At 62.2% G+C, this 57,671-nt stretch carries 46 protein-coding genes (1 of these 46 running past the window's edge); 15 read left to right on the forward strand and 31 right to left on the reverse strand.

Annotated features, from left to right (window positions below):
• Positions 1 to 127 precede the first annotated feature (127 nt).
• Genes RBQ93_RS03310 through RBQ93_RS03320 form a run of 3 tightly spaced genes read right to left on the reverse strand, consistent with a single transcriptional unit; the run spans position 128 to position 4,209 of the window.
• Positions 128 to 1,372: an ATP-binding protein gene (locus RBQ93_RS03310; RefSeq protein WP_320370594.1), complete on the reverse strand. Its 1,245-nt coding sequence runs from the start codon at positions 1,370 to 1,372 to the stop codon at positions 128 to 130.
• Positions 1,373 to 1,411: 39 nt separating this feature from the next.
• Positions 1,412 to 2,791: a sigma-54 dependent transcriptional regulator gene (locus RBQ93_RS03315; protein ID WP_320370595.1), complete on the reverse strand. Its 1,380-nt coding sequence runs from the start codon at positions 2,789 to 2,791 to the stop codon at positions 1,412 to 1,414.
• Complete coding sequence (locus RBQ93_RS03320) at positions 2,788 to 4,209, reverse strand: sensor histidine kinase (RefSeq protein WP_320370596.1); 1,422 nt, start codon at positions 4,207 to 4,209, stop codon at positions 2,788 to 2,790. The genes RBQ93_RS03315 and RBQ93_RS03320 overlap by 4 nt, the downstream gene beginning before the upstream one ends.
• A gap of 134 nt (positions 4,210 to 4,343) precedes the next feature.
• Between RBQ93_RS03320 and RBQ93_RS03325 the strand changes: the two genes are divergently transcribed.
• From RBQ93_RS03325 to RBQ93_RS03345, 5 genes are all read left to right on the forward strand, one after another.
• The gene (locus RBQ93_RS03325) at positions 4,344 to 5,621 is read left to right on the forward strand and encodes a BamA/TamA family outer membrane protein (RefSeq protein ID WP_320370597.1); all 1,278 of its coding nucleotides are present in this window, start codon (positions 4,344 to 4,346) and stop codon (positions 5,619 to 5,621) included.
• A 67-nt stretch (positions 5,622 to 5,688) separates the two neighbouring features.
• The gene (gene rsmB, locus RBQ93_RS03330) at positions 5,689 to 7,056 is read left to right on the forward strand and encodes a 16S rRNA (cytosine(967)-C(5))-methyltransferase RsmB (protein WP_320370598.1); all 1,368 of its coding nucleotides are present in this window, start codon (positions 5,689 to 5,691) and stop codon (positions 7,054 to 7,056) included.
• The gene (gene rpe / locus RBQ93_RS03335) at positions 7,053 to 7,718 is read left to right on the forward strand and encodes a ribulose-phosphate 3-epimerase (RefSeq protein WP_320370599.1); all 666 of its coding nucleotides are present in this window, start codon (positions 7,053 to 7,055) and stop codon (positions 7,716 to 7,718) included. Before rsmB ends, rpe begins: the two co-directional genes overlap by 4 nt.
• A 25-nt stretch (positions 7,719 to 7,743) precedes the next feature.
• Positions 7,744 to 8,676, forward strand: coding sequence for a diguanylate cyclase (locus RBQ93_RS03340; RefSeq protein ID WP_320370600.1), 933 nt, complete (start codon positions 7,744 to 7,746; stop codon positions 8,674 to 8,676).
• A gap of 29 nt (positions 8,677 to 8,705) precedes the next feature.
• Positions 8,706 to 10,163 carry a transglutaminase-like domain-containing protein gene (locus RBQ93_RS03345; protein ID WP_320370601.1) on the forward strand — a complete coding sequence of 486 codons (1,458 nt, stop codon included), beginning with the start codon at positions 8,706 to 8,708 and terminating at the stop codon, positions 10,161 to 10,163.
• Positions 10,164 to 10,179: 16 nt separating this feature from the next.
• Here the strand turns inward: RBQ93_RS03345 and RBQ93_RS03350 are convergent, their stop codons facing one another.
• The 3 genes from RBQ93_RS03350 to RBQ93_RS03360 are packed head-to-tail and all read right to left on the reverse strand — an operon-like array spanning position 10,180 to position 12,835.
• A complete protein-coding gene (locus RBQ93_RS03350) occupies positions 10,180 to 11,454 on the reverse strand; it encodes a pitrilysin family protein (protein ID WP_320370602.1) in 1,275 nt (424 codons plus the stop codon).
• Positions 11,454 to 11,882 (reverse strand): HIT family protein, encoded by a 429-nt coding sequence (locus RBQ93_RS03355; protein WP_320370603.1) that lies wholly within the window; start codon positions 11,880 to 11,882, stop codon positions 11,454 to 11,456. The genes RBQ93_RS03350 and RBQ93_RS03355 overlap by 1 nt, the downstream gene beginning before the upstream one ends.
• Complete coding sequence (locus RBQ93_RS03360; protein WP_320370604.1) at positions 11,879 to 12,835, reverse strand: HAMP domain-containing sensor histidine kinase; 957 nt, start codon at positions 12,833 to 12,835, stop codon at positions 11,879 to 11,881. The genes RBQ93_RS03355 and RBQ93_RS03360 overlap by 4 nt, the downstream gene beginning before the upstream one ends.
• Positions 12,836 to 12,938: 103 nt before the next feature.
• On the opposite strand from RBQ93_RS03360, the gene RBQ93_RS03365 reads away from it, so the two are divergent.
• Positions 12,939 to 13,430, forward strand: a complete 492-nt coding sequence (locus RBQ93_RS03365) for a hypothetical protein (protein ID WP_320370605.1) — start codon at positions 12,939 to 12,941, stop codon at positions 13,428 to 13,430.
• 67 nt (positions 13,431 to 13,497) lie between these two features.
• On the opposite strand, the gene RBQ93_RS03370 is transcribed toward RBQ93_RS03365, so the two are convergent.
• The 16 genes from RBQ93_RS03370 to RBQ93_RS03445 form a co-directional block, all read right to left on the reverse strand.
• Positions 13,498 to 14,073 (reverse strand): hypothetical protein, encoded by a 576-nt coding sequence (locus RBQ93_RS03370; RefSeq protein WP_320370606.1) that lies wholly within the window; start codon positions 14,071 to 14,073, stop codon positions 13,498 to 13,500.
• 45 nt (positions 14,074 to 14,118) lie between these two features.
• Positions 14,119 to 16,632 carry a helicase C-terminal domain-containing protein gene (locus RBQ93_RS03375; protein WP_320370607.1) on the reverse strand — a complete coding sequence of 838 codons (2,514 nt, stop codon included), beginning with the start codon at positions 16,630 to 16,632 and terminating at the stop codon, positions 14,119 to 14,121.
• On the reverse strand, positions 16,629 to 17,135 hold the full coding sequence (locus RBQ93_RS03380) for a chromate transporter (protein ID WP_320370608.1): 507 nt from the start codon (positions 17,133 to 17,135) through the stop codon (positions 16,629 to 16,631). Before RBQ93_RS03380 ends, RBQ93_RS03375 begins: the two co-directional genes overlap by 4 nt.
• Position 17,136: 1 nt before the next feature.
• On the reverse strand, positions 17,137 to 17,709 hold the full coding sequence (locus tag RBQ93_RS03385; RefSeq protein ID WP_320370609.1) for a chromate transporter: 573 nt from the start codon (positions 17,707 to 17,709) through the stop codon (positions 17,137 to 17,139).
• Positions 17,706 to 19,358 carry a fatty acid--CoA ligase gene (locus tag RBQ93_RS03390; RefSeq protein WP_320370610.1) on the reverse strand — a complete coding sequence of 551 codons (1,653 nt, stop codon included), beginning with the start codon at positions 19,356 to 19,358 and terminating at the stop codon, positions 17,706 to 17,708. The genes RBQ93_RS03385 and RBQ93_RS03390 overlap by 4 nt, the downstream gene beginning before the upstream one ends.
• Positions 19,359 to 19,389: 31 nt before the next feature.
• Positions 19,390 to 19,728 carry a DUF3147 family protein gene (locus tag RBQ93_RS03395; RefSeq protein ID WP_320370611.1) on the reverse strand — a complete coding sequence of 113 codons (339 nt, stop codon included), beginning with the start codon at positions 19,726 to 19,728 and terminating at the stop codon, positions 19,390 to 19,392.
• Positions 19,729 to 19,772: 44 nt separating this feature from the next.
• Complete coding sequence (gene cbiE, locus RBQ93_RS03400; protein ID WP_320370612.1) at positions 19,773 to 20,993, reverse strand: precorrin-6y C5,15-methyltransferase (decarboxylating) subunit CbiE; 1,221 nt, start codon at positions 20,991 to 20,993, stop codon at positions 19,773 to 19,775.
• 123 nt (positions 20,994 to 21,116) lie between these two features.
• Complete coding sequence (locus RBQ93_RS03405) at positions 21,117 to 23,939, reverse strand: ATP-binding protein (RefSeq protein ID WP_320370613.1); 2,823 nt, start codon at positions 23,937 to 23,939, stop codon at positions 21,117 to 21,119.
• A gap of 92 nt (positions 23,940 to 24,031) precedes the next feature.
• Positions 24,032 to 25,153, reverse strand: coding sequence for an ABC transporter permease (locus RBQ93_RS03410; protein ID WP_320370614.1), 1,122 nt, complete (start codon positions 25,151 to 25,153; stop codon positions 24,032 to 24,034).
• A gap of 2 nt (positions 25,154 to 25,155) precedes the next feature.
• Positions 25,156 to 27,906, reverse strand: coding sequence for a ribosome-associated ATPase/putative transporter RbbA (gene rbbA, locus RBQ93_RS03415; protein WP_413818351.1), 2,751 nt, complete (start codon positions 27,904 to 27,906; stop codon positions 25,156 to 25,158).
• Positions 27,903 to 28,976 carry an HlyD family secretion protein gene (locus RBQ93_RS03420; RefSeq protein WP_320370616.1) on the reverse strand — a complete coding sequence of 358 codons (1,074 nt, stop codon included), beginning with the start codon at positions 28,974 to 28,976 and terminating at the stop codon, positions 27,903 to 27,905. The genes rbbA and RBQ93_RS03420 overlap by 4 nt, the downstream gene beginning before the upstream one ends.
• A gap of 77 nt (positions 28,977 to 29,053) precedes the next feature.
• A complete protein-coding gene (locus RBQ93_RS03425) occupies positions 29,054 to 29,998 on the reverse strand; it encodes a phospholipase A (RefSeq protein WP_320370617.1) in 945 nt (314 codons plus the stop codon).
• Entirely contained in the window at positions 29,995 to 31,464 is a 1,470-nt protein-coding gene (gene adeC, locus RBQ93_RS03430; RefSeq protein WP_320370618.1) for an AdeC/AdeK/OprM family multidrug efflux complex outer membrane factor, read from the reverse strand. The genes RBQ93_RS03425 and adeC overlap by 4 nt, the downstream gene beginning before the upstream one ends.
• A gap of 1 nt (position 31,465) precedes the next feature.
• Positions 31,466 to 34,633 carry an efflux RND transporter permease subunit gene (locus RBQ93_RS03435; protein WP_320370619.1) on the reverse strand — a complete coding sequence of 1,056 codons (3,168 nt, stop codon included), beginning with the start codon at positions 34,631 to 34,633 and terminating at the stop codon, positions 31,466 to 31,468.
• Positions 34,634 to 34,645: 12 nt separating this feature from the next.
• Positions 34,646 to 35,890, reverse strand: coding sequence for an efflux RND transporter periplasmic adaptor subunit (locus tag RBQ93_RS03440; RefSeq protein WP_320370620.1), 1,245 nt, complete (start codon positions 35,888 to 35,890; stop codon positions 34,646 to 34,648).
• 54 nt (positions 35,891 to 35,944) lie between these two features.
• The gene (locus tag RBQ93_RS03445) at positions 35,945 to 36,520 is read right to left on the reverse strand and encodes a TetR/AcrR family transcriptional regulator (protein ID WP_320370621.1); all 576 of its coding nucleotides are present in this window, start codon (positions 36,518 to 36,520) and stop codon (positions 35,945 to 35,947) included.
• A 179-nt stretch (positions 36,521 to 36,699) separates the two neighbouring features.
• On the opposite strand from RBQ93_RS03445, the gene RBQ93_RS03450 reads away from it, so the two are divergent.
• Positions 36,700 to 37,812 carry an MBL fold metallo-hydrolase gene (locus RBQ93_RS03450; RefSeq protein WP_320370622.1) on the forward strand — a complete coding sequence of 371 codons (1,113 nt, stop codon included), beginning with the start codon at positions 36,700 to 36,702 and terminating at the stop codon, positions 37,810 to 37,812.
• Between the two features lie 84 nt (positions 37,813 to 37,896).
• Here the strand turns inward: RBQ93_RS03450 and typA are convergent, their stop codons facing one another.
• On the reverse strand, positions 37,897 to 39,699 hold the full coding sequence (typA, locus tag RBQ93_RS03455; protein ID WP_320370623.1) for a translational GTPase TypA: 1,803 nt from the start codon (positions 39,697 to 39,699) through the stop codon (positions 37,897 to 37,899).
• A gap of 117 nt (positions 39,700 to 39,816) precedes the next feature.
• On the opposite strand from typA, the gene uvrB reads away from it, so the two are divergent.
• Positions 39,817 to 41,835, forward strand: coding sequence for an excinuclease ABC subunit UvrB (gene uvrB, locus RBQ93_RS03460; protein ID WP_320370624.1), 2,019 nt, complete (start codon positions 39,817 to 39,819; stop codon positions 41,833 to 41,835).
• Here the strand turns inward: uvrB and RBQ93_RS03465 are convergent.
• Genes RBQ93_RS03465 through RBQ93_RS03490 form a run of 6 tightly spaced genes read right to left on the reverse strand, consistent with a single transcriptional unit; the run spans position 41,827 to position 50,189 of the window.
• Complete coding sequence (locus RBQ93_RS03465) at positions 41,827 to 44,220, reverse strand: ATP-binding protein (protein WP_320370625.1); 2,394 nt, start codon at positions 44,218 to 44,220, stop codon at positions 41,827 to 41,829. The two genes, uvrB and RBQ93_RS03465, sit on opposite strands and share 9 nt — an antisense overlap.
• 4 nt (positions 44,221 to 44,224) lie before the next feature.
• Positions 44,225 to 44,779, reverse strand: a complete 555-nt coding sequence (locus RBQ93_RS03470; protein WP_320370626.1) for a YfiR family protein — start codon at positions 44,777 to 44,779, stop codon at positions 44,225 to 44,227.
• A gap of 8 nt (positions 44,780 to 44,787) precedes the next feature.
• A complete protein-coding gene (locus RBQ93_RS03475) occupies positions 44,788 to 46,815 on the reverse strand; it encodes a TonB-dependent receptor (protein WP_320370627.1) in 2,028 nt (675 codons plus the stop codon).
• 14 nt (positions 46,816 to 46,829) lie between these two features.
• Positions 46,830 to 49,001: an ATP-binding protein gene (locus tag RBQ93_RS03480; protein ID WP_320370628.1), complete on the reverse strand. Its 2,172-nt coding sequence runs from the start codon at positions 48,999 to 49,001 to the stop codon at positions 46,830 to 46,832.
• The gene (locus RBQ93_RS03485; RefSeq protein WP_320370629.1) at positions 48,998 to 49,867 is read right to left on the reverse strand and encodes an HDOD domain-containing protein; all 870 of its coding nucleotides are present in this window, start codon (positions 49,865 to 49,867) and stop codon (positions 48,998 to 49,000) included. Before RBQ93_RS03485 ends, RBQ93_RS03480 begins: the two co-directional genes overlap by 4 nt.
• Positions 49,854 to 50,189: a hypothetical protein gene (locus RBQ93_RS03490; protein WP_320370630.1), complete on the reverse strand. Its 336-nt coding sequence runs from the start codon at positions 50,187 to 50,189 to the stop codon at positions 49,854 to 49,856. The genes RBQ93_RS03485 and RBQ93_RS03490 overlap by 14 nt, the downstream gene beginning before the upstream one ends.
• 152 nt (positions 50,190 to 50,341) lie before the next feature.
• Here RBQ93_RS03490 and RBQ93_RS03495 point away from each other — a divergent pair, with 152 nt between their 5' ends.
• Together RBQ93_RS03495 and RBQ93_RS03500 are read left to right on the forward strand one after the other, a co-directional pair.
• Positions 50,342 to 50,683 (forward strand): nitrous oxide-stimulated promoter family protein, encoded by a 342-nt coding sequence (locus RBQ93_RS03495; protein WP_320370631.1) that lies wholly within the window; start codon positions 50,342 to 50,344, stop codon positions 50,681 to 50,683.
• Between the two features lie 17 nt (positions 50,684 to 50,700).
• Entirely contained in the window at positions 50,701 to 51,456 is a 756-nt protein-coding gene (locus RBQ93_RS03500) for an ATP-binding protein (RefSeq protein ID WP_320370632.1), read from the forward strand.
• A 78-nt stretch (positions 51,457 to 51,534) separates the two neighbouring features.
• Here RBQ93_RS03500 and RBQ93_RS03505 read toward each other — a convergent pair whose 3' ends face one another.
• The gene (locus RBQ93_RS03505) at positions 51,535 to 53,451 is read right to left on the reverse strand and encodes a sensor histidine kinase (protein WP_320370633.1); all 1,917 of its coding nucleotides are present in this window, start codon (positions 53,449 to 53,451) and stop codon (positions 51,535 to 51,537) included.
• A 144-nt stretch (positions 53,452 to 53,595) separates the two neighbouring features.
• Here RBQ93_RS03505 and pdxA point away from each other — a divergent pair, with 144 nt between their 5' ends.
• Together pdxA and sfsA are read left to right on the forward strand one after the other, a co-directional pair.
• Positions 53,596 to 54,600, forward strand: a complete 1,005-nt coding sequence (gene pdxA / locus RBQ93_RS03510; RefSeq protein WP_320370634.1) for a 4-hydroxythreonine-4-phosphate dehydrogenase PdxA — start codon at positions 53,596 to 53,598, stop codon at positions 54,598 to 54,600.
• Complete coding sequence (sfsA, locus tag RBQ93_RS03515) at positions 54,597 to 55,295, forward strand: DNA/RNA nuclease SfsA (protein ID WP_320370635.1); 699 nt, start codon at positions 54,597 to 54,599, stop codon at positions 55,293 to 55,295. Before pdxA ends, sfsA begins: the two co-directional genes overlap by 4 nt.
• Here the strand turns inward: sfsA and RBQ93_RS03520 are convergent.
• On the reverse strand, positions 55,292 to 55,582 hold the full coding sequence (locus RBQ93_RS03520; protein WP_320370636.1) for a Dabb family protein: 291 nt from the start codon (positions 55,580 to 55,582) through the stop codon (positions 55,292 to 55,294). The genes sfsA and RBQ93_RS03520 overlap by 4 nt on opposite strands.
• A 149-nt stretch (positions 55,583 to 55,731) precedes the next feature.
• On the opposite strand from RBQ93_RS03520, the gene RBQ93_RS03525 reads away from it, so the two are divergent.
• From RBQ93_RS03525 to RBQ93_RS03535, 3 genes are all read left to right on the forward strand, one after another.
• Entirely contained in the window at positions 55,732 to 56,424 is a 693-nt protein-coding gene (locus tag RBQ93_RS03525) for a cytidylate kinase-like family protein (RefSeq protein ID WP_320370637.1), read from the forward strand.
• 120 nt (positions 56,425 to 56,544) lie between these two features.
• Positions 56,545 to 57,489, forward strand: coding sequence for a transglycosylase domain-containing protein (locus tag RBQ93_RS03530; protein ID WP_413818350.1), 945 nt, complete (start codon positions 56,545 to 56,547; stop codon positions 57,487 to 57,489).
• 8 nt (positions 57,490 to 57,497) lie between these two features.
• Positions 57,498 to 57,671, forward strand: the beginning of a protein-coding gene (locus RBQ93_RS03535) for a phospholipase D-like domain-containing protein (RefSeq protein WP_320370639.1). The gene runs 1,014 nt beyond the window's last position; 174 of the gene's 1,188 nt are visible here — the first part of the coding sequence; it begins with the start codon at positions 57,498 to 57,500; its stop codon lies off the right edge, out of view.

Genomic DNA, 57,671 nt, shown 5'->3' on the forward strand with positions numbered 1-57,671 from the left:
TTACCCATGCTACCACCCCTTCTTTCCGGAAACCGGAAAACAGTGGTCATTTTCCAATTTCCCTTCAATGTTTGTCGATCTTAGTGCGATACAGGCCACAATGGCTTCTGGTGCCCGGTGCTGTACGTCACGAAAAACTTTCGTTCCACAGTGAATCTATTGGCAGGGCATGCAGGTTCGCACCAAACGCTACCGCCTCTTTGCCGCCATACAGCACCATACCCCGGACAAAACGTTTTCCTGCCGCCTCTGCAAGCGATTGAAGTCCACGAAAATCCTGCCCTCCAACACTCTTGGCTGATTTTATCTCAATTCCCACAATCCGACCTGCTCTGTCTTCAAGCACGACATCAACCTCGTGTCCGGTTTGCGTGCGGTAATGCAGCATTGTAGGTTGTGTATCACTCCAGGATATCTGTTTTTTCAGTTCCGCTAGAACAAAGTTCTCAACAATAGCACCGCACAGGGGCGTGTCTTCCAGCCTGTCTGTATCAACCGCAAGCAAGGATGCAAGCAAGCCTGTATCATTCATGATCAGCCTGGATGTTTTAACCAGCCTTTTCCCTAGGTTCGAATGCCAGGCCGGGAGATGATCAAGCAGAAAAATGGTCTCAAAAAGCGCCATGTATCGCTTCAAGGTACTTTGAGGAATACCTGTAGTTCGGGAAAACTCTGCATAGTTAAGCAATGAGGGCGATCTTGTTGCAAGCGTTGCAAGGAGGCGCGGCATAGCCGTAAGGCCATCAATGTTTGCAATATCTCGCACATCACGCTGCAAAATAGTGGTGATGTACGAACCGAACCAGGCCCGACGTCTTGCATCAGATATTCTTGCAGCCGCTTCAGGGTAACCTCCTGTGAGCGCCCTTTCGAGAAGGGGTTTTTCAGGAGCAGCGGGGACAACGACCACCGCAGGCAGTTTTTCGGAAAAAACCGCATCAACGAACCGTTCTCTGATTCCGCTGAATTCTCCTTGGGACAGTGGCCATAAGGTAAAAATCTCCATTCTGCCGGCTAACGATTCAGAAAGTCGAGGCAGCAGCAAGACGTTTGCCGAGCCGGTGAGCAGGTAGCGCCCCGGCACACGATTACTATCTACAGCAGCCTTTATGGCCAGGAAAAGCTCCGGCGCACGCTGAATCTCATCGATAACTGTCGACTCGCCCAAGCCGGAAATAAAACCGGCTGGATCGTGCTGCGCCGCGGCAAGCGCCGTTGCATCGTCTAGCGTGATGTAGCGCCCCAGACGATTGTGGCTTATCAATGATTTCGCCAAGGTACTCTTGCCGGTCTGCCGGGCTCCGTTAATCATTACTACAGGAGTATCGGCAAGGGCTTCAACGATTTTGGATGTTATATTTCTTTTGTACATGGCTACATTTTAACCAATCCATGGTTGAAATTCAACCGGCTACCGTCCTTTTCTCTCCGGTTTTTCAATGCCATGCTTCTCCAACCGATATTGCAGGGTTTTGTAGCTGAGCCCCAGGATCGGAGCGGCCTTGCCGATCACCCAGTCGGCCCGTTCCATGGCCTTGATGATCAGCGCTTTTTCCATCTCCTCGAAGTTGATCCCCTCTGGCGGCAGCTCAAACGGTACCACCCCGCCCTGCGCTGCCAGGCTGCCGATCTCGGCTGGCAGATCTTCAGGCTGGATGATGCTGCCCTCGGCCATCAGCACCGCCCGTTCGATTACCGACTCCAGCTGGCGCACGTTACCGGGCCAGGTGTAATTGAGCAGCAGCTTGAGGGCCGGTTTGGCGATGCCTTCGATGGCGATGCCGGAGGCAGCGCTGTATTTCTTAATGAAAAAATCTGCCAGAGTGGCTATGTCGCTGCCCCGCTCACGTAGGGGCGGCAGGTCGATCCGGATCACATTCAGGCGATAGTAGAGATCCTCCCGGAAGGCGCCTTTCTTGATCTCCTGTTCCAGGTCGCGGTTGGTGGCGGAGATGATCCGCACATCCAGCGGCAGGTTGACCTTGCCCCCCACCCGGCGTACCTCCTTTTCCTGGATCGCCCGCAGCAGTTTTGCCTGCATGGCCACGTTCATCTCGCCGATCTCGTCCAGAAAGACGGTGCCGCCGTTGGCTGCCTCGAGGATGCCGATCTCCCGCGCGTTGGCGCCGGTGAAGCTGCCTTTTTCGTGGCCGAACAGTTCGCTCTCAATCAGGGTCTCGGGGATAGCGGCGCAGTTGATGGCCATGAACGGCTGGGCCTTGCGGGGCGAGCCGTCATGGATGGCCCGGGCCACCAACTCTTTGCCGGTGCCGGATTCGCCATAGATCAACACGGTGGAGCTGGTGGGGGCGATCTTGGCAACGATCCGGAAGACCTCTTTCATTGAGGAATGTTCACCGATGATGGAGGGGATACGCTGGATTTCGGCCACCCGCTTCTGCAGCACCCGATTTTCCCGCACCAGCGAGATCCGCTCAAAGGCCCGTTGCAGGGTCAGCAGCAGGTTTTCCCGCTCCAGCGGCTTTTCCAGGTAGTCGAAGGCCCCCCGCTTCATGGCCTCCACCGCCGAATCGATGGAGCCGTGGGCGGTCATCAGGATCACGCACTGTTGGGGGTCGTCGGCCATGATCTGCTCAAGCAGTTCCAGGCCGGACTGTCCCTGCATCTTGAGGTCGGTCAGGATCAGGTCGAATTCCCGCTTGGCCAGCAGCGCCAGCGCCTCGCGGGCGCCGGAGGCCTCGCAGATGTCGTAGCCTGAGCCTTTCAGGATCATGGCCAGGATCTCGCGCTGGCCCTTTTCGTCATCGACGACCAGTATGCTGCCGCTCATGCCGCTTCTTCCTCCATCGGCAGGCGCACCGTGAAGATGGTCCCCTGGCCGGGTCTGCTGGCAACCAAAATTTCGCCGCCATGTTCCTTGATAATCCGCTCGGTGATGGCCAGTCCCAGGCCGATACCCACCTCCTTGGAGGTAACGTAGGGTTGGAATATCTTGTCCAGATCCTCGGGGGCTATGCCGCAGCCCTGATCGCCGAAGCTCAACCGCACCCAACCCGGTTCACCGTCAAGCTCGGCCCCCAGGGTGATGCTGCCCCCCTCGGGCATGGCCTGGGCAGCGTTGGTGATGAAATTGGTGATGCAGTTGCGCAGCAGCTCGCCATCCAGGTACAGTAGGGGCAGGTCATCGGCCAGCTGCTGTACGACGGTCACACGCTGTTCAGCCAGCCTGTCACCCAGCACCGACAGGATCCGTTCCAGCAGTTCGCCATAGTTGACCAGCGCCTTGCGCAGCTTTAAGGGGCGGCCGTAGTTCATGAAATTAACCACCATGTAGTTGGCCCGCCGCACCTCGTCGCGGATCTTGTCGGCAAGGACCGTTACCGCGCCGGCACGCTCGGGGCACTGTTCCACCACCTCGTTGCGCAGGTGATCGATGGCCAGACTGATATAGTTCAGCGGGTTACGAATCTCATGGGCGATACCTGAGGCCAGCTGCCCCACCCGTGACAGGTGCTCCGCCTCGTAGAGCCGTTTTTCCAACGTCTCCCGCTCCCGCAGCTTCTCCACCATCTCGTTGAAACCCTGGGCCAGCTCGCCGATCTCGTCGTTACTTTCCACAGGCAGCGTTACCGACAGGTCGCCGGCCGACACCTTTTTGAAATCCTGCACCAGTCGTTGAATCGGCTCGGTGTAGCGTCGCGCCAGATAGATGGTAACGGCGATCCCCACCGCGAACACCAGACAGGTGGCCACCAGACGTTTGATGAAGTTGGCCCGTTGGATATCGCGAATGTTGTCCAGCAGCATGTTGATCTGGACATAGCCCCAGTGCTCATCGCCGATAATCACCGGCACTACCACTTCGTAGGGTTTTTGGGTCAAAATCGATCCGCGCCGCTCGGCGGGCGACGGTTTTTTCATCCCCGTTTCAAGTTTTTTGAGATCCCGCTTTTTGCCGATCTTTTCAGGGTTGGAGGAATCGATGATCTCGCCGTCGATATCGATGATATTGATTTCGTTGATGCCCTTGTGACGGGCATCCTGGAGGTATTCCATCAGGCGGGAATGTTCTGCTTCTGAGGTCAGGTCGGCGATACTGAGCTGCACCGCCTTGGATATCTCCTGTGAGCTGTCCTGAATCTCCTCCACAAGGGCGTTCTGCGAATGCTGGTTCAGCAAAAACAGGGCCAGCATGACCAGCAAAAGCAGCAGCATCATGATCAGGACCAGTTTCGCGTTGAGTTTCATGGCAGCAGCAGCTCCGCAGACAGCAGCATGGAAATGGGGACCAGCGTAGCAGGTATCAGACCGGGAAGCAACAAAAGCAGGCAGCGCCAAGAGAGGTTGACACCACCTGAAAAAGCGCGGTAGAAAAGCTGCTTATGCGATTTTCAACCGACATAGCGCGCAGACTGGCGCGCCTGCTGCTGCTCTGCGCCACGCTGGGCCTGAGCGCCTGCACCAGCTTCATCCCCCGTCAGGATCTGCCGCTGATTACGGACGAGTCCTGCGGCGATCAGGTCAAGGTGGTCTCGATCCCGCTGCCGATAATCGCCAACAGCCCCAACGAAGGGATCACCTCCGGCGCCCTGTCCGCCTTTCTGATCCATAACCTAGACGATGAGGTCTACTCGCTGTTGGCACCGCAACTGAACTACAATCGGAACTTCGGCCTGACCGGCACTTTGTACGGCGCCATCAACCCCAGCCGACGGCGCACCGTCGAGTTCAACCTGTCCCGTTCCCAAGAGACCAACTTTGATTACGAGGTTAAATACAGCGACAACGGCCTCCAAAACGGCAACCTGGAGCTGAATGCCTTTGCAGGCTGGTTTGCCGATGGCTCGTCGCGCTTTTTCGGCTTTAATGCCCGCACACCGGAGGAGCTGGAGACCAACTACACCAACCGCGAGCTGACCTACAACCTGTCGGCCACCTGGTTTCTGGGCCGACGCTATTACCTGGAACTGGGCCATCGTTTTCGCGACGTGTCCATCAAGCATGGCGCGGTGGATGGGCTGCCGTTCATTACCGATCGCTTCACTGCCGCCGGGGTGCCCGGCGTGCGGGGTTTCACCACCCATGCCCCGCGCATCTCGCTGATCTACAGCACCTATGACACCAAAACCCTGCCCACCTATGGCGGCTATGCCCGCTTCACCTTTGAGCCGACCATCAAGGCCTTAGGCGGCGCTGCCAATTACCGCCACTACGAGCTGGAGCTGAAGGGCTACGTGCCCCACGACGATGAGAAGCGGTTCACCACCGTGTTCAGGACCATGTACAACCAGACCCTGGGGGACTCCACCGCCGACAAGGTGCCCTTTCTGGAACAGAGTATCCTGGGAGGCGAGAACACGCTGCGCGGCTACGGCCGCAACCGTTTCATCGACAACAGCTTCCTGCTCTTGAACCTGGAGGAGCGGATCCGCCTGTTTCGCTGGGAAGTATTCGACGTGACCGCCGACTGGGAGGTGGCCCCCTTCATGGATCTGGGGGCGGTGATGGAGAATCTGGGCACGCTGGCCTGGAGTAATTTCGAGTTCAACCCCGGCATCGGTTTTCGAGCCACGGTCAGGCCCAATATCGTTGGCCGGGTTGATGTGGGCTTTGGCAAGGAGGGACCGGCGGTGTATGTCGGGCTGGGGTATCCGTTTTGACTCTTGAATGCCCACTATCGTGCGAGCATATTGCCAAGCTGTCCGTTCAGGTCTATGGTTAGCCCCTATGCAAACTTCCGCCCCTGTCACCAGCAGTTCACCCCGCCATGCCGCCTATCTGGCGCTTGAGCGTCTGTCCGGCAGCGATCTGCATGCCGACGATCTGATTGACCAGCAGCTGTCCCGTGGCCAGTTGGCCGGACCGGACCGGGGGCTGTTCAGCGAGCTGGTATTCGGTGTGCTGCGACAACAGGCCACCCTGGACCATTATCTGGCCCAACTGGTGGATCAACCGTTGGCCAAGCTGCAGCTGCCGGTGTTGCTCCTGCTTCGGCTGGGGCTGTATCAACTGCGCTACCTTGACCGGGTGCCGTCCCATGCAGCGGTGCATGAAAGCGTCGAACTGGCCAAGCGCTTGTGTCCCAAGGCCAGCGGTCTGGTGAACGGCGTACTACGGGCCGCCCAACGGCGTAGTGCAAGTCTGACGCTACCGGATCAGGCCCTTGATCCGGTCGGCTGGCTGGCGGCCGCCTATTCGCTGCCCGACTGGCTGGCCGCCCAGTGGTTGGAGCAGTTTCCGTTGCCCGAGGCGACCGGCTTGGCCGTTGCCAGCCTGGAGCCGCCCCTGCTGACCCTGCGCACCAACACCCTGCGTACCACGCGCCAGGAACTGCTGGCGCTGCTGGCGGCCCAGGGGATCGCTGCCCAGCCCTGTCGCTATGCCCCGGAGGGGGTGCAGCTGCTGGAGCGCTGTTTTGTCCCCGATCTGCCCGGCTTTGGCGAGGGGCTGTTCGCGGTGCAGGACGAGGCCTCCCAGCTGGTGGCCCATCTGCTGGACCCGCAGCCGGGCGAAACGGTGCTGGATGTCTGTGCCGCACCGGGGGGCAAGGCCACCCATCTGGCCCAACTGATGCACGATCAGGGGAGGCTTGTGGCCACCGATCTCAACCAGCGCAAGGTGCGCAAGATCGAACAGAATGCCGCTCGGCTGGGGATCGCGTGCCTGCAGGTCGAGGTGGCCGATGCCCTGCAGCCGGCCTATCAACAGGGGCGGCAGTTTGACCGGATTCTGCTGGATGCCCCCTGTTCCGGTCTGGGAGTGATCCGGCGTAACCCGGAGGCCAAGTGGCGTCTGCAGCCGGCCGATTTTGAACGGTTTGCCCAGCGGCAGCGCCAGTTGCTGCAGCAGGTGGCCCCGCTGGTGCGTCCCGGCGGCCTGCTGGTCTACGCCACCTGCTCCACATCACCGCAGGAGGATGAGGCGGTGGTGGAGGAATTTCTTTCCCGTCATCGGCAGTTTGTGGTAGAAAATGGCGCTCAGGTGCTGCCCGCCTGGGGTGAGCTGTTCACCCCGGCCGGCCACCTGCGGACCTGGCCTCACCGTCAGGGCTGTGACGGTTTTTTTAGCGCCCGCCTGAAGAGGATTACTGCATGAAAAAGATCGCACCTTCCATCCTGTCTGCCGATTTTGCCCGTCTGGGCGATGAAATCCGGGCCGTTGAGGCAGCCGGGGCCGATTATATCCACGTCGACGTGATGGATGGCCGCTTTGTGCCCAACATTACCATCGGTCCCCTGGTGGTGGAGGCCGCCCGCCGGGTGACCAGCCTGCCGCTGGATGTGCACCTGATGATCGAGGAGCCGGAGCGTTACGTGGAGGAGTTTGCCCGGGCCGGGGCCGACATCATTGTGGTGCATGCCGAGGCCTGCCGCCACCTGCACCGGGTGGTGCAACAGATCAAGGGGCTGGGCAAACGGGCCGGGGTCTCGCTCAATCCAGCCACACCGCTTTGTGCGCTGAACTACGTGCTGGAAGAACTGGACCTGGTGCTGTTGATGACCGTCAACCCCGGCTTCGGCGGCCAGTCGTTCATCGAATCGGGGCTCACCAAGATTCACGAACTGCGCAAGATGCTGGACAGCCGTGGTTGCGAGGCTGAACTGGAGGTGGATGGCGGTGTCAAACCGGCCAACATCGCCCGGATCGCCCATGCCGGGGCCGACGTGCTGGTGGCAGGCTCGGCCGTCTTCGGCAGTTCCGACTACGCCGCCACCATTGCCGAGATGAAACGCCTGATGCAGGAACCTCGCCTGTAACTTCTATTCCGGGAGCGGGAGTACCATGGCCGATAGCGTGCTGATCATCGATGACTCTGAGGCGGTGCGGGACAAGATTGTCAAGACCCTGGAACCGTTGGATCTGTTTGCCCGTTTTTACCAGGCCGAAGATGGTCTGGAGGGCTTCAAGAAGCTGATGGCCTCGCCGGTGGACATCATCCTCTGCGACCTGGAGATGCCGCGCATGGACGGCTTCAAGTTCCTGGGCATGCTCAAGACCCGGCCCGAGGTGTCGGACACCCCGGTGATCATCCTGACCGGCAATGAGGACCGCGAGCTGAAGATCAAGGGACTGGACCAGGGGGCCTGCGATTTTCTGACCAAACCGTTCGATCCCGAGGAGCTGGTGGCCCGCATGAAGGTCCACCTCAAGATCAAGCACCTGCAGGACGACCTGAAGCGGACCAACGAACTGTTGCTGGAACTGTCCAACACCGACCACCTGACCGGCCTCTTTAACCGGCGTTTCCTGATCGAGGCCCTGGACAAGGAGTTGCAGCGGGCCCGCCGCAAGGATGGCATGGTCTCTCTGGTCATGATCGATCTGGACCATTTCAAACGGATCAACGACACCCACGGCCATATGCAGGGCGATGTGGTGTTGCAGAAGGTGGCGCTGCAGATGCAGAAGGAACTGCGCAACTACGACGTGGCGGCCCGCTACGGTGGTGAGGAGTTCGTGGCGATCCTGCCGGACACCGCCTTGAAAGAGGCCTACATGGTGGCGGACCGGATCAGGCTCTCGATCCAGGGCATGCACCTGGCCGGTCCGATGGCCGTTGAGCGGATCACCGCCAGTCTGGGGGTGGCGGTCTATCCTTCGCCGCACTATGAAGATATCGACGGCCTGCTGCGTTCCGCCGATGAGGCGCTGTACCAGGCCAAGGCCCGGGGCCGCAACCAGGTGGTGGTCAGCGACCCGGCCAGCATGACCTGAACGGGACCAGGAGAACAGGAAGCAAAGCTATGGCAGTGAGTGGTGTTGTGTCGCGTATTGTGGCGGCGGTCCTGACCGCCGCTTTTTTGTGTCTGCAGCCGTTGCAACCGGCCGGTGCCACACCGCTGCTGGCTGCTCCGCCGCTGGGAGAGCGCTGGTTCGCCATCCTGATGGCCGATGAGCAGGTTGGTTTTTATCGGCAACAGGTAACGGCCCTGCCGGAGGGCGGTTTTCAGATCGAGGGCAGCGGCAGCGTGCGGATGCGGGTGATGGGCTTCAGCAAAGAGGCCAGCTCCCGTGAGGTCTATCGGCTGAGTGCAGGGTTAGCACTGCAAACCATCGAGGTGGAGCAGACCATCAACGGCCGGCACACGCGGCTGACCGGCAAGGTGGTGACCGACGGACTGCTGCTGCGGCAGGTGGTGCAGGGCAAGGCCAGCAAGCGGCTGCTCAAGTTCAAGGGGCAGCTGCTGGCCGGTCCGCTCCTGAACCTTTATCCGCTGCTGAAGGGGCCGCTGGCCGGTACGGTCTACCGGGTGCAGGTCTTTGATCCAGAAGAGATCAAGATCAAGCCGGTCAGTATCACGGTGGAGGGAGAGCAGGCCACCCCCGACGGCCAGCCGGCCATCAAGCTGCGCAACGACCTGTATCCCTTTGTGGAGAACGAAATCTGGGTCGACAGCCACGGCAATACGCTGCTGGAATCGGTGCGAGACGGGCTGGTGCTGACCCGGGCCGAACAGCCTGAGCGGCTGGCAGCGGTGGTCAGTGGCATGGCCCTCTCCCAAAAGGACCTGATCTACGACCTTAGTCAAGTGCGGGCCGAGCCGGGACTCAAGATAGAGATGACGCGTCTGACCGGTCTGGCGGTGGCCATCGACGGCTACGGCCTACAGCTGCCCCTGCTGGCCGATGGCTGGCAGGGGAGCGAGCGGAACGGCGAGCGGCTGGTGATCAGGACCGGCGTGCTGCGGCCTGAGGAGATCGGTCCGGGTGCTCCGCTTGAAAGCAGCTATCTGGCCTCGTTGGAGGGGATCGAGGCCGCCAGCCCGGCCATCATTGCTCAGGCCCGGCAGGTTGTTGACGGGAAGAGCGGCGTTGTAGCCCAGGCCCAGGCACTATCCAGCTGGACGGCGCAGTATCTGGCCGATACGGTGGATGACAGCGGCAGCGCCATGGCGGCGCTGGAGAAGAAGAGCGGTAACTGCCAGAGCCACGCCAAGCTCTACACTGCACTGGCCCGGGCCAGCGGCATTCCAACCAGATTTGTATCCGGTCTGGTCTCCCGGGATGGTCAGGCGTTTCTCTTTCACAGCTGGGCGGAAAGCTGGCTTGACGGTCGCTGGGTGGCGGTGGACCCGACCTTTGATCAGCTACCGGCCGACCCGACCCACCTGGCTCTGTTTGAGGGGCATACGGTGGCTGACCTGGCGCCACTGGTTGGCGTGATCGGCAGGATCAGCATCGGTGTACTGGAAGAACGCTAACCGACGGCAGGCTGTCTCAGACGAGCAGCAATCCTTCGATCGTTGCCCGGTCAATCCCCTCCAACGGGCCGATCACCGCCAGGAAACGGTTGCTTGGCTGAAACAGCTGCCGGGCCAAGGCTCGTAGCTGGTCGGCAGTTACCTGGCGCACCAACTGCTGGTCGTCATCGATGCTGCGCGCCATTCCCATCAGGGCGCCCCAGCCGTAGCGGGCCCCCATCTCGGTCACCGAATCCCGGCTGTAGTCCAGATCGGCCAGGTAGGCGGTCCTGACCCGTTCCAGCTCCTGCGGCGGGATCGGGTTTTCGCTGACCTGCCGCAGCTGCTCCAGGATGGCGGCGATCACCGCAGCCAGGTTTTCCGGTGCCGTAGCGCAGTCGATGGTGATGCAGCCGGTCTCGTCGTAGGCGCCGATGGCCGACTCAACCGCATAGACCAGCCCCAGTTCTTCACGCAGTTTCAGGTGCAGCCGTGAGCAGCCGCCCCCCGCCAACAGCCGGCGCAGCACCTTGAGGACGGTCATGCGCGGGTCATCACGCCGGAAGGCCGGAAAGGCCAGCTGCAATGTAATCTGACTGTCGGCGTCCGCTACAAAGGCGGTACGGGGGCTGTCCTGCTCCCGTGGCTGCACCGGCAGCACCGGGGGTGTTGTCTGTGGCTGCCAATTGCCAAAGCAGGCCTGCACAGCCGCCAGTATGGCGGTCGGATCGTGGGGGCCGGCCACCGCCACCACCGCATTGGCCGGTCGGTACCAGGCCGCCAGATGGTCCCACAGATCAGTCTCGCTGATCCGTTCGATATCCTCCAGGCTGCCCACCGTGGCACCGCCCAGCGGGTGGCCGGGCCAGAGCAGACGGCCCATCACCAGATCCGGATTGGTTACCACACCCTCTTCGTTGATATCCTCCAGCGCCTCCTCGCCGATGATCCGCCGTTCCAGTTCGACACCCTGCAGCGTCGGCCGCAGCAGCATCGAGGCCAGGATTGCCAGCCCCTGCGCTGCATGATCGGGATGGATACGGGCGTAAAAACAGGTGGAATCAGCATCGGTGGCGGCGTTGACGCTGCCGCCCAGCTCTTCGAAGGCGGTCTCGATCTCCAGCGAGGAGGCGTAGTCGGCGGTGCCTCGGAACAGCATATGCTCAAGAAAGTGCGACAGTCCGGAGCGGTCAGGCGGGTCGTTGCGGGCCCCCACCTTGATATAGACCGCCAGCTCGACGCTGTGCAGGTGAGGCAGCGGTACCGAGACCACCCGCAGGCCGTTGGCAAGGCTGCTGATCTGATGCTGCATCAGACCTCCTCTGCCAGGGCGCGGTGGATCTGGTCGCACCGTTGACGGTACTGATCGGCTGACAGCACCAGCTCCTGGTGGGGTTCTGACCAGATCGGCCGGGGCCAGAGAGGCTCGGAGCGGAAGCGCGGCACCAGGTGCCAGTGGATATGGGGCACCATGTTGCCCAGCAGTTCATAGTTGAGTTTGTCCGGCTGGAAGCAGGCCGCCAGCGCCTGGGCCACCCGGCTGACCTCTTCCATCAGCCCCTGCCGGACCTCTTTGTCCAGCAGAAACAGCTCAGTCTGGTGCTGCTTGGTGAATAGCAGGCAGTAGCCGGGGAAGAACTGGTCCCGGTTGAGGATCAGGTAGCTGTGTTCAAGTTCGGCGATCCGCAGGTCGGCATCGCTCTGCCAGCGGTCGCACATCGGGCAGGGGGGACTGGTCACGGGGTGGTTCCTTTCCGTTCCACAAGGGGGAGTTGCAGGGTGATGGTGCAGCCGGTGCCGAGGCCGTCACTGTCTGCCTTGACGGTGCCGCCGGCATCCTTGATCACCGACTGGACGATGTACAGCCCCAGGCCGGTACCGCGTACCCGCTCATCCTGGTGTTCGACGCGGTAGAACATCTTGAAGACGTTCTGCAGCTGCGATTGTTCCATACCGCGGCCGTGATCGCGAATCGAGAGGCTGGCCTGACGGCCCAGTTGCACCAGGCGGATCTCTATGTCGGGGGTGCCAGGGGAATACAGCACCGCGTTTTCCAGCAGGTTACGCAGTACGGTGCCCAGCTCATCCGGCTCCACCGCCACCCGCAGCCCCGGTGTCAGGCTTACCTCCAGCCGGGTGCCGGGGGGCAGACGGTGACGTTCCCGGTCGAGGTACTCCTGGATAAAGGCCGAGAGATCGATTTCCCGCGGTTCGGCAGGCCGGCGGCGCTGTTCGATGCGGGCTGCCAGCAGCAGGTTGTCGATCTGGGAGTGCAGCCGCTGGGTATCCTCCAGCATGGTCTGCACAAAGGCGTGCAGCCGTTCCGGTGGCAGCTCGCGCAGGCTGATGGTCTCCAGGTGCAGCTGGATCGAGGCCAACGGTGATTTCAGTTCGTGGGTCAGCTGGGTGATGAACTCCCGTTGCTGCTGGTAGAGTCGCGACTGGCGGCGCCAGAACAGGAACAGGGTGTAGACCCCCACCAGAATAATGGCCAGCAGCAGCAGGCCCTGTACCAAGGCAAACCAGCCCCCCACCTGGGAGAGCAGGTCGGGGCGGTAGCGGGCGGCCAGTTCCTTCAGCTCGCGATGTTTGCCCACGAACCAGGTGACCCACAGCACCACCAGCGCCACCCAGACCAGCTGGATGCCGACCAGTGCCATGACCGGATGAAAGAAACGGCGCAACGCTTTCATGGGCTGTATGGCTCTCTTTCGCGGTTGTGTTGATAACGGTGTTCTGTTATAACCCAATTCCGCCGACGATGACAAAAGTTGTTTGGCTGATAAGGAGTGAAAGATGGCGTCGTACAACTTTATCCGCCTCAAGCGGCTGATGCTGATCTATCGAGTGGTACAGGTGGCCCTGCTGGGGCTGCTGCTGTTTATGGCCTTTAACTTTCAGAAACTGTTTACCCTGATGGGGGTGCCGGCGCTGTTCATGCAGAGCATCATCGCCGCCATCGCCTTCCAGCTGATGATGACCTACCCGGCCTGGCTGCTGGCCCGGCGTGATGTGGCGGTGGAGATCGAATCCAGCCAGACGGAGCTGACCGGCGACCAGTTGATGGCGTTACGTCGCCGCAGGCTGGGGGGTGATCTCTGGAAGCTGTGCATCATGGGCTTTTTTATCGTCTTCATCATGATGGCCCCTGATGTCACCAAGACCCGCGCCATGTCCAGCGTGTTGGCCGCCAGCTACTTCGGCTTCCTGCTGATCTCGATCACCTATTTCCAGTGCTTCAATTTTCTGGCCCGGCGTAAACAGCTGGAGTTGACGGCCACGAACTGATTCCGCTCAGCAACCCCTGATGTGCAAAAAGGCCCGGCAATCTGCCGGGCCTTTTTGTGGTGTGGGCTTAGTCGTCGCGACCATGTCTGCCCTTATGCTGCTTGCGCTCGTCTTTTTCCCAGCGCTTCTGCTCCTTGCGGTACTCCTTTTCCTGCTTGCGTTGTTCCTTCTGGTACTTCTCTTGCTGTTTGCGCTGCTCCTTGCCCGGACGGTAGTGCTTGCCACGGTAGTGGTCGCGGTCGGACCTATAGGAGCGATACTCGTGATCGCGGTGATAGCGGATCTGCTCCAGCTTGTGGCGCCGCACCTGGGGTGGCAGCTGCTCGTAGCGGGTTGCTTCCCAGGGGCCGTTGTAATGGCGGGCACGATACCAGTTATTGCCGTGAAAGAGGTAGTAGCTACCGGAAACCAGCACCAGGTCATGGGGCATGTCCACCCCGATGTAGATGCCGAGACTGGGCGGCGAGAGGAACAACGGCGGGGTCTCGAAGAAGATCCTGGGGAGGCCCGGCAGTGGCGGGGGCGGCGGCAACGGCAGCGCCGGCGCGCCGACGTTGATGTTGACACTGACGTTGGATTCGGCCTGGCTTGCAGCAGGGGCTGCCAGTAACGCTGCCAGCAGCAGAGTGAGCATAATGCGCATCGGATGATTCCTCCTTGGTACGTGATGCAGAAAGCTATAGCACATTCAGTGCCATGCCTGAAAAAAATGCTCCAGTTTTGCAAACACCTGCTCGGCGTCGTCGATTGCCTGGGCCGCCGCCGGCAGTGATTTCAGGAACCGTTTGCCGTAGTTCTTGGTCACAATCCGGTTGTCCAGAATCAGCACTGCCCCTCGGTCATCGCGGCTGCGGATCAGACGGCCGAAGCCCTGGCGCAGCTTGAGCACCGCCTGGGGCACCGACATCTCACGGAACGGATCGCCGCCGGTGGCCGTGATCCGTTCGGCCCGGGCCTGCTGGATCGGTTCGGTGGGCACCTGAAACGGCAAGCGCACGATGATCACCAGCCGCAGGGCATCGCCCTTGACATCGACCCCCTCCCAGAACGAATCGGTGCCGAACAGTACCGCACGGTGCTCCTTACGGAAACGGGCCAGCAGCTGGTGACGCCCAGCGCCTTCTCCCTGACGCAAAATGGTCAGTCCCAGCCGTTCCAAGTCGCCTTTCAGGCTGGCATGGGTCTGCTTGAGCAGATCAAAGGAGGTGAACAGCACAAAGGCGCCTCCTTGAGAGAGGCTGACCGCCCGCAGCACCGCCGCAGCCAGCGGTTGGCGGAAGGCGGCGCTGGTGGGGTCCGGCAGGTCGCGGGGGATGCCGACCAGGGCCTGGCTGGCATAGTCAAAGGGAGAGGCCAGGGCCAACTCCTCCAGCCGTTCCGGCTCCAGCAGGTCCAGACCGGTGCGGCGCCGCAGATAGCCGAAGGAATCGCCGACGGTCAGGGTGGCCGAGGTCATGACTACGGTGGGGATCGGCTCCAGCAGCGCCGTCTTGATGGTCTCGGCCACCTCCAGCGGTGCCACGCAGATGGTGGCCTGGCTGCCGCGGCTGGTCTGGCGCGCCTCCAGCCAGCGGCAGGCCAGTTCGTCCCGCTCGCAGAACCAGCCCAGTTCCTGGGCTACCGTCAGTAACCGCTGACCGATGCCGGCGGCGTCGGTCAACCAGCTATCCAGCCCCTGGCGGATCGGGTCCGGCAGCTTGGCAGCGGCCCGGTCCAGGGCCCCCAGGCCGGCCGAGAGTTCGGTCAGTTTCTCGGCAAGCGTTCCCAGACGGCCCTCTAGTTCCTGCCAAAAAGCGGTACCCCGGACCTCCGGGGTGATGCGGCACTTGATCTCACCGCCGCGCTGATCAGCACCCGGCAGGGCGTCGCTCTGCAGGGCAAGGGCCAGCCAGTCCAGTTCGCGGTCAAGCAGGGCGGCCAGCTCCTGGGTCTGGGGCAGCAGGGCCGCCTCGATCAGGCCGGTCAGTTCGTGATAGAGACCATCCAGCTCCTCGGGCAGTTCCTTGCCCAGCCGGGTGTTGAGCACCGTCAGGATGCCGGCCCGGTTGCCGCCGGGTGCCAGGCGGGACAACTGCCGCATCAGGCCGGCCCGACCGATCCTGACCGACAGGGCGCCGGTGGCCGCCTCCTCCAGGTGGTGGGCCTCGTCGATGATCAGCCGGCTGAAGGGGGGCAGGATGGCCACAGCGTCGTAGCCGCTCTCCCGGCGCAGGGCGATATCGGCCAACAGCAGGGCGTGGTTGACCACCAGCAACTGGGCTGCCGCCGCGTCGCGGCGTGCCTTGTAGAAGAAGCAGCGCCCGAAGTGGGGGCAGCGGGAGCGACCGCACTGGTCCGCCTCGCAGCGCAGATCGTCCCACACCTCGCGGGAGGGGTGAAAGGAGAGGTCGCTGAGGCAGCCGCTGGGGGTGGTCTCACTCCAGGCGGCGATCGCGCTCAGTTCCTCGCTGGCGGCGTCGGGAAACAGGGTCGGCTCGGCCTGCCCCGCCTCCAGCTTGCGCAGACAGAGGTAGTTGCCGCGCCCCTTGACCAGGCAGGCGTTGAAGGGACTGCTGCTGTGGCGCTGCAAGAGCGGGATATCCTTCTTGATCAGCTGCTCCTGCAGGTTGATGGTGTTGGTGGAGATCACCACCCGCTGTTCGTTGCGCACCGCCCAGAGCAGGGCCGGGATCAGGTAGGCCAGCGACTTGCCGGTGCCGGTGCCGGCCTCGATCACCGCCACCTGATCCTGATTGAAGGCGTTGGCCACGCAGAAGGCCATCCGCACCTGTTCCGCCCGTGGCTCAAAGCCCTTCAGGTGCCGGGCCAGTAGTCCCTCCGGGCCGAAGGCCCGCTCCAGTTCGTCGAAGTTCAGCAGCTCGCCGCTGCGGGGGGTGTGGGGCGAGACCACCAGGTAGCTGCGTTCACAGCTGTTGTCGATGATGGCGAAGCCGATGCCGTTGTTGCCGCAGATCGAGGCCAGGTCGAGATCGGCGTCGGAGGGTGTCAGGTTGCCTGAGGGGTGGTTGTGCAGCACCATCTGGCCGGGGGTGGCGCGGGAGAGGATGGCCGGCACCGCTCGCTGGTTGCCGCGGGCGATGGCGCACGCCTCCACCAGACAGCCGTCAGCGTCCGGTTGGGCGATGAAGAAGACCTCATTACCCTGGGCGGCATCGATCTCGTGGCGGATCAGGGCGCTGCAGTTGGCGGAAAAGGTGGTCACGGCAGCAGCATCCCCAGCAGGCCGGCCCCAAGGATCATCAGCATCGGGCTGACCTTGGTGAAACGGAACAGGCAGAAGGCAATCACCAGTACCAGCCATTGTCGCAGGTTGCCCAGGGTGGCCCCCAGCGACCAGGCCGCCGAGGCCACCAGCCCCACCACCGCCGGCAGTACGCCATCCAGGGTGATGCGGATCAGGTCGATCTCTTTCAGCCGCGCATAGTAGCGTCCCACCAACAGCATCAACACCACGCAGGGGGCAAAGATGCAGATGGTGGCCACCAGGCCGCCGCCAAAGCCCCCCACCCGCACCCCGGTGAAGGTGGCCAGGATCGCCAGCGGGCCGGGGGTCAGCTGGGAGATGGCCACGCCGTCGAGGAACTCTCGTAGACTAAGCCACTGGTACTGCTCCACCAGCAGGTGCTGCAGGAGCGGGATCAGCACATAACCGCCACCGAAGAACAGCAGGCCGATCTTGAGGAAGGTCCAGGCCAGGGCCAGCATCTCAGCTGAGCCTCCGCTGGTAGACGGCAGCGCCAAAAGCCCAGACCAGGCCGGCAGCCAGTACCAGGGCCACGTTCAGCTTGAAGATCGCCGCAGCAGCAAAGGCGGACAGGGCCAAGAGCCAGCCGTTGCTGCCTTTGATCTGTTTCTTGCCCATGTCCAGCACCACCGCCAGGATCAGGGCGATCACCACCGGGTTGGTGCCGGCCAAGGCCTTCTGCAGCAGCGCCAGGTGCTGAAAGCGCAGGTAGAGCCAGGCCAGTAGTGAGACGATCAGGAAGGAGGGCAGCAGAAACCCGGTGGCGGCCAGCAGGCCGCCCGGCACCCCCCGCAGGCGGTAGCCCACAAAGGTGCAGCTGTTCAGCGAAAACGGCCCCAGTATCTGGCCGAAGGCCAGACCGTGCAGGAACTCCTCGGCCGTGACCCACTGTTTCTCCTTGACCACCATCCGCTCGGTGAGGGCCACAATGGCCATGCCGCCGCCAAAGCCGGTCAGACCCACCTTGAGGAACAGCAGAAAGATCTCCATCAGGCGGACCCGTTGTGGAGCGGTATTTGACGTCGGGTCGCTCACGGCTGCAGGTGCTTCTCCCGTAGCGCCACCTTGTTGATCTTGCCCACGCTGGTCCGGTCGATCATCTCCACCAGCTTGACCTTGAGCAGCACCACCTGCTTGTTAACAATCCCCTTGTCGGCGTACTCCTTGACATGGTGGGTCAGATCCTTTTCCTGCAGCTGGCTGTCCGGCTTGGGCACCACCAGCGCCAGGGGCCGCTCGCCCCACTTTTCGTCCGGCAGGCCGATCACCGCCACCTCGGCCACGCCGGGGTGGTGGGCGATGATATCCTCCAGCTCCAGCGACGAGACCCACTCGCCGGCCACCTTGAGCACATCCTTGATCCGGTCGGTGATCCGCACGTAGCCCAGTTCGTCCCGTACCGCCACATCGCCGGTATGCAGGTAGCCACCTTCCCAGAGCCGTTCCGAGGCCTTGTGGTCCTTCAGGTAGCCCTGGGTCAGCCAGGGGGCCCTCACCACAATCTCGCCACTGCTTTGGTTGTCGCGGGGCTGCTCGCACAGCTGGTTGTCCACCACCTTCAGATCCACCAGCGGCAAGGAGCGGCCGGTCTTGCAGCGGATGGCGGCCTGCTCGTCGGCCGGCAGCTCCAGCATTGCCGGCGAGAGGTGGGAAATGGTCAGGATCGGGCAGGTTTCGGACATGCCGTAGCCGGTAAAGACATCGATACCGCGGCTGATCGCCTCCAGACAGAGCGCCTTGGGCATGGCGGCCCCGCCGATGATCAGCTTCCAGCGGGAAAGGTCGATCCGCTGGGCATGGGGGTGTTTGAGCAGCATATGCAGGATGGTCGGCACGCAGTGCGAGAAGGTTACGCCCTCTTGTTCGATCAGTTCCAGCAGGATGTCGGGAACGTAGCGGCCGGGGTAGACCTGCTTGACCCCCAGCATGGTGGCTACATAGGGCAGCCCCCAGGCATGGACGTGGAACATGGGGGTGATCGGCATGTAGACATCCTGGCGGTTGAAGCTACCTTGGCCCACGGCCGAGCCCAGCACGCTCATCACCCCCAGGGTGTGCAGCACCAGCTGGCGGTGGCTGAAATAGACCCCCTTGGGCAGGCCGGTGGTGCCGGTGGTGTAGAAGGTGGTGGCGCGGGTGTTCTCGTCGAAGTCAGGAAAGGTGTAGTCAGGAGAAGCGGCGGCCAAAAGCGCCTCATATTCACCGGCAAAAGGGATGTGAGTTTCGGGTGTCGTGGTCTCGTCGTTCAGCAGCACGTAGCCGCGTACGTTGCCGGACTGCTCGATGCGGCCCTTGATCTGCTCCACAATCGGCAGGAACTCGCTGTTGACCAAGAGCAGGTCGTCCTCGGCATGGTCGATGGTGTAGAGGATCTGCTCCGGCGACAGCCGCACGTTGATGGTGTGCAGCACCGCGCCGATCATCGGCACCGCAAAGAAGCACTCCAGATAGCGGTGGGAGTCCCAGTCCATCACCGCCACCGTGTCGCCACGTTTAACCCCCAGCCGGGTCAGGGCGTTGGCCAGTTGGGCCACCCGCTGGCGCAGATCACGGTAGGTAAAGCGGTGGTTGCGGTAGACGATCTCTTGGTCCGGGGCGTCCACCACCGGGCAGAACAGCAGGTTCTTGATCAGCAGCGGATACTCATAGGCGGACGGGGTACGGTTAATCAGGGCATCTGACATACCAAACAGGCCTCCAGTGGCGTAGGGATGATTATGATGATGAGGGGAGCAGCAGCTGGTGCAGCACTGCGCCGATTGCCCAGCAAAGCGCGCCGATCAGCAGCGCCAGCGGCACGCTCATGCCTCGCTTCAGACAGAGCAACAGCGCAGCGAAGAAGGCGATGGTGGGTCCGATACCCCACAACACCCCGCGCACATACTCGTTGAGCCGCATGGTTTGGCTCGGGTCGTCACTATAGAGCCAGAGCAGCACGATCAGACTGGTGAGCGGCATGGTGGCGATCAGCCCACCCAGGCCGGGCCAGCGGCGTCCGGCCAGCACGCAGGTCACGATGATCAGGTTGGAAAGCAGCAGTTTGGTCAAAAACATGGCGGATCGTGAGGCGCTGGCTCGTCAGCGGCGACGCTGGCCGGTCAGGCCGTTGCCGGCTTGGCGGCGCTGATGATGTAGATCGGGTTGTGGGCCTCGAACAGCTTGTATTCCGTCAGCGGCTGCGTGCGTGCCACGTTGACGCAGACCACCTCCACCTGATAGCCGTGGTACTCCAGTAGTTCCACCGCGCGGCCCAGGGTGTCAAGGGTCACGGCGTTGATAACGACCAGGCCGCCAGCCTTCAGGCGGCGGTCCACCTGCTCGACGATCTCACTCAGGCTGCCACCGGCGCCACCGATGAAGACCCGGTCCGGATCAGGCAGCTCTTCCAGCCCCTCGGGGGCCTCGGCCTCAATCAGCTTGACGTTGTGGGCGCAGAATTTGGCCAGGTTGTCCCGCAGATGGGCCACGCACTGCGGATTTTTTTCAATGGCGAACAGCTTGCCGTTGGGCACCAGGTTGGAGGCTTCAATGGAGACCGAACCGGAACCGGCGCCGATATCCCAGACCACCAGATCATTCTGTAGCTGCAGTTTGGCCAGGGTCACCGCCCGCACCTCTTGGCGGGTGATCAGCTTCTTGATGCTGGCGAACTCCTCATCGTCGATGCCGATCAACGGGTACTGGGTCAGGTTCGGCTCCCAGGTGCGGATCAGGATCAAGAGGTTCAGCTCGGCGTGCTGCAGGGTCAGCAGCCCTTTGACCGTGGTGCGGGTGAACTTCTCACCCGGCAGTCCCAGCTCTTCGCAGACCCAGGCCTCGTAGCCCTCGGCTCCGCGGTCGATCAGCTCCCGGGCGATGGCGGCCGGGGTGTTGATGCTGTCGGTCAGCACGCAGGCCTTCTCGGCCGCCACGATCTTGTCGATGGCACGTCCCATGCCGCGGCCATGCACCGACAGGAAGATGGCGTCGTCCCAGGGCTCCTTGATGCGGGCAAAGGCGTACTGCATGCTGGTGACGTTGGCAAAGATCTCCAGCCGTTCCTTGGGCAGGTTGCGCAGCAGGAAACGTCCCACGCCGAAGAAGTTGGGGTCGCCGGAGGCCAGCACCACCGCCTGCTGGTCGGTGCTCTTCAGCAGCTCCAGCAGTTCCGGCGGCTCCGGCAGCACCACCTTTTGGCCCTTAACATCGGGAAAACGGTCCAGATGTCGCTGGCGGCCGATCAGCAGGCCGGCCGTGGCGATGATCTCCAGCGCTTTTGCGCTGAAACCTTCCTGGCCCTCGATGCCTGCCCCGATCAGATAGATGGTGTTGTCTGCCATAGCCGGCCCCCTGTGCGTTCAACCCGTTGTGGGGCGTCAGTATAGAGCATCTTCAGGCCTGCGGCAAATGGAGAATGCTCAACCACAACGCCCGGCAGGCATGTTGGTGGTGCTGGGGGGTGTTTAGTCTGGTAGGCTGATGGCTGCCTGCAATTCCAGCAGCGAGAATGGCTTTGCAAGGTAACCGTCGAAACCGTCGGCCAGCAGACGTTCCCTGGCGCCTTTCACCGCATCGGCCGTCAGGGCGATGATCGGAATCGGCTGCGCGCCGGTCGCAGCCTCCTGCTTGCGGATGACGTGTAACGCCTCACTGCCGCTCATGATTGGCATGTGGACATCCATCAGGATCAGATCGAGTCCGCCCTGCTGCCAGCGTTGTACGGCCTGCTGACCATCATCGGCACAGCTGACCCGGTGTCCCATCTTCTGCAGCAGCAGTGAGGTGGTCTGTTGGTTCAGGTGATGGTCTTCTGCAAGCAGGATATGTAACGGTTGCCCGAGGGGTGCCGTTACAGCAGCAGCGGGCGCTGTGGTTGTGCATGCAATGGCGTCCGACAGCACCTCCAATGGCAGTTCGAGGTGGAAGCGGCTGCCCAGGCCCGGTTCGCTCTCGGCCCAAATCCGCCCGCCCATCAGTTCGGCCAGCTGACGGCAGATGGAAAGCCCTAGGCCGGTACCGCCAAACCTGCGGCTAGTGCTGATGTCGGCCTGCGTAAAAGGGGTGAACAGCTTGGCCAGCGTTTCTGTTGTCATGCCGATGCCGGAATCACTGACGGTGATCCGTATTAGCGCATGATGGTCCTGTTTTTTCTGCAAGACTGCGTTAATGGCAATGCTGCCCTGCTCGGTAAATTTGATCGCATTGCTCAACAGGTTCAGCAGTATCTGCTTGATTCTCAGTTGATCTCCCCTGACCAGCGCAGGCAGGTCCTCTGCAGGTTTGAAGGTGATCTGGAGACCCTTTTCAAAGGCCGCGCTCTTTTGCATCAGCACGGTCTGTTCTATACAGCGTTGCAGCGAAAATTCTCGTTGTTCCAGCTCGACCTTGCCGGCCTCGATCTTGGACAGGTCTAGGATATCATTGATGATCGCCAGCAGGTCGTGGGCCGAGCTCTTGATCAGGTCGGTATACTCCTGTTGCTCCGGGGTTAGTTCCGTTAGCTCAAGCAGCTGTGACATGCCGATCACGCCGTTCATCGGGGTGCGAATCTCATGGCTCATTGCGGCCAGAAATTCGCTTTTACTGCGGTTTGCCGTGTCGGCAGCGGTGCGCGCCGCCATCAACTCTTCGGACAGTTCGCGCTGTGCAGTGATATCGTTGATAAAACCATGCCAGAGAGTGCTGCCGTCGGCCAGTCGCTCAGGGCGCGCAAAGCCGTAGAGCCAGCGGTATCCCTGTCTGGGAAGCAGCAGGCGGAATTGGACCTCCCATGTCTGCAGGGTTGTGGCGGACTGATTGATCGAGGCATGAACGGCAGCGGTGTCGTCAGGGTGTATCAGGCGGAAGAAGGGGTCAGCAGTGGTTTTCAGGTCGTCCGGGTCGAGACCAGCCAGAGTACGGATCGCCTCACTCATGTAGGGACAGCAGGAACGGCCGTCGGTAAAGAGTTGAAATTGGTAAATAATACCCGGTATTTGTCGTGAAAGATTGGTCAGTAGATCGTGGCTCTCCTGCAGTTTGACCTGTAGCTGCTGCATGGTCTGCATGTCATTGTCTATCTGCAGCGCCATGTTTCTGAAGACGTGTACCGCTGTGGCCAGCTCACCGATCTCGTTATCTTCACGAATAGATGGTATCTCGATGGTCAAATCCTTGGCGGCCAGCCGTCGAATGGCCAGGGTCAGCTGTGACAGGGGGGTGATGATGCGGGCATGAAAGTACCAGAAGATCAGCACGATCACCAGGAACGAGCCGAGACTGCTGGCAATTTGGGCCGTAATTTGACGTTTGACTCTGGCTCGCTGGGCATCGGCGTACTGCTGGGTTGCCTGCATTACGACCGTGTTGAAGGCACTGATCTGATCGAGTGCTTTGACACCCTGTCGCAGGAAGTCGGCATGGTTGAAGGGATAGGGCCCCCCGATGCGTGCCGCCGGTAGGGTTGCGGCCCGATACGGCAGATACTCGCTGCGATAGACCCGTTGCAGCTCGGCCAGCGCCTGGGGGATGACGGCAGATGCCAGGGGGTTGCTTAGATGTTCTAGCTCCTTAAAGCGCTGTTGGTTGACAATCTGCAATCGTTCGATCTTTTTTACCTGCTCAGGGCTAAGCGGGGTCTTGGCGTTGATGGTGCCGGCCAGCAACGATATTTCGGGGCCGGCACTGTTGCGCAGGGCTAGGGTGGCCTGCTTGAGTGAAGAATAGCGGGCGATCAGGCCATCGGCGTCGCTGATGTCATTGGAGATGGTTTGCAGCAGCGCCTCGATCGCCTCGATGTAGCTGGTCATGGCGCCGAACCAGTGGGATGCCAGCTGGGGGGAACGCTCAGCTTTTGGTAGCAGCATGGCAGCGTCTGTTTGGCTGCGCAGCTGCTTGATGGCGAACTGGTGCTGCTGCACTGCGGCGACCTGTCCGGCTGCCTTATTGAAGCCCTCTGCGGTCAGTCCGTCGATGGCCTGCTTGAGGGCCTGCTCGCCGTCACGGCGACGATCGGCGATGAACTGGCGGTTGACTTCCGTCTGCGTTACAGGACCAGCATCCTGGAGTACCACATTCGTCCGGCCGCGTTCAAAACCGAGATTGTTGACCGCCTTATAGAGCTCGTCACTGATGGCATTCAGCCGGTAAACCGTGCTGGCTTGCTGGTATGAAGCGATGAGTTGGTAGAAAAACGGCAGCGAGGAGAGCAGGTGCAGCAGTGCAACCAGCAGCAAGGCGCCATAGACGATGGAGGTGACCTGATGAGGACGGCGGGTTGGTGGCATTTCGCTGTGCTGTGCCGGCATGGGGTCTTCCTCTGAGTGCCTCTGGTTGTCCTGACTTGTAGTCGCGATAGTATAGCGCAGCTATTCTGCAGGGCAAGCGATAGCGTTATCGATCAGGTCATGGTGGTGATGGTTGTGCGGAAGCGGGCCAGTGAAAAGGTGAACAGGGCGGCGCCGATCACCAGCAGCGAGGCCAGTTGGGGCCAGACCACCGCCAGGCCGGCGCCACGGTACAGCACGGCCTGGGCCAGCATCACGAAGTGGGTGTTGGGTGCCACCATCATCAGGTAGCGGACCAGCTCGGGCATGCTCTCGCGGGGGGTGGTGCCGCCGGACAGGATCTGCAGCGGCAGCAGCACCAGCATCAGCAGCAGGCCGAACTGCGGCATGGACCGAGCCAGGGTGCCGAGGAAGATCCCCAGCGAGGTGGTGGCGAACAGGTGCAGGGTGCAGCCCAGCAGAAACAGCAGCAGCGAACCTTCGATCGGTACCGCAAGCCAGCCCTGGACCACCAGCAGCAGGGAGCCGGCCGTGGCCAGCAGCACCACCAGCCCCATGGCCCAGACCTTGGCGGTCATGATCTCCAGGGGGGTGACCGGCATGGCCAGCAGGTGTTCCACGGTGCCGTGTTCCCGCTCCCGCAGCAGCGCCGCGCCGGTCAGGATGATCGACAGCATGGTGACGTTGTCGATCAGCTTCATGACTGCACCGAACCAGGTCTTGTTCAGCTGGGGGTTGAAGCGGGCCCGCAGCGCCAGTTCAACCGGCGGCGTGGGGTCGGCGCCGTAGGCCTGCAGAAAGCGGCTGATCTCGTTGCCGACTATGATCTGGATGTAGCCGCTACCGGTGAAGGCCTGGCTCATGCGGGTGGCGTCCACGTTGAGCTGGATGCTGGGGTTGCGGCCGGCCAGCAGGTTGCGCTGGAAGGAGGCCGGGATGGTCAGGGCAAAGGTATCCAGGCCGGCGTCCATGCGCGCATCCATCTCGCGCAGGCTGATCAGGGAGGGCGGCATGAAGTGAGGCGGGTAAAAGGCGTCGCTGATCCGCTGGGAGAGCTGGGAACGGTCTTCATCCACAATGGCGATCGGCGCCTTGTTGAGGGTCTCGGGCATGGCGGTGGCGGCGGTGTAGATGGCCAGACTGAAGGCGTAGATAATCAGAAACAGCATGACCGGATCCCGCAGCAGGCCCCGCAGTTCCTTGACACCCAGGTGGAGGATGTTGGCCGGCCGCACGGTCAGCGCTCCTGTTTCTTCAGCAGCAGCGCGCCCAGCAGGGTCAGCAGCGGCACCGCCAGCAGCAACGGCAGGAAGGATGACTGCAGTTCGGCAAAACCCAGTGCCTTGGAAAAGGCGCCGCGGGTGATGGTCAGGAAGTGGGTGGTGGGGTAGAGTTTGCCGATCAGGGCGCCGGCCCCCTCCAGCGACGACACCGGGTCGATCATGCCGGAGAACTGGACCGCCGGCAGGATGGTCAGCAGGGTGGTGCCGAACAGGGCGGCGATCTGGCTGCGCATGAAGCTGGAGATCACCAGCCCTAAGGAGGTGGCGGCGATCACATACAGGAACGCCGCCAGCAGCAGGGCCCCGAAGCTGCCTTTGAGCGGCACCTTGAAGACCAGTACCGCCAGCCCGGTCAACAGCAGGAAGTTGAGCATGGCCAAGACGATATACGGCAGCTGCTTGCCCAGCAGGAATTCCAGCCGCGTGACCGGGGTGACGTAGAGATTGACGATGGAGCCCAGTTCCTTTTCCCGCACCACCGACAGCGCCGACAGCATGGCCGGGATCATCATCAACAGCAGCGGGATCATGGCCGGCACCATGGCCGGCAGGCTCCTGACATCGGGGTTGTAGCGGAAGCGGGTCTCGATGGTGGCACTGACGCCGGGCTGCCGCTGTTCACGCACCAGGCCGGCCAGCCACTGGCTGTGCATACCCTGCACATAACCGCTAACCGTCTCAGCCCGGGTCGGCATGGCGCCGTCGATCCAGGCCCCTACACTGACCGGGCTGCCACGCTTGATGTCGCGGCCAAAGCCCGGTGGCAGTTCGATGGCCAGGCTGATCTGGCCGGCCCGCAGCCGCTGGTCAAGGTCGGCGTAGTCCGTGAGCGGTGGCTGCTCCTGAAAATACCGTGATCCAGCCAGATTGAGGGCGTAGTCACAGCTTATGGGTGTGCGATCCCGATCCAGTACCGCAAACTGCAGGTCTTCCACATCCATGTTGATGCCGTAGCCCATCACCAGCATCAGCAACGCACTGCCCAGCAGCGCCAGGGTCAGCCGCACCGGGTCGCGTCGCAGTTCCAGCGCCTCACGGCGACTGTAGCTGACCATGCGGCGCAGGCTGAACAGGTTGTACCAGCGCGGGGATGGGGCAGCAGCCGTGGTTGGCAACGGCTCGGCGGTCACTGCCGGAGGCAGCAGAGCTTGCTGCGGTTCATGGTCGGCCTCTTCCAGATAGCTGATGAAGGCCTCTTCCAGGGTGGCCACGCCGCGCTTTGCTACCAGCGCAGCGGGCTCATCGCTGACCAGCACGCGGCCGGCGTGCATCAGCGAGATCCGGTCGCAACGTTCGGCCTCGTTCATGAAGTGGGTTGAGATGAAGATGGTCACCTGATCGCGGCGGGCCAGCTCCACCATGATCTGCCAGAAGGCGTCCCGGGCCACCGGATCAACGCCGGAGGTGGGCTCGTCCAGGATCAGCAGCTCCGGACCGTGGATCATGGCCACCGCCAGCGACAGCCGTTGCCGCACCCCCAGCGGCAGGGCGTCGGGCAGGCTGTCCAGCACCTGTTCCAGTCCGAAGCGCCGGGCCATCTCTGTTACCCGCTCCGGAATACGGGCCTCTTCCATACTGAACAGACGGGCGTGCAGCACCAGGTTCTGCTGCACCGTCAACTCGCTGTAGAGCGAAAAACCCTGGGTCATGTAGCCCACCCGGCGGCGGGTGGCCAGGTCGTGGGGGTTCACCGGCCGCCCGAACAGCCAGGCTTCACCTTCGCTGGCCGGCAGCAGGCCGGTCAGCATCTTCATGGTGGTGGTCTTGCCACAGCCGTTGGAGCCGAGGAAACCGAAGATCTCGCCCTGGCCAATCCGGAAGCTGACCCGGTCCACGGCGGTGAAATCGCCAAAGCGCATGGTCAGGTCATGGGCCTCGATGGCGGTTATGTTCTGTCGCTCGGAGGTGCGGGGCGGGATTAGCACCGGTTGGTGGCCGGCCCGGGCAGCGGGGGGCAGCAGGGCAATGAAGGCCTCTTCCAGGCTGTTGCTCTTGGTCTGGCTCAGCAGCGCCGACGGGGAGCCGGTGGCGAGCACCCTGCCGGCATGCAGCGCCACCAGCCAGTCAAAGCGGGCCGCCTCTTCCATGTAGGCCGTAGCCACCAGCACGCTCATATCAGGACGATGGGCCCGCATCCGCTCGATCAGTTGCCAGAACTGGCGCCGTGACAGCGGATCAACACCGGTGGTGGGCTCGTCCAGGATCAGCAGGTCGGGGTCGTGGATCAGGGCGCAGCAGAGCCCCAGCTTCTGTTTCATGCCGCCGGACAGTTTGCCAGCCGGCCGCTGACGGAACGGGGCCAGCCCGGTGGCCTGCAGCAGCTCGTCGATGCGCCGCTCACGCTCCTGGCGGTCGTGGCCGAACAGACGGCCGAAGAAGTCGACGTTCTCAAACACCGACAGGGTTGGATAGAGGTTTTTGCCGAGCCCCTGCGGCATGTAGGCGATGCGGGGGCAGACTTGTGTGCGGTGCCGGGTATCGGCCATGCTGCCGCCCAGCACCTGGATGCTGCCCTGCTGGATGGCCCGCGAACCGGCGATCAGTGACAAGAGGCTGGATTTGCCCACCCCGTCCGGCCCGATCAGGCCGATCAGGCAGCCCGCCGGCAGATCGAGGGAGATATCCTGCAGGGCGGTCGTCGTGCCGTAGCGCAGGCTGACCTGGGTCAGCTTGACCACCGGGGTTGGGGGGGGAGGCTCGTTCATTGCGGCAGCCTGACCTGCAGCTGCGATGGCCATGGCTTGGTCTGATCAAGCCGCACCCAGGCCACGCCCGGCAGGCCGGTCTTGACCTGTGCCTGGTGTTTTTTGAGTAGTTCAGGGGATATCTGGGCCTTGATGCGGAACATCAACTTTTCACGTTCCACGGCGGTTTCAACGGTCTTGGGGGTGAACTGGGCCACGTCGGCCACAAAGGAGGCCCGGGCAGGGATCACGTACTGCGGTGCCGCATCCAGCACCAGCCTGATCTCGCTTCCCAGCGCCACCTTGCCGGCCGCAGAGGTCGGCAGGAAGAAGGTCATGTAGACGTCGCTCAAGTCCACCAGGCTGACGATGCGGCCACCGGCGCCCACCACCTCCCCCAGCTGGACCACCTTGTACTGCACCCGGCCGTCGCGGGGGGCGGTGAGCATGCTGTCGTCAATATCAGCCTGGATTCGTTCAACATTAGCCTTGGCAGCCGACACCGCCGCCTGGGCGCCGTTGATCTGGGTGGCAGCGGCGTTAATCGTGGCGTCGCTGGCCGCCACCTGGGCCCGGGCGGCATGCAGTGCCGCCTCGGTACTGCGCAGCTGGGCCGCATCGTCATCGGCGTCCTGTTTTGCGATGGCTCCGCTGTGGGCCAGCTCAGCCGATCGGCGGGCATGCTGGCGGGCCTTGAGCAGTTCTGCCTCGCGCTGGGCAACGGTGGCCTGGGCCGCCGCCCGTTCACTCTGGCGCTGGGCCAGCTGGCTATGGGCCGTGGCCACGGCGCTCTGGGCCTGCAGTAGCTGGGCCTGGGCCTGCCGCAGCTGGGCCTCTAGATTCGTGGTGTCCATCACCGCCACCACCTGGCCCGCCGTGACAAACTGGCCCTCTGCTACCCTGATCTCCTTGACCCGCCCGGCCACCTTGGCGGCCACATCGATCTCCACCGCCTCAACCCGGCCGTTACCGCTCACCAGGCCATTGGTGCTGCGGTCGGCGCGGTACTTCTGCCAGGCGATAACGGCCGCGCCAGAGGCTGCCAGCGCGATAATGCCGATGCTCAGCCATTTTTTCTGTTGTGGTGTCATGCTCTCTCCGCTCTGCAGGCTGCTGGGGCGCGGATGACTGATCTGCCTTCAGTTTAGCACGTTTCCCGCTCTTCGCATCACAACCAGTCGGTCAGCATGACGCCGACACTGATCCGGTTATTGAGATGGTTGTAATCCACCAGGCTCTCGCCATAGCCGTTAAAATACTGGATATAGCCCTTCAGTTTTTTATGCAGCGGAAAGCTCCAGTCCAGCTGCACTGCCCCCTTGTTGTCGGATCTGCGCAGGTTGTTGCGCAGCATGAGCGTCAGCGTATGGTCACCGATCTTCTGCAGCAGCTGCAGTTCGCCGTAGCCGTAATAACGTTCCATGTGGGGGTTGTCGTCATCCTGACGGCTCTCGGGGATGCGAAACCAGGGCCGCAGGGTCAGGTAGGTATCGCCACGGTTAAACAGCATGCTGGCAGTGATCCGGTTCCAACTGCGGGAAAGCGGCTCAGAGCGGCCGTTGGACTGGTGATTGATGCCGATCGTTGCCAGCTGGCTGGTGACGCCGAACAACCGGTAGCCGGTCGTGAAGGCCAGAAAGAGCTCCGGCTCGAAATTTATCTCCCGAAAGGGTGAGGATGTTTTGCTGTTATAGGCCTGCCAGAAGGCAAGCTGGCTGTAGGCCGCATACAAGGTGCCGTTGTTGCCGAAGATCTTTTCCCAGAGCGGGGTCTTGATACTGAGCTGGAATTTGACCTCCAGGTTGTCCAACGATTCGTCATGGGTGCTTGATCCGTTGTAGGCGGCATGGTTCGGCTTCCGGTTATAGCTGACCGGCAACAGGTAGTTGGATTTGTGGGGCACAATAGAAAACAGCAGGCCGGAGGCCTGCTGTTCCTGGTGCAGTCGGGTTTGCACAGCGGTTGCGTCAGAAGAAATCTCTGCTGGTGACGACGCTGGCAGACCAAACGGGGAGGCCGGCTCTGCCGGCCCGGCCCACGCAGCCGGGCTGGTTAGCAGTGCTGTAACCGGGAGCAGCAGGGCTACCAATGCCAGACGCGGCACGCTGATCATTTTGCTGCTCCGCCGCCCAACACCTTGTAGAGCGTGACCTCATTGGCCAGTTTGGCCAGACGTACGCTGATCAGGCCCTGCTGGGCGCTGTAGGTGGAACGCTGGGAATCCAGCACGGTCAGGTAGCTGTCGACCCCTTTACTGTAGCGGGCTTCCGCAAGGCGGTGGCTGTCAGCGGTGGCCTCGGTCAGGGCCTGCTGGGCTGCCAGCTGCTCAGCCAGGGTGCCGTTGCTGGCCAGGCTGTCGGCCACCTCGCGGAAGGCGGTCTGGATCGTTTTTTCGTACTGGGCGACCGCGATATCCCGCTCGGCCTTGGAGACATCCAACCGGGCCAGGTTGGCGCCGGTGTCGAACAGCGGCACGCTGGCCTGGGGCATGAAGTTCCAGGCGGTTGAGCCGGGCTGGAACAGGTCGCTCAGGCTGGCGCTGGCGGTGCCAAAGCTGGCAGAGAGGCCGATGCGGGGGAAGAAGTTGGCCCGGGCCGCGCCGATGTTGGCGTTGGCGCTTTTCAGGCGATGCTCCGCCGCCAGGATGTCGGGACGGCCCAGCAGCACCTCGGAGGGCAGCCCGGCCGGCAGTGGTTGCAGCGCAGCCACACTGCTCAACGCGCTGGGCAGCAACTCGGCCGGCACGCTTGCGCCCACCAGCAGGGTCAGGGCGTTTTCAGTCTGGGCCAGCTGGGCGGTGTAGAGGGCGCTATCCACCCGGGCCGCCTCAACCCTGGTCTGGGCCTGACGCAGATCCAGCTGCGACGAGGCGCCGGCATCGAAACGGCGCTGGATCAGCTGCAGACTTTCCTGCTGACTCTTCAGGGTCTCCTGGGCCAGCTTTAGCCGTTCCCGGTCGGCAGCCAGGGCCAGCCAGGTGTTGGCCACCTCGGCCACCAGGCTGATCTGCACCGCCCGTTGGGCCTGCTCGGTGGCCAGGTACTGCTCCAGGGCCTGATCTTTCAGGCTGCGCACCCGGCCGAACAGGTCCAGCTCGTAGCTGCTGACCCCCAGGCCGACACTGTACTGACGGTTGATGCGGGCTTGGCCGCTGGCCGACAGATCGGCCGGCAGACGCTGGATGGCGGCGCCGGCGGTAGCGTCGATCTGCGGCAGCAGATCAGCCCGCTGGATCTGATACTGGGCCCGGGTCTTCTCGATGGTCAGGGCTGCCACCCGCAGGTCGCGGTTGTTGTTGATAGCCAGCGACAGCACCTGTTGCAGACGGGGCTCGATGAAAAACTCACGCCAGGGAATCTCGGCCACCGGCTTTTGATCAGCCTGCGCCGCCTGGGCTGTGTAGGCCGGGCCAGTGGGCCAGCTGGCCGCCACCGGCGCGTCGGGCCGGGTGTAGCTGGGGGCCATGGTGCAGCCCGAAAAGAGTGTCGTGACGGTAACCGCCAAAACGGCATTTTTAACGCAAAGGAGCCTTTGCGCCGTGCTTGCATGCTCTGCGTTACGATTGTTTTTGGTGTTCATATCAGTGTGCCCCCTCTGCCGTGATCGGAACGGCAGCAGCGTGTTCCTTTTTGTACTTCTTGCGGCCGAACAGCCGCGAGACCATCACAAAGAAGAACGGGATGAAGATCAGGTCGATGAAGGTGGCCGACAGCAGGCCGCCGGTGACGGCGGTGCCGATGGCGTTCTGGGCCGCTGCGCCAGCCCCTTTGGTCAGCGCCAGCGGCAGGGTGCCGAAGAAGAAGGCCAGCGAGGTCATGATCACCGGCCTGAGCCGGATCTTGACCGCCGAGAGGGTTGCTTCCACCAGGTCATGCCCTTCATGCAGCTGGGCCTTGATGAACTGGATGATCAGGATCGCGTTCTTGGTGGAAAGGCCGACGGTGGTCAACAGGCCGATCTGCAGGTAGACGTCGTTGGGCAGTACCCGCAGGGTGACGGCAGTCACGGCGCCCACCAGGCCCAAGGGCAGCATCAGCAGGTTGACGAACGGGATGGTCCAGCTCTCATAGAGCGCTGCCACCGCCAGGAACACCACCAAGAGCGATATGGCGTACAGGGCCGGGGCCTGTTTGCCGGCCGCCTTCTCCTCATAGGAGAGACCGGTCCACTCGTAGCCGATGCCGGGCGGCAGCTTGGCTGCCATCCGCTCCATCTCGGCCATCGCCTCGCCGGTGCTCACCCCTGGAGCGGCCTGGCCCATGATCTCCACCGAGGGGATGCCGTTGTAGCGCTCCAGGCGGGGCGAACCGTACTGCCAACGGGCGGTGGCGAAGGCCGAGAACGGCACCATCTCACCCCGGTTGTTGCGCACGTACCATTTGTTGATATCCTCCGGCACCATCCGGTAGCCGGCATCAGCCTGTATGTAAACCTTTTTTACCCGGCCGTTCTCGATAAAGTCGTTGACGTAGGAGCTGCCCCAGGCGGTGGCCAACACGCTGTTGATATCCGCCGTGGAGACCCCCAGGGCGCCGGCGCGGACATCGTCGATGTCCAGCTTGAACTGGGGCGAGTCATCCTGGCCGTTGGGGCGTACGGCCACGAGCTTTTTGTTTTGCATCGCCATCCCCAACAGCTGGTTTCTGGCCTCCATCAGCTTGTCGTGGCCCAGACCGCTGCGGTCCTGCAGCATGAAGTCAAAGCCGTTGGCCTGGCCCAGTTCCACCACCGCCGGCGGCGAAAAAGCAAAGGCCATGCCGTCTTTGATCTGAGAGAAGGCCCCCATGGCCCGTCCGGCCACGGCAGCCGCCTTCAGGTCAGGCCGTTGCCGCAGTTTCCAGTCCTTAAGCCGCACAAAGGCAAGGCCCATGTTCTGGCCCCGGCCGGCAAAACTGAAACCGGCCACGGTAATGATCGATTCAACGGTTTGCTTTTCATTCTCCAGGAAGTGCTGCTCGATCTGTTCGACCACCTTGATGGTCCGTTCGTGGGTGGCCCCGGCCGGCAGCTGGATCTGGCAGATGACGAAGCCCTGGTCTTCATCCGGCAGGAAGGCGGTGGGCAGGCGCAGGAAGAAAAACACCATGATGACGACGATGCTGCCGTACAGCAGCAGATAACGGATCGGCTGGCCGAAGGAGCGGCTGACAATGCCTTCATACTTGCCCCGGCCTTTGTCGAACATCCGGTTAAACCAGCGGAAGAAGGGGCAATACCAGCCGCTTTCACAGGGATCATGCCCCTTTGCAACCGGCTTGAGCAGGGTGGCGCACAGGGCCGGGGTCAGGATCATCGCCACCAGCACCGACAGGATCATGGCCGCGATGATGGTGATCGAAAACTGGCGGTAGATGACGCCGGTGGAACCGCCGAAGAAGGCCATCGGCAGGAAGACCGCGGTCAGCACCGTGGCGATGCCCACCAGGGCGCTGGTGATCTGCCCCATCGATTTGACCGTGGCGTCGTGGGGCGACAGGCCCTCCTCGGACATGATCCGTTCCACGTTTTCCACCACCACGATGGCGTCGTCAACCAGGAGGCCGATCACGATCACCAGGGCGAACATGGTCAGGGTGTTGATCGAGAAACCGGCTGCCGACAACACGCCCATGGTGCCCAACAGCACCACCGGCACGGCGATGGTCGGGATCAGGGTGGCGCGGAAGTTCTGCATGAACAGGAACATGATACAGAAGACCAGGATCACCGCCTCGATCAGGGTCCGCACCACCTCCTGGATCGAGACCTTCACAAAGGGAGTGGTATCGTAAGGATAGACCACTTTGACCCCGGCCGGCATGTACCTCTCCAACTCGGCCATCTTGGCCTTGACCCGGTCGGCGGTGTCCAGGGCGTTGGCCCCGGCCGCCAGGCGCAGCGCCATGCCGCCGATCGGCTTGCCCTTGAAGCGGGCCTCTATGTCGTAACTTTCGGTGCCGATCTCGGTGCGGGCCACATCCTTAAGTTTGACGGTGGAGCCGTCCGGATTGGTGCGCAGGATGATGGCGTCGAACTGCTCGGGTGTCTGCAGCAGGGTGCGGGCGGTGATGGTGGCGTTCAGCTGCTGGCCGATGCTGGCGGGGATGCCGCCGAACTGGCCGGCCGAGACCTGGGCGTTTTGGGCCTGCAGCGCAGCAACCACCTCGTTGCTGGTCAGCCTGAAGTTGTTCAGCTTGTCCGGGTTGAGCCAGATCCGCATTGCGTTCTGCGAGCCGAAGACCGTCACCTCGCCGACCCCTTCGGTGCGACTGATGATATCCTGGACGTTGGCCACCAGGTAGTCGGTCAGGGTGTGGCGGCTTAAGGAACCGTCCTCCGAGACCAGGCCGACCATCATCAGGAAGTTTTTGGTGGACTTGACCACCTGAATTCCCTGACGCTGCACGATCTGCGGCAAGAGCGGTGTGGCCAGTTGCAGTTTGTTCTGCACCTGCACCTGGGCGATGTTGGGGTCGGTGCCGGCCCTGAAGGTCAGGTTGATGGCCACGGCGCCGGCCGAGTCGCTGGTGGAGGACATGTAGATCAGGTTGTCGATGCCGTTCAGCTTCTGCTCGATCACCTGGGTGACGGTGTCCTGCACGGTCTGGGCCGAGGCGCCGGGGTAGATGGCGTTGATCGTGATCTGGGGCGGCGCGATCGGCGGGTACTGGGAGACCGGCAGGGTTTTCAGCGCCAAAAGGCCGGCCAGCATCACCAGGATGGCGATTACCCAGGCAAAGATCGGTCGTTCTATGAAAAACTTGGCCATGGAGCGGCTCCTTTACTTGGTGGCTGGTGCGGTTTGTTGCGTTGCTGCAGGCTGCTGGGCCGGGGATGCGGCCGGTTGCTGCGGCTTGGCCGGCTGCTGGCCGGCCGCTGCAGGGGCGGCGCCGAACGGCACCGCCTTGACCGGTGTGCCGGGGCGGGCCCGCTGGATCCCTTCCACGATCACCCGGTCGCCGGGTTTGAGCCCTTCGGCCACCAGCCAGGAGTCGCCCACGGTGCGTACCACCGTGATCGGCCGCGGCTCAACCTTCTCCTCGGCCCCCACCACCATCGCCACGGCAGCGCCCTGGGGGGTGCGGGTCACCCCCCGTTGCGGCGCCAGAATGGCCTGCTCGTTCACGCCCTCCTGCACGACGGCCCGCACGAACATGCCGGGCAGCAAGAGCTGCTGCGGGTTGGGGAACAGGGCCCGCAGGGTGATCGATCCGGTGCTCTGGTCAACGGTCACCTCGGAAAACTTGAGGGTGCCGGTCTGGGGATAGGGAGTGCCATCCTCCAGCAACAGTTTTACCTGGGCCTGGTTGGCAGCACCCTTCTTGAACAGGCCGTTGGCCAGGTTCTGTTTCAGCTTCAGCAACTCGGCGCTGGATTGGGTTACGTCGACATACATCGGGCTCAACTGTTGGATGGTGGCCAGGGCAGTGGGTTGGCTGGCGGTGACCAGGGCGCCATCGGTGACTGCCGAGCGGCCGATCCGTCCGGAGATCGGGGCGGTGACCTTGGTGTAGGCCAGGTTGATGCTGGCCGTTTGCACAGCGGCCCTGGCCGCTGCCAGTTCGGCCTCGGCCTGCTTGAGACCGGCCTGGGCGTCGTCGTTATCCTGCTGGCTGACCGCCTTGATCTGGACCAGTTCCTGGTAGCGCTGTGCCTTGAGCCGTACCGTTGTCAGGGTGGCCTCAGCCCGGGCCTGGTTGGCCTTGGCGCTGGCCAGGGCCGCCTCGTAGCTGGACGGGTCGATCTGGTACAGGACCTGACCGGCCTTAACGTCGCTGCCCTCGGTAAACAGACGTTTTTTAACGATGCCGCCCACCTGGGGGCGTACCTCAGCGATCAGATAGGGGGTGGTGCGGCCTGAAAGCTCGGTGGTCAGCGCCACTCGTTGGGTCTGGATGGTCACCACGCTTACTTCGGGGGGGCCTTGCTGGGGCATGGCTGGCTGTTTTTTCCCGCAGGCGGCGGTCAGGCCGGCAGTCAGCAGCAGCGTGACAGCCAGCAGTCGGGTGGTTGTGAGCTTGAGCATCGTGATACCTCGTTTGTTAGTTAGTAGCCTTCAAAATGAATGAACATTCAGGTGTTACCGTTTCATGGAATCCCAGCAGGCTTCGGCTATCCGTTGAATAAGGGTAGCATCAAGTTGAATAAAGCCAAGGATGTGATTGCGGGCCACGGAGACAATCGGTCCAAAGGCCAGATCGAACAGCAGCACCAGCGGCAGGTCTTTGATCACCTGCTGTTCGACACCCTGCTTGAACAGTTCGCAGTAGATGCCGCAATCTTCTTGTTGACCCAACAGACGATCGCGCCGGAAGGCTACACCGTAGGGTGAATTGTGAAACTGCTCGATATATTTGAACTCCTTCGGGTTGGTTATAAAAAACTGCAGCAGATTGCTGACCAGGTGCAGGAACCGCTCCCGGTACGGAATATCCATGCTGTAGCCCTGCTCCAGGAAGGTGTTGATCTTGCCCTCCAGCTCACGATAGAGCGTAATGATCAGCACATCCTTGTTCTCAAAGTAGCGGTAGATGGTGCCTGCCGCCACACCAGCCCGCTCGGCGATCAGCGAGCAGGGGGCGTCGTGGAAGCCATGCTCGGCCACCAGCTCCAGTGTGGCCTGCAGAATCGCTTCCCGTTTATCTTCTTTTGACATGTGTGCCTCCGTAATGAATGACCGTTCATTCATAAACCGATTGTGGAGCCTGGTCAAGAAAAAATCTGGCCCATAGACCGTGCAGATTCCGTGAACGTCGATCGGTTCAAGGCTTCCCTAAAGCGACATGACGTGCTACAAGACTTTGTGAGTCTTATACGTCTTATTGGGAGGTGGTGATGGAAAAGCTGATTAATCTGGACCAGGTCAGTGAGCTGGCTCCAGGGGTCTACTGGGTGGGGGCCGGTACCAAGACGTTCCTGAGTCGTAACAGCTTCTTGCGCATCTTCAAGGGCAATGGCGTTACCGGCACCCTGTTGATCGATCCGGGACCGACCAACGATTTTGACAGTCTCTCGCAAAAAGTTGCAGCGGTGCTCCCCGGTGGTTTGGCCAAGATCAACCTGGCGTTCATCAACCATCAGGATCCTGACGTGCTTGGGGTGTTGCCCACATTGGCCAAGCTTAACCCCAAGCTGACCGTGATCGCCACCGAGGACACCTGGCGTCTGGCCAATCTGAACGGCATGTCCAAGACCAACTTCCGTGCTGTTGACCGGGTACAGGGGCAAAAGGTGGTGCTGCCCACCGGCCACAAGCTGCAGTTTGTACCCACGCCATTCTGCCACTTTCGCGGCGCCTGCATGGTCTACGACCTGGAATCGCGCATCCTGTTCACCGGTGATCTGTTCGGCGGTATCGCCGCGTCGGGTCTCCATGCCCAGGAGGAAAACTGGGCCGGCATCAAGGCCTTCCATCAGCTGTACATGCCCAGCAATGAGGCCATCCGGCTGGCGGTGCAGAAGATCCGCCAACTTGACCCGGCACCGCTGGCTCTTATGCCCCAGCATGGCGGGCTGATCAGAGGGGAGCTGCTGGAGACCTTGATGCAGCGGCTGGAAGGGCTGCAGGTCGGGCTGGATATCATCACCTCGCTCAGCAGTAAGCTGCCGGCCCTGATCGCGGCGTTGAACGAGATGGTGACGGCGGCGAAGAGTATCCTGGGTGATGCTGAAACGCACAAAATTATGGGCTTTTTCAAGCCGGACGGCAGCTATCCCAGCCTGTTCAGCCTTAATAGCGATGAGCAGGTCAACGATATCAAGGGTGAGCCGCTGGAGGCGGTGGAGGCGTTGCTGCGGATGTTCCTCAGGTTTGCCAACGAAGAGCAAAAGGCGCTGCTGCGGCCCAAACTGCTGCTGATCCTGCTGCAGCATGAGCTGCCGCCCTTTGATTTCCTGATCAACCAGGAAGAGGACGGGATGATGGAGCTGAGCCCCGCTGATTTTTAGCAGGTGGCAGCGTCGGGTGCAAAACCGGGAGCGCGGTCCATGGACCGCGCCCCCGGTTTACAGACAGCAGAAGAAACGAGCCTCCTACTTGTTCTTCTTCTTGCGTTGGTTCGGGTCCAGTTCCTTCTTGCGCAGGCGGATCGAGGTGGGGGTCACCTCCACCAGTTCGTCGTCATCGATGAATTCCAGGGCCTGCTCCAGGGACATGGTGCGGGGCGGGGTCAGCTTGATGGCATCGTCGGAACCGGAGGCCCGCACGTTGGTCAGCTTCTTGCCCCGGCAGGCGTTGACCTCCAGGTCGTTGTCACGGGCATGCTCGCCGATGATCATGCCGCCGTAGACCTCCACGCCGGCGCCGATGAACAGCACGCCACGGGGCTGCAGGGCATCCAGCGAATAGGCGGTGGTCTCGCCGTGCTCCATGGCGATCAACACACCATTCTTGCGGCCGGGGATGTCGCCCTTGTAGGGGGCGTACTCGTGGAAGGTGTGGGTCATCACGGCGGTGCCACGGGTGTCGGTCATCACCTCGCCCCGCAGGCCGATCAGGCCCCGGGCCGGCACCACAAACTCGAGCCTGACCATCTCGCCCATCGGGTGCATGGCCACCATCTCGCCCTTGCGAGGGCCCATCTTCTCGATGATCGCCCCTTGGAACTCGGAGGCCACATCCACCACCAGGTACTCCATCGGCTCCATCTTGACGCCGTCTTTTTCGCGGATGATCACCTCAGGTTTGGAAACCGCCAACTCAAACCCTTCGCGGCGCATGTTCTCGATCAGGATGGAGAGGTGCAGCTCGCCCCGGCCTGAGATCTTGAAGGTGTCCGGTGAATCGGTGTCTTCAACCCTGAGCGAGACGTTGGTGCGCAGTTCCTTGGTCAGCCGTTCGCGGATGTTGCGGGAGGTGACCCATTTCCCCTCGCGGCCGGCAAAGGGGGAGGTGTTGACGATGAAGTTCATTGCCAGGGTCGGCTCGTCGATGGAGACGTAGGGCACCGCCACCGGACTCTCGGCCGAGGCCAGGGTCTCGCCGATGCTGACCTCGTCGAAGCCGGCCACGGTAACGATATCGCCGGTGCCGGCCTCCTGGATCTCCACCTGTTTCAGACCTTCATAGCCCAGCAGCTTGGTGATCCGGCCACGGCTGACGGCGCCGCCCTGCTTGATCATGGCCACGGTCTCGCCGGCCTTGACCCGGCCGTTGAAGATCCGGCCGGTGGCGATCCGGCCGATATACTCGTTGTAGTCGATGTTGGCGATCAGCATCTGGAACGGGGCGTTGGCATCGCCCTTGGGCGGCCGCACGTTGGACTCCACCACCGCAAACAGCGGCTCCATGCTGTTGGATTCGACGTTCACATCCAGCTTGGCGTAGCCCATCTTGGCGCTGGTGTAGACCACCGGGAAGTCCAGCTGCTCGTCGCTGGCCTCCAGTTCGCAGAACAGGTCGAAGACCATGTTCAGCACCTCGTCCGGTCGGGAGCCGGGGCGGTCGATCTTGTTGATCACCACGATCGGCTTGAGGCCCAGGTCCAGGGACTTCTTGAGCACGAAGCGGGTCTGGGGCATCGGGCCGTCCAGGGCGTCCACCAGCAGCAAAACGGAATCGACCATCTTTAAGACCCGCTCCACCTCGCCGCCAAAGTCGGCGTGGCCAGGGGTGTCCACGATGTTGATCTTGTACTGGCCGTGGTGGATCGACAGGTTCTTGGCCAGGATGGTGATGCCGCGCTCCTTTTCCAGGTCGTTGCTATCCATCACCCGCTCGGTGATGGCTTCGTGCTCACGGTACACGCCGGCATGTTTCAGCATGGCATCCACCAGGGTGGTCTTGCCGTGGTCGACGTGGGCGATAATGGCGATATTGCGGATACGTTCCTGCATGGGTTGAATGCTCCTTCAGAATGAAAAAGACGGGCGCAGGCCCGTCTAGGTTGCAGAGCAGTATGAAGAAAAACAGGGCTGCTGACAATCAGTTTTTTGTGATAGCCTAATAAAATCATGGACAATGTCTTCAAACTCACCACCAATTACACCCCCCGCGGCGACCAGCCCCAGGCCATCGACGAGCTGGTGGCCGGCATCGAGCGCGGCGACAAACACCAGGTCCTGCTGGGGGTGACCGGTTCCGGCAAGACCTTCACCGTGGCCAATGTCATCGCCCGCACCGGTCGGCCGGCCCTGGTGCTGGCCCCCAACAAGACCCTGGCCGCCCAGCTGTACGGCGAGTTCAAGGAGCTGTTTCCGGACAACGCGGTGGAGTTCTTCGTCTCCTACTACGATTATTACCAGCCCGAGGCCTACCTGCCCAACACCGATACCTTCATCGAAAAGGACTCGGCCATCAACGACGAGATCGACAAGCTGCGCCACGCCGCCACCATGTCGCTCCTGACCCGGCGGGACGTGATCATCGTGGCCTCGGTCTCCTGCATCTACGGTATCGGTTCGCCGCAGGCCTACCAGGCCATGCATATCTTCTTCCACCAGGGGGACGACTATGGCCGCGACACCCTGCTGAAGAAACTGGTGGAGATCCAGTACGAACGTAACGATACCGATTTTCACCGCGGCACCTTCCGGGTGCGGGGGGATGTGATCGAGGTCTTTCCGGCCTACGACAGCGAGCGGGCCTTGCGGATCGAGTTTTTCGGCGACGAGGTGGAGGCCATCTCCCAGATCGACCCCTTGCGGGGCGTCGTGCTGCAAAAATTATCGAAGGCTGCCATCTTCCCGGCCTCCCACTACGTCTCCACCAAAGAGAACCTTGAGCGGGCCGTGGAGCAGATCCGGCTTGATCTGGAGGAGCGGATCAGGCTGTTCAAGGCCCAGGGCAAGCTGCTGGAGGCGCAAAGGATCGAGCAGCGCACCTACTACGACATCGAGATGATGGAGGAGATGGGCTTCTGCCAGGGGATCGAGAACTATTCCCGCTACCTGGACGGTCGCCAGCCCGGTGAGCCGCCCTTCACCCTGATCGACTACTTTCCGGACGACTTTGTGCTGTTTGCCGACGAATCCCACATCACCATCCCCCAGGTGGGGGGCATGTACCGCGGCGACCGCAGCCGCAAAGAGACCCTGGTGGACTATGGCTTCCGTCTGCCGGCTGCCCTCGATAACCGGCCCCTCAATTTCCAGGAGTTTGAGAGCCGTATCAACCAGGTGGTGCATGTCTCGGCCACCCCGGCCGACTACGAGCTGGAACGGGCCGGTGGTGTGTTTGTGGAGCAGGTGATCCGCCCGACTGGTCTGGTGGACCCGCCGATCGAGATCCGCCCGGTGACGGCAGCCGAAGCTGGCGCCGGCCAGGTGGACGACCTGCTGCATGAGGTGCGGCTGACCGTGGCCCGGGGGGAGCGGGTGCTGGTGACCACCCTCACCAAGCGGATGGCCGAGGAGCTGACCAACTACTACCAGGAGCTGGGCATCCGGGTGCGTTACCTGCACTCCGACATTGATACCATCGAGAGGATGCAGATCCTGCGCTCATTGCGCTTGGGGGAGTTCGACGTGCTGGTGGGGATCAACCTGCTGCGGGAGGGGTTGGACCTGCCGGAGGTCTCGCTGGTGGCGATCCTGGATGCCGACAAGGAAGGCTTCCTGCGTTCCACCCGTTCGCTGATCCAGACCTGCGGTCGGGCGGCCCGTAACGTGGAGGGTCGGGTGCTGATGTACGCCGACACCATCACCCGCTCGATGCAGGGCTGCATCGACGAGACCGAGCGTCGTCGCGCCAAGCAGCTGGCCTACAACGTCGAGCATGGCATCACGCCGGAAACGGTCAAGAAGGGGATGCGCAGCATCCTGGAGTCGATTGAGGAGCAGGACTACGCCGCCGTACCCCAGGTGGCCGAGACGCTGGGCGACTACGGCGGCGACCTGAAGCAGATTCCGAAGCTGATCAAGAAGCTGCGCAAAGAGATGCTGGCCGCCGCCAAGGAGTTGGATTTCGAAAAAGCGGCCGAACTGCGGGACCGGATCAAATCGCTGGAAGATGCAGAATTAAAACTACGCTGACACCCCTACCGCAGCCTTGAATTCCTCCAGTTGACGCCTGAGCAGCGCCAGCCCCGCCGGCGCGCCGCTGATGTCGCCGGTCTTGGCCGCCGCCTCGATGGCGGCTGCGGTCTCCCGCATCTGCATGGCGCCGATATTACCGCAGGAGCCTTTGACGGTGTGGGCTGCCACCCGTAATCCGTCGGTGTCACCGCTTGTGATGGCCAGCTCAATCCCCTCCAGGCTGTGCACAATACCGTTGTGGAACATGCCCATGAACTTGGGGATCAACGCCTCGGCACCGCCCAGGCGTTCCAACAGTCCTTCCCGATCATAGACCGGTGCTGCGCCGCTCTCAGCGGCTGACATTACCAATGGCTGCGGTGTCGAAGTGGTGCAGCTGCCGCTGCCGCAAAAACGCTGCAGCGCCGCCACGATGGCGGCCGGTTTGACCGGTTTCGACAGGTAGCCGTCCATGCCGACCTGCAGGCAGCGCTCCTGGTCTTCCTTGGCAGCATAGGCGGTCAGGGCGATGATCGGGGTGCGGGGACGTCCTTCGCTGCGCTCAAACTCGCGAATTGCCATGGTGGCCTGCAGACCGTCCATCTCAGGCATCTGCACATCCATCAGCACCACATCGAACCGTTCTCTCCTGAAGGCCTGCAACGCCTCCTGCCCGTTCAGGGCCTCAACAAAGTGATGCTCCTGCTGCGACAGTACCGCCTTGACCAGTTCCCGGTTGACCTCAACATCGTCGGCCAACAGGACCGACAGCGTGGGCAGCGTATAGTGCCCGTCAGTCAGCGAGCAGGCCGGAGCCGGCTCCTGCTCGATCTCAAGGTCGGCCGGCGCCAGTGCGAACTGGACGGTAAAGTAAAAGCGGCTGCCGGCACCCGGGCTGCTCTCGACCCAGATCGTGCCGCCCATCAGCTCAACCAGGCTGCGGCAGATGGCCAGGCCCAGGCCGGTGCCGCCGTGGCGCTTGGTGGTGGTGATGTCGGCCTGCTCGAAGATCTCGAAGATCCGCTCTTGGGCCTCAAGCGGGATGCCGATCCCCTGGTCGGTCACACAGAAACGGAGCACAACCCCGTTTTCGGTCTGACGCTCCAGTTGCACCGACAGACCGATCTCGCCCTGTTCACTGAACTTGATGGCGTTGCCCAGCAGGTTACCCAGCACCTGATGCAGCTTGAGCAGGTCGCCCACCAGCCGGTCCGGCAGCTGCGGGTCGATGGAGACCACCAGCTTGAGGCCGTTCTGTTTGGCCTTGACCTCCATCGGCAGCAGGCCGTCGGCCAGACTTTGCCGCAGCAGGAACGGCATCGTCGACAGCTCCAGCCGGCCCGCCTCGATCTTGGAAAAGTCCAGGATGTCGTTGATGATCACCATCAGGTTTTCAGTGGAGTCGCGGATGGCCCGCAGGTGTTTTTTCTGCTGCTCCGGGGAGAAGCCGTTGCCCAGCAACAGCTCGGTCATGCCCATGATGCCGTTCATCGGGGTGCGGATCTCATGGCTCATGTTGGCCAGAAAGGCGCTTTTGGCCTTGCTGGCGGCAATGGCCTGCTCACGGGCCTTGACCAGCTCTTCGATGGTGGTTTCCAGCTCATGGTTGGTCTGCAGCAGCTCCTCGGTCCGCTGCCGTACCATCGCCTCCAGCCCCTCACCGTAGCGTTGCAGCTGGCTGTCACGCAACTGCACCTGCTCCAGCATGTCGTTGAAGCCGTCGATCAGGCGGCCGATCTCGTCGGCGCTGGTGTTTGCCATCCGCTGCGAGTAGTCGCGGTCACGACTGACCTGCTCCATGGTGGCGGCCAGGTTGACGATCGGTGTCGAGATCAACTGCTGCAGGAAGCTGGACAACAGGAAGGCTACCAGGCCGGCCACCAGCAAGACCGCCGCCACAATCATCAGCAGCCGCTGCAGGCGGGCGGTGAGGGCACTGATGTCGGACTGGATCACGATGGTGCCGATCCGCTGATCGTCGGCCATGATCGGGCGGGCGATCTCAATGTCGAAATCCAGATCGATACCCGGGGCGGTGGCCTCCCGTAGCAGGGCGTGGGGGGATGGATCATGCAGCAGGTCGGTGCGCACAAAGCTGGCATAGCCGTGCTGGTCGCTGGTCAGCACAAAGGCGGCCATGATTTGTGGCTTTTCGTGCAGGCCGGCCAGGATCTCGGTGGCTGCCATCCGGTCGTTGAACAAGAGCGGGGTGGCCATGTTCTTGGCGATGATCTCGGCATAGGCGGCCAGCTCGCGTTGCACCTCGGCGCGGGTGGTCAGCGCCTCGTTGATGACGAAGGAGAGCGAGGCCAGCGACAGCACGGCAAAGCTGATGGCCACCATCAGGATCATCAGCTTGCGGCGGATCGGGGCGCTATGGAAACGTTCACGGATTATCTGCATGCTGCTACTCCACTATCTCGCGGGCCAGTTTCAGCATCTGCGAGCTGATCTTGAGTCCCTGGCGTTTAGCCTGCCGGTTGTTGGCGATAAAGGTCAGTCGATTACGGTCCATGGTCAGTTCAAGCATCCCGCCGGCAAAGGCGAAGCCGTCGATATCGGAAACGGTCAGCACTGGCAGCTCCCGCAGCCTGCCAAGCACCGTCTGCAGGCGGCGCTGCTCCGAGGCGGCGATGAACAGCAGCTGGCATTCGGCTGCCCGCTCCAGCGAGGTCAGACGACGGATAACGACCTTTTTACCCTTGATGGTCCTGCCTGCCAACTGATCTAAAAGCGTCCCGAACGGGTCGTCACCCAGCACGCCGATGGTAAAGGAGGCAGACGTCAGCGCCTCTGCCGGCCAGTCGATGAACTTGGGGGCGTTGTAGAGAAAGGCCGCCTTGACCCCATATTCGGTGACGGTCTGTGCCCTGACGCCACCGGGATGACCCAGTACAAACAGCAGCAGCGCCAGTTTCAGCCAGAAACTGCAGCTGCAGATATGACCTCGGGCGTGGGACATGCCGCTCCTTAAAAGCTGTAGACAGCCTTGAAGCGCCAGCCGAAACCGTCCTGGCGGATGCTATCCATGGCATGGTCGCTGCTGGCCGGGTCATCGTAGCGTTGGTCAAACAGGTTATACAGGCTCAGGCTGCATTCCAGCCCCTTGATCCATTTCTGGCTGAACAGGGTCAGGTTGGTGATCAGCTGGTCACCGGCCCGGTTGCCGGCCAGGGTCCTGCGGTTGCCCAGGTACTGCAGCTCGATGCCTGACAGCAGCTGGTCGCCCACAAGCGGTAGCACCAGGTTGGCCTTGGCGCTATGCTGCGGCGAGTTAACCAGCCGCAGGCCGGTCTGGTCGTCCTTCGCCTGCTGGTAGCTGTAGCTGATCCGCCCGCTGAAGCCGCTGCGCCATTTGGCCTCCAGCTCGGCCTCGGCACCCCGCACCGAGGCCGAGCTGATGTTGTCGAAGCTGTCCAGGGTCGGGTCGCTCGGGTCCGCCACCACGCTGACCATGTCACTGATCTTGTTGTAAAAGCCAGACAGGGTCAGCCGGTAGTTATCAAACAGCCGTTGCTCGTAGATCAGTTCATAGGTTCTGATGGTTTCCGGTTTGAGGTTGGGGTTGGCCTTGAGCCCCAGCCCGGCTGCCGTGTAGTACAACTCGTAATTGTTGGGGGCGCGAAAGGCCTCGCCATAGATCAGTTTGATGGTGGACTGGGCCAGTGGCGTATAGATCAGCGCCAGGCGTGGGTTGACCTGGCCGCCGAACTGTTCGTAATGGTCGAAACGCAGCCCGGCGTTCAGGATCAGCTCCGGCAGGATGGTGTATTCGTCCTGCAGGAACGCGGACCAGTTGACCGCGTTGTTGCGCAGATCAAGGTAGCTGCTGAAAGGGTCCTGGTCGTAATTGGTGAAGCTGGTGGAGCTGTAGGAGAACCCGGCGCCCGCGATCAGCAGATGGCTGCCGCCCAAGAGCTTTGAAGCCTGCAGTTCTGTGCCGACACGGTTGCTGGTGGATTCATCGCGGTTCAGCACGCCGCTGTAGATGCCCTCGCCGTAGTAGTCGTAGTAATCGTAGTAGAGCCGCGCCTGCAGCCACAGATCGGCAGGAAAGGCGTGCTCGTACTTCAGGTTGACATAGGCGTAGCGGTCATTGGTGAAATCGGGGCGGGCGTTGAAATCCACCCCGTAGGAAGCGGTGGGGATATCCTTGCGTCGGTTGGCGTAGGCTGCCTGCAGGGTCAGGTCGCGCCAGGAGGCCGTGGCAAACAGGCTGTTGCTCCGCTCGCCATCCAGGTTGCGGGCCACGCCGTTGTTGGTGGCCGGGTCGTCAAAGGCGGGGTAGTACAGACTGCGGTCACCGGCGCTGTCGTGGTAGCTGCCGGAAACGGACAGGGCCAGATCGTTGTCGAGGCGCGTACCGTAGCTGATTCTGCCCTTGTAGCTCTCGAAACCGCCAGCTGAGCCGGCCAGTTCCATGCCGCGCAGACCGGTGCCGTGGCGGGTGATGACGTTGATCACGCCAAAAAAAGCGCTATTGCCATACAGCGATGAGGCCGGGCCGCGGATGATCTCCACCCGCTCCACCAGGTCGAGGTCAAGGATGAAATCCTCACCCATCAGGGCCGAGTCATAACTGCTTTCGTTGATCCGGTGGCCATCCACCAGCACCAGCAGCCGCGAGTTGTAATCGCCGGAGCGGCCGAAGCCGCGCACGCCGACGTAGCTGTAATTGCGGTCGTTGCTGACAAAAAAGCCCCGTTGAGCACGTAGCAGGTCGGCCAGGGTACGGTAGCCGAACAGCTTGATGGTTTCGGCCGTGACCACTGAGATCGAGGACGGTGCCTCGCTGATCGGCTGGTCAAATTTCGAGGCGCCGGAGACCGGGACGCTCAGCAGATCGTCCAGTGAGCTGCTGAACAGCTCCGTGGCCTGGGCCAGCTGGTCATCGGCTGCCTGGGCCGGGGCTACCAGCGCCAGGCCGAGACAGCAGCCGGCCAGCATCAGCCTGCCCTGTGTAGCCGTCAACCATTTGTATCCAGAATGATCGCCCATCTTCAGTCCTCCCTTCACGGGGCTGCCTGGTCGGCCTGGTGGTTAAAATCATCAAACTGGTGCCGCAGTTTTGCCAGGCCTGCGGCAGCGTCGCTGATGTCGCCGGTTCTGGCTGCGTCTTCCAATACGGCTGCCGTCTCCCGCATCCGCAGGGCGCCGATGTTGGCGCAGGAACCTTTGATGGTATGGGCCTGCACCCGGACGGCATCGCTGTCGTGGTCGGCGATGGCCTGTTCCAGTTGCTCCAGATTTTTTTGCACGCCGCTACGGAACAGGCCGATAAAGCGCGGGATAAGCGCCTCTGCCCCGCCCAGCCGCTCCACCAGCTCATCGCGGGCATAGACCGGCTGTAGTTCTTCACCTTCGGCGGGGGGCAGCTTGGGCGCCGCCGAAGGCGGCGGTGCGGCCGATCCCGTTGCACAGTGACGCATAAGCATGGACAACAGACAGGCCGGCTTGACCGGCTTGGCCAGATAATCATCCATGCCGGCGGCCAGGCATCTCTGCTGGTCCTCTTTGGCGGCGTAGGCGGTCAGGGCCACAATCGGCGTGTGTGTGCGCCCGGTGGCCTGCTCCAGCTGCCGGATGGCGCTTGCAGCCTGCAGGCCGTCCATCTCCGGCATCTGGACATCCATCAGCACGATGTCAAAGCTGCCGCTGGCATAGGCCTCCAGCGCCTCGCGGCCGTTGGCAGCCTCGGTGATCCGGTGGTCGTTGCGCAGCAGTACCGCCTTGGCCAGTTCGCGGTTGACCTCCACATCATCGGCCAGCAACACCGACAGGCCGGCAGGCTGGGGCTGGTCGGTGGCTACCGTCATGGCAGGTTGCTCCACCTCAAAGACGGCATCGGCTGCGGCGGGTTTAAGCCGTACGGTAAAGTAGAAACGGCTGCCGACCCCCGGCTGGCTCTCCAGCCAGATCATGCCCTGCATCAGTTCGGCCAGTCGCTGGCAGATGGCCAGTCCCAGCCCGGTGCCGCCGTAGCGTTTGGTGGTGGTGACGTCGGCCTGTTCAAAGCTGTCGAAGATCCGTTGCTGGGCCTCAAGCGGGATGCCGATCCCCTGGTCGGCCACACAGAAGCGCAGCACGATGCCCTCCGCCTCAGGCTGGCCCGCAGAGACCGAGACGGTGATGGTGCCCTGATCGCTGAACTTGATGGCGTTACCCACCAGGTTGGTCAGCAGCTGGTGCAGCTTGGGCAGGTCGCCCTCCAGCCGGTCAGGCAGCTCGGGGCTGACCTCAACTGCCAGCCGCAGCCCTTTCTGTTCGGCCCGTACCTGTAACGGGTGCAGGCCGTCAGCAAGCCCGCGACGCAGCAGGAACGGCTGCGACAGCAGCGACATCTTGCCGGACTCGATCTTGGACAGGTCCAGGATGTCGTTGATGATGATCATCAGGTTATCGGTGGAGTCGCGGATCGCCAGCAGGTGCTTGCGGGCCTGTTCGGGCGTGAACTCCTCCTCCAGCAGCAGTTCGGTCATACCCATGATGCCGTTCATCGGGGTGCGGATCTCGTGGCTCATGTTGGCCAGAAAGGCGCTTTTGGCCTGGCTGGCTGCCACCGCATGCTGGCGGGCCTGCTCCAGTTCACAGGTCCGTTCTTCCACCCGCAGTTCCAGGGTATCCATCTGCTCACGCAGCATCCCCCGCAGGGTCACGCTTTCCAGGGCATAGGCGCAGGTGTAGAGCACGATCGAGAGGGCGTTCAAGGCTGGCGCCTCAATGGTGATCCCCTGACCCGGCAGCAGGCCGATCAGCATTCCCAGGATGCGGGACTGGGTGGAGACCACCTGCAGCAGCGCGGTCTGATCATCAGCGGCCGGCGCCAGCACCGCCTGGTTGCGGTTGAGGGCCCAGGCAAAGGAGCTGGACATGATCTGCCGGTCGGCCTCGGTCTGCAGCAGCTGCAGTGCTGCCCCCGGTTCGGCGATGGTCAGCTCAAAGCTGCCGTCCTCCTGGCTGATCAGAACGCCCAGCGAGGAAAAGGGGATCAGGCGGCGGATCTGGGCCAGGGTGGCGCGGTAGATGGCGGATGGATCACTGGCCCGGGCCAGGTCGGCCTGAAAGTCGCCGCTGGAGGCCAGCATTTCCAGGATCGCCACGTAGCGGCGGTTGGATTCCTCCAGGTAGCTGATCCGCTCCTGCTGGAAGAAAGGGAAGGCGGCCTGGTCGTCATGCTGGCTCATACGCCCTCCGTCAGAATGCTGAAGGTCTCTTCCAGTTGCGGTTCGGCCTGCTTGATGATCGTGCCCAGCTGGTGGGACGACATTCCCAGCCGCTCCCAGGCGGCGGTGTCAAGGGGCGGCAGGCACCACTCGCCGGTCTGGCCGTAGTCCATCGCCTGGCAGATCAGGTCGGACAGGTGAATGGTGGCGGCCTCCAGCGGGAACTGAGCGGCCCGGGACGGGTGATGGTGATGTTCCACCGGTTCGGCGATGTTGGCCGGGATCTTCCAGGATTGCAGCAGCGCACCGCCGGCATCGGCGTGGTCGAAGCCCAATCGCTCGGCCTCGGTCAGATGATAGGGCAGTTTGGTGCTGCGGCTCTGCTGCATCAGTTCCATCACCACCGGCGGGATGGTGGTGGCCATCATCAGCTGCCCGATATCGTGCAGGATACCGGCCACGAAGAACCGCTCCACATTGGGTTCGCGGCGCCAGGTTGCCAGGGTGCGGGCGATGATGCCGCAGGCCACGCTGTGACGCCAGAAGGAGGTCATGCTCATCAGCTCCGGCGGGATGCCGGTGAAGACCCCCATCACTGAGGCGGCCAGGGCCAGGTCGCGCAGCTGCTGGGTGCCGATGATGGTGACCGCCTTGTTGATCGAATCCACCTTGCCGAACCAGCCGAACAGCGGGCTGTTGGCCAGCCGCAGCAGGCGTGCGGTCAGGCCCTGATCCTCAGTGATGATCTTGGCGATGTCGTCGATGGAGGTGCGGGGATGGTTGATCGCCTCGTTGAGGCGCTCGTAAAACAGTGGCAGTGAGTAGACGGTGCTGGTGCGGTCCACCAGCCATGCCACGGTATAGACCGGCTGATCAGCGAAGGCCATGCTGCACCCTCCTAATGGCGGCCAGCCGTAGCAGTTCCCGCAGCGCGGGGTGGTCGGTGCCGGCGTAGCTGAACAGCGGCTGCAGTTCCTCTTCGGCCGTTGCCAGGGCCGCCGGGTCCACCTCGGCCGGCAGCGGTGATTCGTCATTTACGTAGTCGATACCGGCGATATCGGCCTCAACCACGCCCCAGGTGCGGAAAATGGTCAGGTGCTTCTGGCTCAGCTCTGCCCCGGCGCCCAGCAGCATCCGTCCGGTGCGGTCCAGGACGTCGTTGGCCAGCACCATGCCGACCTCAAGGCTGTCAATCGGAAGCATCCCCATCAAGCAGGTCTCCGTGGATAAAGTGGCAGCACAGCGCGCATGCGCGGGGTGTGGACCCTCGTTGTAACCGATCAGGCATACATGGTAAAGAGATTATCACTTTTTTGACCGGCGTCATGTCGCTCGCGACAATTATCCGGCAAGATGACAGCATGCAAACGATGACTCGGCAGATGGCAAAGGATATCAGGGTGATCGGCAGGTTTACCGAGGTCTGGTGCGCCGGTCACCGCCACGACGGGCGCCAGCCGGTGACCGTGCCCGGCAGCGACAAGCCGCTGCAGCTCTGCCCGGAATGTGCCGGTTTTTTTGAGTATGCCGTCCTGAAGCGCCAAAAATGTCCGCTGGAGGCCGAAAAACCGAGCTGCAAAAAGTGCCGCATCCATTGTTACGCCCCGCAGCAACGGGACAAGGTCAGGCAGATCATGGCCTGGTCAGGCAGAAGGATGCTGCTGCGCGGGCGACTTGATTATCTCTGGCATTATTTTTTCTAAACGAAAGGAAGGCAGACATGTTGCGAAAAATTGTGAAGATCGACCCGGACAAGTGCGACGGTTGCGGCCTGTGTGTTCCCTCCTGCGCCGAAGGGGCCATCCAGATCATCAACGGCAAGGCGGTGCTGGCTGCCGATAACCTCTGCGACGGCCTGGGGGCCTGCCTGGGTGAATGCCCCAAGGATGCCATCAGTATTGAGGAGCGCGATACCGACGCCTTTGACGAGGCTGCGGTGGAACAGCACCTGGCTGCCCAGGGCAAGCCGGCCCCGGCTCACGGCGCGCACGCCCCGGCTCCGTCCCATGGCCACGGTGGCGGTTGCCCCGGTTCGCGGATGATGTCCTTCAATCGCCCAGCCAGCGCGCCTGCACCGACCCCTGCAGATGCCCCCAAAGGCAGCCGCCAGAGCCGCCTGGCCCAGTGGCCGGTACAGATGCAGCTGGTCTCCCCCACCGCCCCCTACTTCCAGAATGCCGACCTGCTGCTGACCGCCGATTGTGTGCCGTTGGCCTATGCCGGCTACCATGAGGATTTTCTGGACGGCAAGGCGGTGATCATGGGCTGCCCCAAACTGGACGACAACCAGTTCTTTACCGACAAGCTGACCGAGATCCTGCGGGCATCCAGCATCAAGAGCGTGACCGTGCTGCGGATGGAGGTGCCCTGCTGCGGCGGTATCACCTGGGCCGCCAAGGAGGCGATCAAGAACAGCGGCAAGGTGATACCCTACGCCGAGGTGACCATCGGCATCCAGGGGCAGATCAAGGCCTGAGTCAGCAGTACAGCACGAACAACAAAGCCGGACGTCCTTGCGGTCGCCCGGCTTTGTTGTGCCTGATCTGCGGGAGGTCTAGATAGTGAGGGTGAATTCTGCGCCGTTCGCTGTGTTGCGGACGGTGAGCGAACCGTGCATGACCCGCTCGATGATGGTCTTGCACATGAACAGACCCAGGCCGGTACCCTGGCTCATGAACTTGGTGGTGTAGTAGGGGTCGAAGATCCGGTTGATGACCTCAGGCGCGATGCCGCCGCCGTTGTCGCTGATGGTGATGACCGCATGGCCTTGCTCGGCGATGCAGCTGACCTCAATCTGCGGATCCGGCACCTTGCGGTTGACCAGGGTCTCGCGGGCGTTACCCAGGATGGTCATCAAGGCCCTGGTAAACTCGTTGTAATGTCCGCTGATGGTGCTGCTGCCCTGGCCGTGGTACTGCAGGCGGATATCGTTGGCCTCGCAGCCCGGCCGAACCAGCTGCAACACCTCCTCGGTGCGCACTACCGGGTCGAAGTCGATCAGTTCCTGGTCAGCCTGGAACAGGCTCCTGAACCCCTCCAGGGTACGGGAGAGGGAAGCGAGTATCCCCAGGGTTTCATGGCTGAAGTCTGACATCAGCTCCGGCGTCAGCTCCCCTTCGTTGTACTGGAACTGCAGCTGTTGGATCAGCAGCGAGGTGTTGTTGAGCGGCTGGCGCCACTGATGGGCCAGCGCGCTGAGCAGTTCTCCCATCACTACGATCCGTTCCTGCTGCAGCAACTGCTGGTCCTTCTCGCGGTTCTTTTCCACCTCTTCCGCTACCCGCTGCGCCAGGGTCTCGTTCAGCGTCTGCAGCTCCTTTTGTTCATGCTGCAACTCTTCCTGCAGCTTCTGGCGCTCGGCCATCTCCTGCTCCAGCGAGACGTTCTGCTGATGCAGGTCATCGGCCTGACGGTCCAAGGTGGCGATCAGGCCGTTGAAGGTGGTGGCCATCCGTTCCAGTTCATCATGGCTGGTGGTGGTGAAGATACGATCATCTCCGCTCTTGGTGGGCAGCTCCTGCAGGTGCTGCGTAAAGGCCTTGAGCGGCCTGCTTAAGTACCCCATGTAGGTCGAGATGATCAGGATCAGCGCGATCAGGCTGGCGGTGATAGCCGTGGCGAACATGATCCGCATGGTGATGATCGGTTGTATGACGGTCTGGCGGGGGAAGCTGGCGGCCAGCACCCAGTCGATGGATTTGAGCCGCTGCACCGAGGTGTAGACCTGATCGCTTTTGCGGCCAACATTGAGGCGGGTGCCGTTGAAGCCGCCCAGGGCGTCATCAAAGAGCTGGTGGTGGCCAGGTGCAACCTGCTTCATGACCTGCTCAGGATGGCTATGGATGATCACGGTGTAGCCTGAGCTAACCAGACGGATGAAGCTGTCCCGTGCTCTGACCGCCTTGCTGAAACGGGTCAGGATGTTGTCACGCTTGAGGCTGATGGCGCCGGCCATCACGGCCCGTATGCGGCCCGACGGCTCCAGTACCGGGGCCGAAACCATGATGTTGTACTCGCCGTTGTTGAGGCAGCAGGGTAACGGGTCTGAGATCTGTGGCTTGCCGCTGGCCAGGGTCTTTTTGAAAAACTGGTCGTCGCCGTAAAAGGTGCGGCGGTGATTGGGCAGGCTGTGGCATTCGGCCAGCAGGTTGCCGTTCAGGTCAAGGATCACCAGATGCAAGTTGAACAGACGATGCAGGCCGGTGCGGCTCTTGAGGAAGGCGCTGGCCTTGTCCGGCTCATTCAGTGCTTCCAGCGGGAAGACCAGGGCGTTGGCGTTGAGCAGTTCTTTGGCATTCTGCAGGGTGGCGTCGATCTCGCTGGCGGTGAACCTGACCATGGCCTGCTGTTGATTGATGACGGTTTCAAACTGCTTATGCTCAAAGTAACGCAGGGTTACCACTGCCAGGAGCAGAAAGATGGCGGTGGTGACGGCGGTGGTGGCGATAATCATTTTGCTGCGCAGTGTCATGGGAGGTCCCTCGGTGCGGTACCCGCTTGAGATACGTAAAACGTACCACAGATTTTTATAAATGAAAGCCGGCCGCTTATGCTACATGTTGCAGGCAGAGATACCTGTGCCACCCTGGTGGTGACCGGTAGAGAGGGAGATGCGATGCCGAAACCGCTAGTCGCCATTACCATGGGAGACCCATCCGGAGTCGGACCGGAGATCATTCTGCAGGCATTGGCCGACCCGACGCTGCGGGGCTGTTGCATCCCTCTGGTGCTGGGAGATCAGCGCGCCATGCAGCGGGCGGCCCGGGTCTGTGACAGCAGGCTGCAGTTGGTGACGGTCAGTTCACCGGCCGAGGCCCGGGGATTACCTGAGGACGCCCTGGCACTGCTGCCCTTGTCGGAGTTGACGGATCTGGATATCCGCTACGGCCAGCCCTCGGAGCGGGCGGGCGACGCGGTCTATCGCTATATCCGCCGGGCCGCCGAGCTGTGTCTGACTGGCGAGGTGGCGGCCATGGCCACCGCCCCGATCAGCAAGCAGGCGCTGCACCGCGCCGGCCATCACTACCCGGGACACACCGAGCTTTTAGCTGAACTCTGCCGCTGCGACGACTTTGTGATGATGCTGGCCGGTGATGTGCTGCGGGTGGCACTGGTCACGATCCATGAGGCACTCGCCAACGTGCCGCGTCTGATCACCACCCAACAGGTCCTCAAGACCATCCGGGTGACCGCCAGCGGTGTGGCGCCGCTTTGCAACAGCCGTTCGCCCCGCATCGCCGTGTTGGCCCTGAACCCCCACTGCGGTGAGGCCGGCGCCTTCGGCAGCGAGGAGACCAGCGCCATCCTGCCGGCCATTGCGCAGGCCCAGGCCGAAGGGCTGGATGTGGCCGGCCCCTTCTCGGCCGACACCTTCTTCCACTTTGCGGTACAGGAGCCGCCCCCCTATGACGCGGTGGTGGCCATGTACCACGATCAGGGCCTGATTCCGCTCAAGATGCGGCACTTCGATGATGGCATCAATATCACCCTGGGGCTGCCGATCATCCGTACCTCGGTTGATCACGGCACCGCCTATGACCTGGCCGGAACCGGCAAGGCCTCGGCCAGCAGCATGCAGGCCGCCATCCGCACCGCCGCCAGGCTGGCAGGTCAGCGATGAAGCTGCCCCCGCTGATCCCTGGCAGACTGATCAAGCGCTACAAACGGTTTCTGGCCGACATCGAGTTGGCGGATGGCTCGCTGGTGACGGCCCACTGTCCCAACTCCGGCAGCATGCTGGGCTGCAACCTGCCCGGCAGCCCGGTGATGCTTTCCGTCAGTCCCAACCCGAACCGCAAGCTGGCCCACACCTGGGAGCTGGTGCAGGTGGACGGCTACTGGGTGGGCCTCAACACCATGCTGCCGAACCGCCTGGCCGAAGAGGCGATCCTGGATGGCACCATCGCCGAACTGCAGGGCTATCCGCGTCTACGGCGGGAGGTGCCCTACGGCAGCGAACGCAGCCGGATCGATATCCTGCTGGAAGGGGATCAGGGGCGCTGTTTTGTGGAGGTCAAGAACGTGACCCTGGTGGAAGACGGACGGGCCCTGTTCCCCGATGCGGTTACCGAGCGGGGCCAGAAGCACCTGCGGGAGTTGATGGAGGTGGTCAGAAACGGCGAGCGGGGGGTGATCCTGTTCACGGTGCAGCGCGGGGATGGTGTCGCCGTGGCCCCGGCTGACGCCATTGATCCGGCCTACGGCCGTCTGTTGCGGCAGGCGGTGACCCAGGGCGTGGAGGCCTTGGCCTACCGCGCGCTGGTGGCACCGCACGAAATCAGGTTGACGCAATCTCTGCCGGTGGAGCTGGACTAGGCCTCGTAATCCACCGCCACGATCGAGGAGCAGTTGGCCCGCATGAACGGGATCACCTCGCCGGCGTGGTAGGGATGTACCTGATAGGCCTGCAGATCAGCAAGCGAGTCAAATTTCGTGATCAGGGCCACGTCGTAGGAACGCTCGGAGCGGATGACATCGATGCCGGCTTCCAGGTCACGCAGTTCGGCAATCTTTCCTTCCATCGACAGCAGCTTGTCCCGCACGGCGGCAATGTTGGCAGGTGTCGGGTCGGCCAGCTTGAAAAAGACGATATGGGTAACCATGGTTGTGCCTCCTGTAAAAAGTACCCACCAGATACCGTGAATAGCGGCGGTCTGTCAATGCTGCCTTGAGCATCAACAAAAGCATGCTACACTGAGTGCAGCTGATTATCAAACGGCCCTTGGCCGTGGATACTGCGGAGGTGACGGTCATGCCAGAATCCCGATTGATCCCGTCCATCGATAACCGACTCGGTGCCTTCCTTGAAGTCAGCCGCCGCCAGGGCGGCCAGCAGGCTGAGCCTCCCCACAAGCCGGCCATCACCATCTCGCGGGAATTCGGCTGTGAGGCCTACCCGATGGCAGAGCTGCTGCGGCAGCAGCTTGAGAGTAGAACCGGGCAGAGCTGGACTCTGATGGACAAGGCGCTCTTGGATGAAGTGGCCAAGAGTCATAACCTCTCAGAAAAGGTGCTGCACAGTCTGGGAGAAAAGAATCGTTTTCTGGATGAGTTTCTGTCCACCTTTTCACCACGCTGGAAGAGCGACAAGGATTACTATCGGCTGCTCTGTAAACAGATCATCGCTCTGGCCGAAGAGGGCAATGTGATCATTGTCGGCCGCGGCGCAGCCCAGGTTACCCGGCGTATGAAGAACTGCTGGCACTTCAGGATGTTTGCCTCGCCGGCCTTCAAGGTGGCCTCCATCGCCAAGCGGCTGGCGATTGATAAGGCTGAAGCCGAGCCGCTGGTGGAAAAACGGCAGAAGGAGCGGGACCGTTTTATACGTGATTTTTTGGACTGCGATCCCTACGACCTGAATGTCTATCACCTGATCTTCAACAACGACCGCAGCGGACCGGCCAAGATCGCCGACACCATCGCCGAGTATGTACTGAAGGGCTGAAGTCAGAGCATTGACGATCTGCAAGCGAGGGCCGGGGAAACCCGGTCCTCGCTGTTTATGGTCTGCACAGACCGTTTTCCTCGGGCTGATAATCTGCTACAAGGGGTGCAGGAGGTGCCTGTGAAAAAATTTTTGATTGCCGGGGGCGTCGTCTGCAGCCTGTACCTGGCCTACATTATCATCTCGCTGGCCCTGTTGCCGCCGATCAAGCAGCTGACTGATCGCAAGACCAGCATGACCATCGAGGTGCGTGACTGGAAGGGCAAGGAGCGGTCGTTTGTGCTTGGCCCGAAAAACCGCTACTGGACGTCTTCGGGGCGCATTGCGCCTGAAATGAAATGGGCGGTGATCCTGGCTGAGGATGGCAATTTCTACAAGCATGAGGGGATCGACGTCAAGGCGATCAAGCAGGCCATCAAGCATGACCTTGAAAAGAAGAGCCTGGCCAAGGGAGCGTCCACCATCACCCAGCAGGTGGCCAAGAATGTCTATCTTTCCCGTGAAAAGACCATCTCCCGTAAGCTGAAGGAGGTCTATCTGGCCTGGCGCATGGAACAGGAACTGACCAAGGGACGGATCCTTGAACTGTACCTCAACGTGGTGGAACTGGGGCCGATGGTCTACGGCATCGGTCACGGCTCACGCTATTATTTCGGCAAGTCGCCGGCTGAGCTGACGCCGCGCGAGAGCGCCTTTCTGGCTGCCATGCTGCCGGGGCCACGGGTGGCCTACAACCCGTATCGCAACCTGGGCAAGGTGCTGCGCCGCTCCAACATGATCCTGCGCAACATGCGGGCAAAGGGAGTCATCTCGGCAGACGAATATCAGACCGCTCTGGCCCAGGCACCTAATATCGGCGGTCTGCAGCGCAAAGTGGATTTCAGTCTGCAGCAGGAGCTGATCCAGCAGCCACAGTCATCGTCGCAGCAGGCACCCCAGGCTGAGCCGGCAGTTGAGGCTGAACCGGTGCCGGTGCAGGGAGAAACAGCACCGGCGGCGGAGGGTGCGCTGCCAACGCTGCCTGAGCAGCAGGTGCCAGTTGCAGGGCCGTCAGGAGGGGAGTGAGGCCGACAATGGCAGTAACCGGGGCACCGCAAGGACGTGTAGCACGTCTCATCCGGCGTTTGGGACGTCGCGCCGGTGGTATGCTGCCCGCTTCGCTGCAGGCCGATCAGGTTGTGTTATACCCCAGTGGCGAGCGTTTTTTCGACGCCCTGTTCGCGGCACTGCAGCAGGCGCAACGGTTG

The sequence above is a fragment of the Trichlorobacter sp. genome (genome assembly GCF_034008105.1).
Taxonomy (GTDB): Bacteria; Desulfobacterota; Desulfuromonadia; order Geobacterales; family Pseudopelobacteraceae; genus Trichlorobacter.

Bases quoted from the DNA above. Each gene is read 5' to 3' on its own strand.
- RBQ93_RS03310 (WP_320370594.1), bottom strand. From the start codon at position 1,372: ATGTACAAAAGAAATATAACATCCAAAATCGTTGAAGCCCTTGCCGAT.
- RBQ93_RS03315 (WP_320370595.1), bottom strand. From the start codon at position 2,791: ATGAGCGGCAGCATACTGGTCGTCGATGACGAAAAGGGCCAGCGCGAG.
- RBQ93_RS03320 (WP_320370596.1), bottom strand. From the start codon at position 4,209: ATGAAACTCAACGCGAAACTGGTCCTGATCATGATGCTGCTGCTTTTG.
- RBQ93_RS03325 (WP_320370597.1), top strand. From the start codon at position 4,344: ATGCGATTTTCAACCGACATAGCGCGCAGACTGGCGCGCCTGCTGCTG.
- rsmB (WP_320370598.1), top strand. From the start codon at position 5,689: ATGCAAACTTCCGCCCCTGTCACCAGCAGTTCACCCCGCCATGCCGCC.
- rpe (WP_320370599.1), top strand. From the start codon at position 7,053: ATGAAAAAGATCGCACCTTCCATCCTGTCTGCCGATTTTGCCCGTCTG.
- RBQ93_RS03340 (WP_320370600.1), top strand. From the start codon at position 7,744: ATGGCCGATAGCGTGCTGATCATCGATGACTCTGAGGCGGTGCGGGAC.
- RBQ93_RS03345 (WP_320370601.1), top strand. From the start codon at position 8,706: ATGGCAGTGAGTGGTGTTGTGTCGCGTATTGTGGCGGCGGTCCTGACC.
- RBQ93_RS03350 (WP_320370602.1), bottom strand. From the start codon at position 11,454: ATGCAGCATCAGATCAGCAGCCTTGCCAACGGCCTGCGGGTGGTCTCG.
- RBQ93_RS03360 (WP_320370604.1), bottom strand. From the start codon at position 12,835: ATGAAAGCGTTGCGCCGTTTCTTTCATCCGGTCATGGCACTGGTCGGC.
- RBQ93_RS03365 (WP_320370605.1), top strand. From the start codon at position 12,939: ATGGCGTCGTACAACTTTATCCGCCTCAAGCGGCTGATGCTGATCTAT.
- RBQ93_RS03370 (WP_320370606.1), bottom strand. From the start codon at position 14,073: ATGCGCATTATGCTCACTCTGCTGCTGGCAGCGTTACTGGCAGCCCCT.
- RBQ93_RS03380 (WP_320370608.1), bottom strand. From the start codon at position 17,135: ATGCTGGCCCTGGCCTGGACCTTCCTCAAGATCGGCCTGCTGTTCTTC.
- RBQ93_RS03390 (WP_320370610.1), bottom strand. From the start codon at position 19,358: ATGTCAGATGCCCTGATTAACCGTACCCCGTCCGCCTATGAGTATCCG.
- RBQ93_RS03395 (WP_320370611.1), bottom strand. From the start codon at position 19,728: ATGTTTTTGACCAAACTGCTGCTTTCCAACCTGATCATCGTGACCTGC.
- cbiE (WP_320370612.1), bottom strand. From the start codon at position 20,993: ATGGCAGACAACACCATCTATCTGATCGGGGCAGGCATCGAGGGCCAG.
- RBQ93_RS03405 (WP_320370613.1), bottom strand. From the start codon at position 23,939: ATGCCGGCACAGCACAGCGAAATGCCACCAACCCGCCGTCCTCATCAG.
- rbbA (WP_413818351.1), bottom strand. From the start codon at position 27,906: ATGAACGAGCCTCCCCCCCCAACCCCGGTGGTCAAGCTGACCCAGGTC.
- RBQ93_RS03420 (WP_320370616.1), bottom strand. From the start codon at position 28,976: ATGACACCACAACAGAAAAAATGGCTGAGCATCGGCATTATCGCGCTG.
- RBQ93_RS03425 (WP_320370617.1), bottom strand. From the start codon at position 29,998: ATGATCAGCGTGCCGCGTCTGGCATTGGTAGCCCTGCTGCTCCCGGTT.
- adeC (WP_320370618.1), bottom strand. From the start codon at position 31,464: ATGAACACCAAAAACAATCGTAACGCAGAGCATGCAAGCACGGCGCAA.
- RBQ93_RS03435 (WP_320370619.1), bottom strand. From the start codon at position 34,633: ATGGCCAAGTTTTTCATAGAACGACCGATCTTTGCCTGGGTAATCGCC.
- RBQ93_RS03440 (WP_320370620.1), bottom strand. From the start codon at position 35,890: ATGCTCAAGCTCACAACCACCCGACTGCTGGCTGTCACGCTGCTGCTG.
- RBQ93_RS03445 (WP_320370621.1), bottom strand. From the start codon at position 36,520: ATGTCAAAAGAAGATAAACGGGAAGCGATTCTGCAGGCCACACTGGAG.
- RBQ93_RS03450 (WP_320370622.1), top strand. From the start codon at position 36,700: ATGGAAAAGCTGATTAATCTGGACCAGGTCAGTGAGCTGGCTCCAGGG.
- typA (WP_320370623.1), bottom strand. From the start codon at position 39,699: ATGCAGGAACGTATCCGCAATATCGCCATTATCGCCCACGTCGACCAC.
- uvrB (WP_320370624.1), top strand. From the start codon at position 39,817: ATGGACAATGTCTTCAAACTCACCACCAATTACACCCCCCGCGGCGAC.
- RBQ93_RS03465 (WP_320370625.1), bottom strand. From the start codon at position 44,220: ATGCAGATAATCCGTGAACGTTTCCATAGCGCCCCGATCCGCCGCAAG.
- RBQ93_RS03470 (WP_320370626.1), bottom strand. From the start codon at position 44,779: ATGTCCCACGCCCGAGGTCATATCTGCAGCTGCAGTTTCTGGCTGAAA.
- RBQ93_RS03475 (WP_320370627.1), bottom strand. From the start codon at position 46,815: ATGGGCGATCATTCTGGATACAAATGGTTGACGGCTACACAGGGCAGG.
- RBQ93_RS03480 (WP_320370628.1), bottom strand. From the start codon at position 49,001: ATGAGCCAGCATGACGACCAGGCCGCCTTCCCTTTCTTCCAGCAGGAG.
- RBQ93_RS03485 (WP_320370629.1), bottom strand. From the start codon at position 49,867: ATGGCCTTCGCTGATCAGCCGGTCTATACCGTGGCATGGCTGGTGGAC.
- RBQ93_RS03490 (WP_320370630.1), bottom strand. From the start codon at position 50,189: ATGGGGATGCTTCCGATTGACAGCCTTGAGGTCGGCATGGTGCTGGCC.
- RBQ93_RS03495 (WP_320370631.1), top strand. From the start codon at position 50,342: ATGCAAACGATGACTCGGCAGATGGCAAAGGATATCAGGGTGATCGGC.
- RBQ93_RS03500 (WP_320370632.1), top strand. From the start codon at position 50,701: ATGTTGCGAAAAATTGTGAAGATCGACCCGGACAAGTGCGACGGTTGC.
- RBQ93_RS03505 (WP_320370633.1), bottom strand. From the start codon at position 53,451: ATGACACTGCGCAGCAAAATGATTATCGCCACCACCGCCGTCACCACC.
- pdxA (WP_320370634.1), top strand. From the start codon at position 53,596: ATGCCGAAACCGCTAGTCGCCATTACCATGGGAGACCCATCCGGAGTC.
- sfsA (WP_320370635.1), top strand. From the start codon at position 54,597: ATGAAGCTGCCCCCGCTGATCCCTGGCAGACTGATCAAGCGCTACAAA.
- RBQ93_RS03520 (WP_320370636.1), bottom strand. From the start codon at position 55,582: ATGGTTACCCATATCGTCTTTTTCAAGCTGGCCGACCCGACACCTGCC.
- RBQ93_RS03525 (WP_320370637.1), top strand. From the start codon at position 55,732: ATGCCAGAATCCCGATTGATCCCGTCCATCGATAACCGACTCGGTGCC.